The sequence below is a fragment of the Streptomyces sp. QH1-20 genome (assembly GCF_041283565.1).
Taxonomy (GTDB): domain Bacteria; phylum Actinomycetota; class Actinomycetes; order Streptomycetales; family Streptomycetaceae; genus Streptomyces; species Streptomyces syringius.
In genome coordinates this window covers 6,519,365-6,577,035 of the sequence record NZ_CP166299.1, presented here as the reverse complement: position 1 = coordinate 6,577,035, position 57,671 = coordinate 6,519,365, and the positions used below count along the sequence as shown (strand labels likewise).

Sequence of the window (57,671 nt, the reverse complement as noted above, 5' to 3'; positions counted from 1 at the left end):
CGGGGCCCGTGCGGCGTTACGCAGTGGCCTGGGCAAGGGACTCGACGAGGTCCCCCGGATGCACCGGATCGTCGCCCCCTTACTACCCCCGCAGATCCTGGGAGACGACGACGCGCAGCGCGCCTTCTACACGGTGGCGGCCCTGCTGGCGGCCCAAAAGACCGGCACCGCGGGAAGAGAGGAGGCTGAAACCGACAGTAGCTCCGCCCAGGTCTCCACGCAGGACGGCACCGGACACCTCCCGGCGCCGACCACCGGCCCGGTACCCGGCACGATGCAGGGGGGCGCGGCGCCAGCACGGAGCCTGACGGCCGCCGAACGGCGTCATGCATACGGGGAAAGCCTGGGGCTCGCCTACGCCGGCGCCGTCTCCCGCGGCACACGAGACGGTATACGGGAGAGCGCGGCCGAGACCCGCCTGAACCTGCTCACCCGGCAGAGCGTCGCCGGCATTCACCGCCATATCCCCGCGGCGGTACGACAGCTGTGTGACAAGAAGTGCCCGCCGGACTGGGCGCGGCTGCTGGTCGATCTGCGGGCCTGGCCGCGCGACCGCAAGGGGATCGCCCGCCGGTGGCTGCAGGACTTCTATCGCGCCCGGCGCCAGGACGACCTCAACGCCGCCCGCACCGCGGATGACACCCCGGCCCTCCCCGCTGAGGACGCACCGAGTCCCTGACAGCTCTTGTCAGCACTCGGTTTGCACCCGCCCGCTCGTTGTTTCGCTCGTTGAAGGAGATACCCCGTCATGACTTCTTCGTCCGCTACCGCCGTACCGGCACCTGGCCGCTTCATCGACCTCCACGTCCTGCAGAGCGTCCCCTACGCCAACCTCAACCGAGATGACACCAACTCCGTGAAAACCGTCCAGTACGGTGACCGCGAGCGCACCCGGGTCAGCAGCCAGTGCTGGAAGCGCGCCGTACGCCGCTACTTCCAGCGCACCGTCGGTCAGGAGGCGTTGCGCACTCGCAGGATCGGTGAGGCGGTGGAGAAGCATCTGGCCGCGGAGCGGGGGTGGCCGCAGGACCTGGCACGCCGCGCGGGGCAGCACATTGCCTCCGGCAGCAGCATCAAGGCGGACCCGCCGTCCGACGATGTCCCCGCCTGGAGCACCAACGCCATGGTCTACGTCCCGGCGACCGCGGTGGATGAACTGGCCGACATCGCCGAGGCAGCGCGTGAGGAGCTCGAGGGCGCCAAGGACATGAAGAAGGGCGGCAAGAGCGTGCTGCCCCGGCAAAAGATCGACGCGGTCCTACGTTCCCGCAACGGCGTCATCAATGTTTTCGGCCGGATGCTCGCCGAGATCGACGAGGCGGGAGTCGACGGCGCCGTACAGGTGGCTCACGCCCTCACCACGCACAGCACCGACGTAGAAATCGACTACTTCGCGGCGGTCGATGACATCACCGCGAACTGGCAGGACACCACCGGCAGCGCCCACATGGGCAGCGCGGAGTTCAGCGCCGGCGTCTTCTACCGCTACGCGACCATCGACCTCGAGGACCTGCTGCGCAACCTCGGCGGGGACCGTGCAGCCGCCCACCGGCTGGCCGCCGCTTTCGCCGAGGCCTTCATCCTGTCCCTGCCCGAGGCGAAGAAGACTGCGACCGCCCCGCACACGATTCCCGATCTCGTCCACCTCTCGGTCCGCTCCGACCGGCCGGTCTCCTACGCGGCCGCCTTCGAGAAGCCCGTCGGCGCCGACCGCAGCGGCGGCTACGCGCAGCCATCCCGCCAGGCCCTGTCCGGCTACGCCACAGCCGCGGCCCGGCTGCTGGGCGGGCGGGGAGTCCTGAAGGCCGGGTGGGCGAGCCTGGAGGAGAAGGAGCTGACCGGCCTCGGCGAGCGCGTGGACTCCTTCGACGACCTGATCAGCACCGCAGTCACGACCGCGCTGGGCGAAGGTGACGCGGCGTGAGCCTGGCCGACACCCGTGCGCCCGGTCTGCTACTGCATTTCGCGGGCCCGCTGCAGTCCTGGGGCACTCACAGCCGGTTCAACGAACGCGACACCGCCCCCTTCCCCACCCGGTCCGGGGTCATCGGACTGCTCGCCGCCTGCCTGGGGCGGCGCCGGGGCGAGCCCGTGGACGACCTCGCCCGCCTTTCCCTGACCACCCGCACCGACCGGCCCGGCATGCTCCTGCGCGACCTGCACACCGTCGGCGGCGGCCTGCCCGCCAAAGCCACCGTCACCACGGCCGAGGGCAAGAAGCGCCCGCCCGACAAGGCCACCCTGCTCTCCTACCGCTACTACCTCGCCGACGCAGCCTTCACCGCCGCACTCACCGGTCCGGATCAGAATCTGCTGGACCGGTGCGCCCAAGCCTTGCGGGCCCCCGTCTGGCCGCCTTACCTGGGCCGCCGCTCCTGCCCACCGGAGGGGCCCCTGCTCATCGGGCTGCTCACCGACCCCTTGCATCATCTCGTCGGCCTGCCGCTTGCCCGGCAAGGCGGGCCGCGCCCGGTCAGCGTGGACTTCCATGGAGACGCCCCCCTGGACCGGCTCCCGGGCGCGGGGACAGCTGCACAGGGCGCTGATGCCATGAACGGCACTGCACCGGCCGGCGAGGTCACCGACGACCCCCTCGACCTGTCTCCGCACCGCCGCCTCTATCGCGCCCGACCCCTGTTCCGGCGCTCCCTGTCCCTGCCTGCGGACCAGTGCGGCGGTCTCGGCACCGACTACCTCAGCGCGCTCGCCACCTACCTGGACCGCCACACCCCCGAAGGAGCGGTGGCATGACCGTCTGGCTCACCCGTATCCAGCCCGATCTGCGCCACCGGGACGCACGCCGCGACCTCGCCAGCGCGGTCGGCATGCACCATCGGCTGATGATGCTCTTCCCCGACGGCTCCGGGGAAAGGGCACGCCAGCAGATGGGGGTCCTCTTCCGCCTCGAAGACGCCACCTCCCGCGGTTCCAGGGCCCCCCACGTCCTGCTCCAGAGCCAAGTACGCCCGGACCTGGACCGCCTCCCCGCCGGATACGGCCACGCAGACACCCGTGAACTGACCCCACTCCTCGACGCGTTGCACGACGGCCTCACCGTGCACTACCGCATCGCTGCCAGCGCCGTCCGCAAATCCGGGCCCACCACCCGCGCCGCCGGAGCCAAACCCGTCATCACCCTGACCGGTGCGGACGCCGACCAGTGGTGGCAGCGCCAGGCCGAAGAGAAAGCCGGACTGAAACTGGCTAGCGTCCACGCCACACCGCTGGATGCGGCCCGCGGCGAACGCAGCAAGGACAAGAGCCGCATCAGGCATACCCGCACCCGATTCGAAGGCACCGCGGTCATCACCGACGCCCACACCCTCCGCACCACCCTCCTCACCGGCATAGGGCGCGGCAAGGCCTACGGCTGCGGTCTCCTCAGCATCGCCCCCGCCTCGCGGCAAGCCCCGTGAGCGCCTACGCTTCCGCGCGACGCAAACTCGCCGCACCAACTGTCGCGATGCTGCCCCGCATCGGAGACTCCCTGTCCTTCCTCTACCTGGACATCGTCCGCGTCCAGCAGGACGACACCGGCGTCTGCGCAGTAGTGACCTCTGAAAAACGCGGCACCGAACTCGTCTACCTACCCACCGCAGCCCTCAGCTGCGTCCTCATGGGCCCCGGCACCAGCATCACCGCCCGCGCGATGACCACTTTCGCCCGCCACGGAACCACCCTTGTCACCGCAGGATCCGGCGGCGTACGCACCTACGCCGGCATGACACCCGATTCCCTCAGCACCCGCTGGCTCGAACGCCAAGCCCGCTCCTGGGCCGACGACAATGAACGCCTCGCCGTCGCAACCCGCATGTACGAACAGCGCTTCGGCCAAGGCACCGTTCCTCCAGGAACCTCCCTCGCCCAGCTGCGTGGCCTGGAAGGGCAACGCGTCAAAGCCCTCTACAAACTCCTGGCCCAGCAGTACCGCATCGGCCGCTTCAAACGTGTCTACGACCCCAACACCTGGGACACCCAGGACCCCGTCAACCTCGCCCTGTCCGCCGCCAACACCTGCCTGTACGGCATCGTCCACGCAACGCTCCTGGCCATGGGCTGCTCCCCAGCCCTCGGCTTCGTGCACAGCGGCAACCAACAGGCCTTCGTCTATGACGTAGCTGATCTCTATAAGGCCGAACTCACTCTCCCTCTCGCTTTCTCCCTCCACGACTCCACCCACCCCGAACAGACCGCCAGACGCAGCTTCCGCGAGGGCCTGCGCCTCTTCCGCCTTATGCCCCGGATCGTCAACGACGTCCAACGACTGCTCGAACCCGCCTCAGCAGTGGAGGACATAGACCTGGAGGAACAGCTCGTGGATCTGTGGGATCCGGTCTCAGGCGCCCTACCCGGCGGGGTCAACTACGCGGCAGGCGAGTCATGAACCCGGAACGGGGAGAACCCTCATGCCCTCGATGATCACCCTCGCCGCGACAGCCGTTCCCGACCACCTACGCGGTGCACTCACGCGCTGGCTCCTTGAGGTCACACCGCAGCTGTACGTCGGTACAGTCTCAGCGAGGGTGCGCGACGAAATCTGGGCCGCCGTCAGCGCCTGCATCGACGATGGCGTCGCGGTACTGACCTATCCAGCGGCCAACGAGCAGGGTTTCGCACTCCGGACCGCTGGCCGACACCGGCGCAGACCGATCGACTTCGACGGCCTCACACTCGTCGCCTTCGGCGAGCCATCACTTAACAATGGAGATAACGACATGGCAAAGCCGCTCTAACCTTGCAGGTCGCGAAGGGTGCGCTCCGCGCAGGCGGAGGTGAGCCGTTCCTGGAGGCCGCCGAGGCGCTGCGGGAGGGGTGCGCTCCGCGCAGGCGGAGGTGAGCCGTCCCGGTGGGCGCCGACGCGGTCGCCTTCGGCGTGCGCTCCGCGCAGGCGGAGGTGAGCCTGAACCCACCCGCTACCTCGGCAAGTACCGGGGGTGCGCTCCGCGCAGGCGGAGGTGAGCCGGCCCGCACCGGTCCGGTCAGCTCCCACACGGGGTGCTCTCCGCGCAAGTGGAGGTGAGCCGGTCGGGGATGGGGAATCCGTGTCCTGCCTCATCGGAGTTTGGTCACCGCCTGGACGTGGCTTGGGGATCAGGCCACATCCCCTCGGCTCCGCGCCCCGCCACCGAAGGAGTCCCGCCGACTGGTCGCTGACGGACGCACGTACCTGTGGACGCTCAGCCACAGCCAGCGCATGCTGAACAGCGGCACCGGTCCGCGGGCTGCCGTCAGACCCTCACGCTGCATCCGCAGCCGACCGGCACCCACCGGCGACCGCTGCGCATTGTCTTCGCCGAGAGGCTGGGCCGGTACGTCCGGGGCGGCTCCCTAAGCCTGCGCGAGCCGGCGCCGTCCGCAGCCTGCCCGACATGGCGTCATCCCGCAGGTAGCGGGCGGGGCGGGGCATGCGGCGGAGGTCGACGGCTGGCCCCTGCTGGAGGTGGTGGTCGTCGGCGACAGACCGTCCCGGTCGCCGGCGCAGCGTGGCTGCGACCCGGGCGAAGTCGGGCTCCTCGGCCATAGTGGCGACGTAGGTGAGTCCGCCAAGCTGCCATAACCAACAGTTCTAGCTACCAGCACGATCAGCTCTTGGACTTCTAGATCGTGCGCCGCCAGGCTGGACGCACAGGGCAGGCCGCCAAGCGTCGGCCCGCACGAGGACCAAGAGGAGTCGATTCGCCATGAGCACCACCCCCCGCACCCGCGCCACCGAGCCCGAGGACCTGGCCCGGATGTTCGTGGAGCGTGCCAACGCCGGTGATGCCGAAGGGCTCGCCGAGCTCTACGAGGAGGATGCCGTCGTCGCCTACCCGCCGGGGTCGCAGACCGTCGGCCGGGCGGCGATTCTCGCCCTGTACCGGCAGATGATGGCGCAGGCGCCGCGCTTCGAGGTGGAGGAGCCGCTGCCGACCGTGCGCAACGGTGACCTGGCCGTCACCTCGACGCGGCCCTCCGACGGTACCGGCGGACGTGTCCAGGTCGCCCGGCGGCAGGCCGACGGCACCTGGCTGCGCATCATCGACCGTCCCGAGATCGCCGGCTGATCATGCGTGTCCTCATCGCCGGGGCCGGGATCGGCGGTCTGACGGCCGCCCTCGCCCTGCACGCGGCGGGCATCGAGGCGTCCCTGGTCGAGGGTGCCCGCGAGCTGCGCCCCCTGGGCGTCGGCATCAACCTTCTCCCCCACGCCGTGCGGGAGCTCACCGATCTCGGTCTCGGCGACGACCTGGCCCGCATCGGTGTCGCCATCACCGAGAACGTCTACTGCGACCGGTTCGGGGCCACGCTCTTCACCGAGAAGCGCGGGCTCGCCGGGGGCTATGACCGGCCGCAGTACGCCGTGCACCGCGGGCGGCTGCAGATGCTGCTGCTGTCCGCGGTGCACGAGCGGCTCGGCCCGGGCGCCGTCCGCACCGGGGCCCGGCTGACGGGCTTTACGCAGGACACCGACTCCGTACGGGCGGCCCTGGCGGACGGCAAGGAGATCGCGGCGGACGTCCTCGTCGGCGCGGACGGGCTCCACTCGGCGGTGCGCGCCCAACTGCACCCCGATCAGGGGCCGCTGGCGTGGTCGGGGGTGCGGATGTGGCGTGGGGTGACCGAGCGTCGGCCCTTCCTCGGTGGCGAGTCGATGCTCATCGCGCGCGGCGCGGGCGTCGTGGCACGTGGTGCGGGTAGCGAGGCGGGCCGTGAACTCATCGCGTATCCGATCGGACCGGACCTGATCAACTGGGTGGCCCAGGTGCAGGTCGCCGACCCGGGCCCGCTGCCTGGCGACGCCAACTGGAATCTCCCGGGGCGCCCGGAGGACGTTCTGCGCCACATCGGCCACTGGAAGCTCGGGTTGCTCGACGTACCCGCCCTGATCGCCGACAGCTCGATGATCCTCGAATACCCCATGGTCGACCGGGATCCCCTGTCGTCCTGGGGCTCGGGCCGGGTCACCCTGCTCGGCGACGCCGCGCACCCCATGTATCCGCTCGGGGCGAACGGCGCGTCGCAGGCGATCGTCGACGCCCGCGCCCTGGCCGACGCGCTCGCCGGCGCCGGCTGCCCGGCGGGGCTGGCCGCGTACGAGAAGTCGCGCCAGGAGCCGACGGCGGCCGTGGTCGCCGCCAACCGCGAGCTGCACGCCGGCGTGGGCGCCCGTACCCCCGCCGAACTCGCCCGGATCACCGCGCACTACCGGCGCGTCACCGGCGCCGACCGCCCGCACCACGACCCCCCGCAGCACGACCGTCACCACTGAGGAGTCAGCCATGGCCACCTTCGTTCTCGTTCCCGGTATGTGCCACGGCGCCTGGAGCTTCGAGACGCTCACCGGGCCGCTGCGGCAGCTCGGCCACCGTGTGCACGCGCTGACGCTGACCGGCGTCGCCGAGCGCGCCCATCTCCTGACCTCCACCGTGAACCTCGACACCCACATCGAGGACGTCGCCGGCGTCCTTGAGGCCGAGGACATCGAGGACGCGGTGCTCGTGGGCCACAGCTACGGCGGCATGGTGATCACCGGCGTCGCGGACCGGCTGCCGGAGCGCGTGGACTCCCTGGTCTACCTCGACGCGCTCGTCCCGCAGGACGGCGACGCCCTCTTCGACCTCATCCCCGCGGAGCCGGACTGGCACCGGACGGTCGGCGAGAGCGGCTACGCGATCCCGCCGCTGCCGTTCTTCGACCCCCGTACCACCCCCCACCCCCTGGCCTCGGCCCTGCAGCGCATCCGCCTCAGCGGGGATCTCAGCCGCTTCCGGAGCCGGACGTACGTGTACGCGACGGAGTCGGAGTGGGACGGCGCATCACCCTTCACCGCGCTGTACGAGCGCCTGCGGACGGATTCCCGGTGGACGACGCACGCCCTGGCGGGCAAGCACGACCTGATGCGGGACGTCCCGGAAGAGCTCCTGACGATCCTCCTGGAATCGGCACCGGCATGAGGCACCGTGCACCGTGCACCGTGCTCACTAGGATTCAGCCGTGATCCAGGACGGTGAATCGATGCGCGGCGGGCTGTCGACGGTGCGCCGTGAGGGCGAGACCATTCTCAGGCCCTGGCGGGTGTGGACGCCCGCGGTACGGGAACTGCTGCGCCACCTGGAGCAGGTGGGGTTCACCGGCGCGCCGCGCGCCCTGGGTGACGGCCCCGTGGACGGCCACGAGGTGGTGTCGCTGCTGCGCGGCGAGGTGGGGCTGTACCCGTGGCCCCGGGCGCTCCTCGCGGACGAGGGCATCATCGGGCTCGGGCGGTGGCTGCGCGACTACCACGAGGCCGTACGCGACTTCCGGCCCTCGTCGCAGGCCGTCTGGTGCGATCCGGACGTCCGTTGGCGTCCCGGGTCGATCATGCGCCACGGCGACCTCACGAGCTGGAACTCGGTCTGGGCGGACGACCGCCTGGTGGGCGTCATCGACTGGGATCTGGCCGTCCCCGGCGAGGCGTTGGACGACCTCGCCCAACTGGCCTGGTACAACGTGCCGATACGGCTTCCCGACCGTCAGCGCGGGGTCGGCTACGGCGAGGCCGGCGCACCGTTGGCGCGTCGGCTGCGGCTGCTGTGCGATGCCTACGGCGCGGACCCGGCCGACGTGCTGGACGCGCTGGCGCGTTTGCAGCGCGCCGAGACCGAGCGGATAGCGCGTCTGGGCCCGCTCGGCGCGGATCCCTGGGCGGAGTTCCTGCGGCAGGACTTCATCCCGGACATCGAGGAGGAGCGCGCGTGGGCGCTGGCCCGCCGCGAGGAACTCCTCGGCCGTGCCTGACGCGACCGGGTCCGCCCCGCCCTGACGTCGCCCGTACGTGCCGAAGGCGGCGCGCTCTCCTGCCGGAGGGCGCGCCGCCTTCGGCGCGTCAGGGGAACGTCACCGTTCCCGGCAGAGGGGGAGCCGGGATCCGGGGAGCCTGCTCACGCGCCCTGGAGCTGCTTCCGCAGCTGTGCGATGTCGATCGTCTCGGCCGGGGAAGGCGTCGCCGTCGGTACGGGCTTGTCGTAGTCGGTGATGATCGTCGTGGTGGTCTTGCCACCCTCGTTCTGGACGATCTTCACCGGGTAGGGCGTGCCCTCGGAGGCCACGTAGACGGTCGTGGCCTCGCCCTTTCCGCTCTTGCTCTCCAGGGGGATGACCTTCTTGCCCTCGACGGTGGCCGGCTTGCCCTTGGCCATGTCCTCGCCGGAGGCGTCGCCGCCCTTGATCGCGGCCTGGAACTTCGTGAGGTCGCAGGTGTTGGCCATCCCGGCCAGCAGCGGGTCGCTCGTCGGGCCGTGGATGTAGCGGCCCTTGGTGACGCCCTCGATGGTCGCCGCCTTCGCGGCGCCGATCTGCTCCTCCCACGTCGCGTGGTCGGGCTTCATCCAGACCTTGTCACCGAGCTTGATGACGTCGGTGGAGCCGCCCTTCGCGCCGCCGGCCTGGCCGGCGCAGGAGCCCTGGCGGTCCAGGATGAGGTTCATCTTGACGGGCTGGCCCTGGGTGAAGCCGTCCTGCTTGAAGCGCAGCGACTTCGCGTCGCGCAGTGCCTGCATCGCCTTGTCGGATATCTGCTGGGCGGACATCGCGTCCAGCCCGCTCTTGCCGTCGCCCTTGCCGCCGCTCTCGCTGCCGCAGGCGGTGACGCCGATCAGCGCCGCCGCGCAGGCGGTCGCTGCCATCACGCGCACCATGTGGATCTTGTTCATTCGGGTGACGCTAACAAACTCGGGGCGCCCCGCGCTCGGCGAGGCGGGCGCCGGGGCGGCAGGCCGGGCCCAACTCCCTTGCGGCGGGCGGTCGTCAAGTCCGGCGCCGGTGCACACGGGTGAGGCGCCGCCGGGGGCGGCCTCTTCACCCGCCGGTGTCGGCGACCGCCAGGGCCGCCGCGTAGCCGGGGTCCACGGCGACGTCGGTCAGTGACCAGCCCGTGGGGGACGCCGGGGCCGGGCCGGAGCCGACGTAGGTGAGGGCGGGGTCCTCGGAGAGTCCCGTGCCGATGCCCTTGAGGTAGGCCTCCTTGCGGGTCCAGCAACGGGTGAAGGCGGCGTGGCGCGCCGCCTCCGGGAGCGCGGTCAGCTCGGCGGTCTCGGTGGGGTGCAGCGAGGGCGCCACCTCGTCGACGACGGCCGCGGGCTGGCGTTCCTCGACGTCCACGCCGACGGGGGTGCCGGCGAAGGCGAACAAGGCCAGGTCGCCCGCGTGGGAGAGGTTGAAGTGCAGGGGTGCCCCGGCGACGGCCGGCCGGCCGTGCGGTCCGCCGCAGCCTGGGCACGGCTCGCGCGTCAGCTCGACGGCCGCCGGGTCCGTCTCCAGGTAGGCGCCGAGGAGCCGCCGCAGCCCGACGTGGGCCGCGGCGTAGCGCTCCCGGTGCAGATCCCGGACGAAGGCGGCGGCGCGGGCCCGTTCCCGGGCGTCGAGGATCCGCTCGTACGCGGCCGGCGGCAGCGGGGCGTGGTCGGGGATCCGCAGCAGCCACAGGTGCGGCGGGCCCGGGGTCCACGCGCCGGGCAGCGGGTCGCGGCCGAGGACCAGGGGGCGCGTCCCGTCGGCCCGCTCACCGCCGTCCACGGACATTAGCTCTCTCCTAGATAGCCGGCCACCGCCTCGGCGACCTCCGCGATCGGCCCCGGCCGGGTCATCTGCGGGTGCAGACAGTCGATATCGCGGTTGATCAGGCTACCGGTGACGTAGGGGCGCCACGCGTCCCGCGACAGCCAGTGCTCGGCGCGGGGTGCGGCGGCGGTGAAGAAGAGGACGTCGCCGTCGAAGACGCGGTGCCGGTGGGTGCGCATGAGGGTGACGTTGTTGACGACGACGTCGAGGACGGCGGCGAGCGTGTCGTCGTCGAGCGCGGCGAGGGCGCTGCCTTCGGCGCGCAGCCGGGCGGTGACCCGCTCCCGGGTGAGCGGTCCGCCTTGCGGCCCGTCCGCCCGGTCGGCCCGGTCGTCCACGGCCATCCGCAGCAGGGCGGCGAGGGCGTCGGCCTCCTGGGGGGCGGGTGCCTCGCGCCACTGGTCGGCGGGGTAGGCGTCCATGACGGCGAGCAGCTCGACCTTCTCGCCGGCCTCCTGGAGGAGGACGGCGAGGGTGTGGGCGGCGACGCCGCCGACGGACCAGCCGAGCAGGCGGTAGGGGCCGTGCGGCTGGATCTCGCGGACGCGGGCCAGCCAGTCCCCAGCCAGCTCCTCCATCGTGGCGGGCAGCGTCTCGCCGGGGTTCAGGCCGGGTGCCTGGAGCCCGTACACCGGCTGGTCGGGGCTCAGCCCTTCGAGCAGCCCGGTGTAGCACCAGCTGAGGCCGACCGCCGGGGGCAGGACGAACAGCGGGGTGCGGTCGCCGGTGCGACGCAGGGGCAGCACGGCGCCGAGCGCGCCCTCCTCGCCGTCGCCGTGCAACAGGTCGGCGAGCGAGGCGGGTGTGGGCGCCCGGAACAGCGCGCCCAGGGCGAGGTCCACGCCGAAGGCGGCCCGGATCCGGGCGACGAGACGGGCGGCCAGCAGCGAATCGCCGCCGAGGGCGAAGAAGCCGTCGTCGACGCCCACGCGCGGCAGCCCGAGCGCTTCCGCGAAGAGCCGGGCGAGCATCTCCTCGCGGGGGCCGCGCGGGGGCCGGCCGCCGGTGCGAGGGGTGGCCGACGGGGCGGGGAGCGCCGCACGGTCCAGCTTGCCGTTGGGGGTGAGCGGCAGGGCGTCCACGACGACGAGGGCACTGGGCACCATGTGATCGGGCAGCCGGGTGGCGAGCCGCGCCCGCAGGGCGTCGGGGTCCAGCGGGGCCGATCCCCTCGTCGGGGCAGGACCGGCCTCAGCGGCGGCATCCGCCGAGGCCGGAGTCAGATAGGCGACCAGACGGCGGTCGCCGGGGCGGTCCTCGCGGACCGTCGCGCAGGCGGCGGCGACGTGCGGGTCGGCGGTCAAGGCCGCCTCGACCTCGCCGAGTTCGACGCGCAGGCCGCGCAGCTTGACCTGCTGGTCGGTGCGGCCGAGGTAGTCGAGGGTGCCGTCCTGCCGCCAGCGGGCCAGGTCACCCGTGCGGTACATGCGCTCGCCGGGGCGGCCGGCGGCTTCGGCGAACGGGTCGTGGACGAAGCGCTCGGCGGTCTCCTCCGGGCGCCCGAGGTAGCCGGTGGCGAGCTGGGCGCCCGCCACGTACAGCTCGCCGGGGATGCCGGGCGGGCAGGGGCGGCGGTCGGGGTCGAGGACGTAGAGCCGGGTGTTCCAGACGGGCCGGCCGATCGGCACGGGCCCCTTCTCACCGGGCACGCAGGCGTGGTGGGTGACGTCGACGGCCGCTTCGGTGGGCCCGTACAGATTGTGCAGCGGGACGCCGGGCAGCGTGCGGTGGAAGGCCTCGGCGGCCCGGCGCGGCAGCACCTCGCCACTGCACAGGACCCGGCGCAGGCCGGTGCAGGCCGCGGCGGTCGGCTCGTCGAGGAAGAGGCGGAGCATGGAGGGCACGAAGTGGGCGGTGGTGACGCCCTGTTCGCGGATCGTGCGGGCCAGCGCGGCGGGGTCCTGGTGGGCGCCGGGCTCGGCGAGGACGAGGGTGGCGCCCACGCGCAGCGGCCAGAAGAACTCCCAGACGGAGACGTCGAATCCGGACGGCGTCTTCTGCAGCACCCGGTCGTCGGGGGTGAGCGCGTACTGGCCCTGTGCCCAGCGCAGCCGGTTGTCGATCGCGGAGTGCGGGACGACGACGCCCTTGGGGCGGCCGGTGGAGCCGGAGGTGTAGATGACGTAGGCGGGGTGCTGCGGGGTGAGCGGGCGGCCCGGGTCGGTGGGCAGGTGCGCGGCCAGCTCGGCGTGCAGCGCCGGGTCGTCGAGTGTGAGGACGGGCAGCCCGGTGGCGGGCAGGGACGCCCGGGTGGCGGTGTCGGTCAGGACGCAGACGGGGGCCGCGTCGCCGAGCATGTGGGCGAGCCGCTCGGCGGGGTACCCGGGGTCCAGCGGCAGATACGCGCCGCCGGCCTTGAGGACGGCGAGGAGGGCGACGACGAGGTCGACGGAGCGGGGAACGGCGACGGCGGCCAGGGCACCGGGCCGCACGCCGAGGGTGAGGAGGTGGCGGGCGAGCCGGTTGGCGCGGGCGTTCAACTCGCCGTAGGTGAGGGTCACATCGCCGGCGACGAGGGCGGTCGCGCCGGGCCTGCGGGCGGCGCGGGCCTCGATCGGGCCGATGAGGGTGGTCGGCGGCACGGGCACGGCGGTGTCGTTGAACTCGACGAGCACGCGCCGGCGCTCCTCCTCGGTGCCCGGGGACAGCGTGGTGAGCGGCTGGTGGGGGTCGCTGTCAGCGATCCGGGTCAGCAGGTCGAGGAACCGCTCCTGGTGGGTGGCGATCTCGTCGGAGCCGTAGAGGGCCGGGTTGGCGTCGTAGTCGATGTGCAGCCCGGTGCCGTCGGCCCGGTCGTAGATGTTGACGGTGAGGTCGTCCACGGGTCCGGCGGAGAGGTTGTACGCGTCGGACCGGGCGCCGGCGAAGGTGAGCCCGTAGTCGAACGGCATGACGTTGACGAGCGGGCCGACGAGCGGCCGGCCCTCGCCGAGCAGTCCGAGGTCGCGGCGGATGTCCGCGTAGCGGTAGCGGCGGTGGCGGCGGGCGTCGCGGATGCCGAGGTCGGCCTGGCGGGTCAGCTCGGCGAAGGTGGTCTCGGGGGTGACGGTGAAGCGCAGCGGCAGGACGTTCATGACCATGCCGGGGACGCGCAGCGCCACGGATCCCATGCGGCCCATCATGGGCAGCCCGAGGACGACGTCCTCGCTGCGGGTGGCGCGCGCGAGGTAGAGCGCCTGGGCGGCGAACAGGACGTCGGGCCAGGTGGCCCGGACGGAGCCGGCCAGCTCGCGCAGCCGCTCGGTGGCCTCGGGGCCGAGGTGCGCGGAGTGCCGCAGAGAGGTGCTGGAGGGCAGGGCGCTGCGGCCGGCGAGGGTGGGGACGGCGGGCCGGTCGCGGAAGCGGTCCTCCCAGTGGGCGCGGTCGCGTTCGTGCGCGGCCGAGTCGCGGTAGGCGGCGTCCTCGGCGACCAGCGCGGCGAGCCGTCCGAAGGGGCTCGGGCCGGGGGCGGTGCCGGCGGCGAGGGCGGTGTAGACCTCGGCGACGCGGCGGGCGATGAGGGAGTAGCCGTAGCCGTCCATGACGGCGTGGTGGACTCGCTGGTACCACAGCCAGCGCCGGTCGCCGACGTGGAAGAGGGCGTGCGCGAACAGCGGGCCGGTGGCCAGGTCGAAGGGCACGGCGAGGTCGGCGCGCATCCAGGCCCGGGCGGTGGCGTCGGGGGCGCGCTCGCCGCGCAGGTCGGCGGTGTGCAGCGGGAAGCCGTGGCCGGGCGGCTCGATGGCGATGGGCAGTTGGCGGGGGCCGCTCTCGCCTTCGGCGGGGGCCACCAGACGGACCCGCAGGGCGTCCGCCTCGCCGACGGTGCGGTGCAGGGCCTCGGCGAAGTGGACGGGGTCCACCTCGCCGTGGATCTCGATGCACTCGGCGGTGTTGAGCGCCGGGCTGGCGGGGTCGAGGGCCTGGGCGAACCACATGCCCGACTGGGCGGCGGTCAGGGGCAGCCCCTCCGGCGCCGCCGGGCGCGGTGCGCCGGTGGCGGGCCGGTCGAGGGTGCGCGCGGCTCTCACGCCCGGACCCCCAGCAGCGGTGCCCACTGCTCGATGGCCGGCTTCTCGGCCAGGTCCACGAAGGTGACCTCGGTGCCGTGGTCGCGGCGCCAGCGCTCGACGAGGGTCATGATGCGCACGGAGTCGAGGCCGTAGTCGACGAGGTTCTCGTCGTCGGGTATGTCGGCGGGGTCCTCGCCGAGCACGTCGGCGACGTCGGCGCGGATCCGGTCCAGGGTGAGTGCCATGGGAGGTTCAGACCTTTTCGAAGAGGCGGTCGGTGGTCGTCACGACGGCGCACTTGGCGGCGGCGTAGCGCAGGGCCATCTCATGGTCGTCGGCGGAGAAGTCCGCGACGGCGTCGGCGACGAGGAAAGGCTGGATATCGCGCATCCAGGCGTCGCAGGCGCTCATGAGGACGCCGATGTGGGCGTAGACGCCGACGATGATCAGCTGGTCGCGGCCCTGGGCCGCCATCCGCTCGGCGAGGTCGGTGCGGACGAAGGCGCTGTACTTCCACTTCGTCAGGACCGTGTCGCGCTCGGTGGGGGCGACGGCGTCGGCGATGGCCTTGGCCCGCTCGTCGTCCGGCAGGCCGGGTCCCCAGAAGTCCTGCTGGAGGCCGCGCTCCTCGGCGCTCTGGCCGCCGGGCTGGGCGGAGTAGACGACGGGCACGCCGAGGCGCTCGCAGGCGGCCTTGACCCGGGCGGTGTTGGCGAGGAGCTCGGTGAGCGGGGAGGCGTCCGGGGTGAAGGCGCCGAGGAAGTAGTTCTGCAGGTCGTGCACGAGCAGCACCGCGCGGTCCGGGTCGACGGTCCAGTCGACCTTGTTCGCCGGGAGGGCGTCCGCGGTGGGCATGGCGTAGGGGGTGATGGCAGGGAGCGCCATGGTGGTGGGGGGCCTTTCGGAATGCGTGCGGTCAGCCGCGGTGGCGGGCTGCGATGACGGGATCAGGAGGTGGCGAGGCGGGCGGCAATGGCCGCGCGGAGGTCCTTCTTGGAGACCTTGCCGATGCCGGTCTGCGGGAACTCCGCGACGAACTCCACCCGGTCGGGGACCTTGTAGGCGGCGAGGCCGCGTTCGCGGACGAACTTCTTGACGGCGATCGACTTGACCGGCTCGGCGCCCTCGCGCAGCACGATGTACGCGCAGGTGCGCTCGCCCAGGTAGTCGTCGGGCATGGAGACGACGGCGACGTCGTGCACGGCGGGGTGGGCGAGGATGTGGTTCTCGATCTCCTCGGCGGCGACCTTCTCGCCGCCCCGGTTGATCTGGTCCTTCGCCCGGCCCTCGACGACGATGTGGCCGGTTTCGGTCAGCCGGACGACGTCGCCGGTGCGGTAGAAGCCGTCGGCGGTGAAGGACTTGGCGTTGTGCTCGGGGGCCCGCCAGTAGCCGCGGATGGTGTAGGGGCCGCGGGTCAGCAGGTGGCCGGTGGCGCCGACGGGCAGGTCGTTGTCCTCGTCGTCCACGACGCGGATCTCGTCGTCCGGGGAGATCGGGCGGCCCTGCGTGGTGACGATGGTCTCCTCGGGGTCGTCGAGCCGGGTGTAGTTCACCAGGCCCTCCGCCATGCCGAAGACCTGCTGGAGGGTGCAGCCGAGCGCGGGCCTGACGCGCCGCGCGGCCTCCTCGCTGAACTTCGCACCGCCGACCAGCAGCACCTCCAGGCTGCCGAGGTCGTGCGGGCTGCTCGGGGCGGCCTCGGTCCACACCAGGGCGAGCGGCGGGACGAGACCGGTGATGGTCACGCCCTCGCGCTCGATGAGCGGGAAGGCGACGTCCGGGCTGGGCTGCGGGGCGAGGACCACGCGGGCGCCGGCGTAGAGCGCGCCGAGGGTGCCGGGCGAGCTGAGGGGGAAGTTGTGGGCGGCGGGCAGCGCGCAGAGGTAGACGCTGTTCTCGTCGACCCCGCAGTGCTCGTTGGAGCCCCACAGCGAGTAGATGTAGTCGTCGTGGGTGCGCGGGATGAGCTTGGGGACGCCGGTGGAGCCGCCGGAGAGCTGGAGGAAGGCCAGATCGCCGGGGGCCGGGCCGTCGGCGACGGCGACGGGCTCACGGGCCACGTCCGTCAGCGCGGTGTGCTCACCGGGCTCCCCCACCACGAACACGTGGCGCAGGGTGGGCACCTCGGCCCGTACCTTCGTCGCCAGGTCGCGGTAGTCGAAGCCGCCGCTGGTGTCGGCGATGACGTAGGCGGCCGCCTCGGTGAACTCGCAGAAGTAGCGGATCTCGGTCTCGCGGTGCGCGGGCAGCGCGAAGACGGGGAGGGCACCGATGCGGAAGAGGCCGAAGATCACCTCGAAGAACTCGGCGACGTTGGGCAGCTGGACGACGACGCGGTCGCCCTTCGCGATACCCCGGGCGAGGAATCCGGCGGCGAGGCGGTCGGCACGGTCGTCCAGCTCGCCGTACGTCCAGCGCCGCCCCGCGCCCGCGGGGTCGACGATCGCGACGCGGTCGGGGTGGTTCAGCGCCCGCTCGCGCAGCATCTGCCCGAACGTCTCGCCGCGCCACCAGCCGGCGGCGCGGTAGCGCTCGGCGAACTCGGCGGGGTAGCCCGGTGCGTCGGGGGTGTGGTTCGGCTGGATGCTCATCGGCCGCTCTCCTGGTGGTCCGCGCCGACGGCGTCGAGGAATGTACGGAACTTGGCGCCGGTCTCGGCGGTCTCGGCCTCCGGCGTGGACTGGGCGACGACGCCCGCGCCCGCGTAGAGGCGCAGGGTGCGCTCCTCGGCCCGGGCCTCGGCGCAGCGGATGGTGACGACCCATTCGCCGTCGCCGCTCGCGTCGCCCCAGCCGACCATGCCGGTGAAGTTGCCCCGGTCGAAGGGCTCCAGCTCCGTGATGACGTCGCGCGCGGTGGTGGTGGGGGTGCCGCAGACGGCCGGGGTGGGGTGCAGCGCGCAGGCCAGCTCGAGGGCGGAGACGGCGGTGTCGGCCAGCTCGCCGGTGACGGTCGTGGACAGGTGCCACATGGCGGCGGTCCGCACGAGCGTGGGGCGCTCGGGGACGTCGAGGGTGCGGCAGAAGGGGGCGAGCGCCGCGCGGACCGCGTCGACGACGACGGCGTGCTCGTGCAGGTCCTTCTCGGACTCCAGGAGCGCCGCGGCCCGGCGGACGTCCTCGGCGAGGTCGGCGCTGCGCGGGGTGGAGCCGGCGAGGGGGTTGGCGATCAGGGCGCCGCCGCGCCGGGCGACGAGCAGCTCGGGGCTGGCGCCGAGGAGGGTGCGGCCGGGGCCGGTCGGCAGGGCGAAGGTGTATCCGGCCGGGTCGCGGCGGGCGAGCCGCTGGAGCAGGGCGGGGAGGTCGAGCTCGCGGGAGGAGCGCAGCTCCAGGGTGCGGGCGAGGACGACCTTGCTGAAGTCGCCGCGTCTCATACGGCGCACGGCCTCGGCGACCGCGGCTCCGTAGACGCCCGGCTCGGGTATCGGCCGGATGTCCCAGTCGGCGGCGGCGGGGGCGGCGGCGGGCAGGGCGATCAGCGGGTCCTCGGACAGCGGCGGGGCCCAGCGGACGGCGTGCGGCACGGCGAGGGAGGCCGGGGCGCTCTGGCCGAAGGGCACGGCGCCGACGACGATGGGTGCCGGGTTGCCCGCGAGCAGCTCGGCGTCGAGGGTCTCGGTGACGCGCCGCGCCAAGGGGGTGTCGCCGTGCGGCACTTCGGCCCGTGTCCCGTGGGCGAGGAGCGTGCGGGTCGGCGAGGCGAAGAAGCGGGCCCGGGCGGGCTCGTAGGCGTCGAGCAGCGAGGTCGCGGCACCGACGGTGTCCTCGGGCCGTTCGATCCGCTGACCGACGCCTCCCGGCACTGCGGTGAGGCGGCCGTCCGCGCGAGCTTCGGGCTCGCTCGGCCGGTCGGCGACGTGGTGAACCGTGGTCACCTGCTGCTCCGTTCCTCCGGTGGGTCGCACCGGTGTGACGTGAAGTGGTTCGGGCGGGCCGGGCCGGCCGGGTCCCGGCTGGACGGGCCTCGCCCGGCGCTGGTGTGGTGCGGCGGGAGCCGCCCCGGGTCGGGCGGGGGTCCCGGGTCGATCGGACCGACCGGTGGGGGCCGGTGGTGGATGGCGAGCGCGGGCCGGGCGGCACGGGCCGCCGTCGCGGGCGGAGCGTGGCGGTCCCGGCGGTGGCGGGCCGTCAGACGCGCAGGGTGGCGCCGCCGTCGACGTACAGGTCGTGCATGGTGATGTGCCGGGCGCGGTCCGAGACGAGGAAGGTGACGGCGTCGGCGATGTCGGCCGGGTCGGCGATGCGGCCGAGGGGGATGCCGACGCGGTAGCTGGCGGGGTCGCCGTCGATGACGCGCTGGGGGGCCTGCTCGTCGGCCCACAGGCCGCGCTGCATGGCGGTGTCCGTGGAGCCGGGCGAAACCACATTGCAGCGGACTCCGCTGCGGGCGAGCTCCAGGCCGAGGCACTTGGTGAACATGGTGGCGGCGGCCTTGGAGGCGGCGTACGCGGCCATGCTGGTACGGGGCACGCCCGCGGCGTTGGAACCGACGGTGACGATGCATCCGTCGCGGCGCTCGCTCATCCTGCGGGCCACGGCACGGGAGGTGTTGAAGACGCCGGTGGAGTTGACGGCGAAGGTGCGGTCCCACACCTCGTCGGTGATGTCCACCACGGGGGAGGTGTGCAGCACACCGGCGACGTTGACGAGGATCGCGATCGGTCCGAGGGTGCGCTCCACCTCGTCGACGACGGCGTCGACGGCGAGGCTGTCGGCGACGTCGGCGCTGTGGGCGACGACTTGCTCCGCTCCGAATTCCGCTTCGAGTTCCTTGACGCCCTCTATGGACCGGTCGAGGGCCGCGACGCGCGCTCCCCGTGCGACGAGGGCGCGGGTCACGGCCTCGCCTATGCCTTGTCCGGCGCCGGTGACCAGCGCGACGCGGCCGGCGAGTTCTGACTGCTGCACGACGGTTCCCCCCATTCCATTTGAATTAGGTAAGGCTTACCTTACAGGACGGACGCGCCCGAAGGGAATTGACCGTCCGGAATGCCGCACACCAGCTCACGCGGCACCCGAACCGCTCGCGCGGAACACCGAGTGAACATGCGGAACTCCAGGTTTCGGTAAACGACGGGAAATGCGGAAACGTCAAGAAAGATGCCGGGGGGTCGCACAATCGAACCCGCCGCGGCTTAGGCCAGCCTAACCTCACCCCCGCTGAGTGTCACAAGGCGCCCCTCCCCATCCCCCTCTCCGCCCAGGCCCCCACGCCGCTCCCCCACGCCCGACCCCCTCGCCCTGCCCGCCCCGCGCCCGACGCATCGTCATGTGGCGAGCGGCAGAACGGGTATGCCGGGCGCGCCGATTCCGAAGATCTGCGAGTAAAGGGAGAGTTCCGCGTGCAACGCGCGGATCATCGTGTCGGCCCGGCGGAATCCATGCCCCTCCCCCTCGAACGTCAGATACGCGTACGGCACCCCCCGCCCGGCCATCGCCTCGACGAACCGCGCGCTCTGCGCGGCCGGGCAGATGGGGTCGTCCAGGCCCTGAAGAAGGACGAAGGCTCCGGACACCCGGTCCGCGCGGTGCAGCGGCGAGCGGTCCCGGTACCGGTCGGGCACCTCGGCCAACGGCCCGATCAGGCTCTCCAGATAGTGCGATTCGAAGTCGTGGGTGCCTCCCGACGCCCACGTCAGCAGATCCAGCACCGGATAGCTGATGGTGCCGCAGGCGTACAGGCCGGTGGAGACGAGCGAGGCCGCGGCCGTCCAGCCGCCCGCGCTGCCGCCCCGGATGGCCAGCCGGGCGCGGTCGGCGCTGCCCTCGTCGGCGAGCGCCTCGGCCACGGCCGCGCAGTCCTCCACGTCGACCACGCCCCAGCGCTCCCGCAGCCGGTCGCGGTACTCGCGCCCGTAGCCCGTCGAACCGCCGTAGTTGACCTCGGCGACCCCGATGCCGCGCGAGGTGAAGTAGGCGATCTCCAGGTCCAGCACGAGGGGTGCCCGGCTGGTGGGGCCGCCGTGCGCCCACACCACGAACGGGGGGAGTTCATCGGCGGGCGCGGTGTGGTCGGGGCTGTGCGGCGGATAGATGTGGGCGTGGATGTCCCGGCCGTCCGGCCCGACGAAGGTGCGGATCAGCGGCTCCGGGTAGTACGCGGGGTCCACGGGGTCGGCGTGCCGGGCGCCTATCGCGCGGGCCCGGCCGGTGCAGGTGTCGAGCTCGACCACCTCGTAGGCCGTGCGGGGGCTCGCGGCGACGCCGACGACACGGGTGCCGGCGACCGCCAGCGTCGGCCCCCACTCCGTCCACGGACCGGCCGCGTCGACCAGCTCACCGGTCTCGGTGTCGAGTATCCCGAGGGCGGTGGCGCCCCGGCCGTGGATCACGGCGATCAGACCGTGGACCAGCGGCTGGAACCAGCGGTGACCCACCCGCCACAGCGGGCCCGCGAACTCCTCCTCGCGCGGGCACAGATTGACGCTCTCGCCCGTCTCCGGGTCGAGGCGGTGCAGATTCCACCAGCCGGTGCGGTCGGTCGCGGCGAGCAGGGAACCGTCCTGGTCCCACTCCACCTGGGCGACGGACTCCCCGGGGCCGCCCATGACCGTCCGGGCGCCCGTGAGCCGGCCGTCCGCCGTGACGTCGGCGAGCTTGAGCTCGGTGCCCTCCCAGGGCATCCGGGGGTGGTCCCAGGCGATCCACGCCGCCCGCAGGCCGTCCGGGGAGAGTCGCGGACCGGTGACGAAGCGGTGCCGGTCGTCGGTCAGCTCGCGCACCGCGGTGCGGTCCTCGGCGGCGGAGCCGTCCAGGGGAACGGCGGCGAGCACCCGCCGCACCTCGCCCGCCGCGTCCCCGGTGAACTCCTCCAGGACGCACCACACTTCGCCGAGCTCGGGCCGGAGCACCGGGTCGGCCCAGCGCAGGCCGTCGCCGACCGGCGACAGCGGCGTCAGCGGTCTCGGCGCGCCGCCCGCCGGGCCGTCGGGCTCGCAGACGTGCAGCCGCTGGTCGGCGAAGTCGACGAAGACCAGCAGCGGCCCGCCGGTCTCCCTCGGGACCGCGGCCCAGGGCTGCCCCCCGTACTCCAGGAACCGGCTGCGGACGTTCCACGGGGCGGGCAGCGGGCTGGTCTCACTGCCGTCGGGGAGGCGGCGCACGAGCGTCTGACGCCCCTTCTCCGCCGGGCGCGGCTCGACCCACCACACCTCGTCGCCGACCGTGCCCACGTACTCGGGTTTACCGTCGTGCGACGCGGCGAGCGCCGCGTCGATCGGGGACGGCCAGGCTCCGTAGGGCGCCGTGGACACCATGATTACCGCGCCTCCTTGCGGCCGTGATCTGCCGTCAGATCCGTTTCGCCCCCAGGGCTTTCGCCCGGGAGGGCTTCCTGCGCGCGCACTGCGCATGCCGGGGTATCGCGCCCGGGAATTTCCCGCTCGGTGGTCTCTTCCCGTGAGAACCCGGTGGTTTCCTCCCGCAGAAAGTGGTCGAGCACCCGCACCCCGAAGTGCAGCGCCTCGACGGGAACCCGCTCGTCGACGCCGTGGAAGAGCGCCTGATAGTCGAATCCCCGGGGCAGCCGGAGCGGTGCGAAGCCGTAACCGGTGATGCCGAGCCGGGCGAACTGCTTGGCGTCCGTACCGCCGGACATACAGAACGGCACCACGTGGCCGCTCGGATCGAAGCGCTCGATGGCCGCGCGCATCCGCGCGAACGCCGGGGAGTCGACGGACGCCTGGAGGCCGTTCTCCCCGTGGTAGTACTCCCAGGACACCTGGGGCCCGGTGAGCCGGTCCATGGTGGCCCGGAACTCCTCCTCGCCACCCGGCACCGTCCGCCCGTCGACGAAGCCGACGGCGGTGCCGGGGATGACATTGACCTTGTACCCGGCGTCGAGCATCGTCGGGTTGGCGCTGTTACGGATCGTCGGGGCGATCAGCGCGGCGGCGGATCCGAGCTTGCCGAGCAGCCCGTCGGCGTCGAACTCCGGGTCGTCCGGGTCGGCTTCGATGTCGTACAGCGCGGCGATCTCGCGCAGCGCGGCCCGCACGGTCGGGGTGAGCCGGACCGGCCACCGGTGGTCGCCGATCCGGGTGACCGCGGCGGCGAGCGCGGCGACCGCGTTGTCCGTATTGACCTTGGAGCCGTGCCCGGCGGTGCCCCGTGCGGTGAGCTTGAGCCAGGCCGTGCCGCGCTCCCCCGCCGCCACGGGGTAGAGCCGCAGCCCGCCGTCGGCGTGGAAGGTGTACGCGCCGGACTCGCTGATGCCTTCCGTGCAGCCCTCGAAGAGCTCCGGGTGCTCGTCGGCGAGGAACCCGGAGCCGACGACGGCGCTGTCCTCCTCGTCGGCGGTGAAGGCCAGCACGATGTCCCGCCGCGGCCGGACCCCGGCCCGGGCCCACGCCCGGACCACGGACAGCACCATCGCGTCCATGTCCTTCATGTCGACCGCGCCCCGGCCCCACACCACCCCGTCGCGGACCTCGCCCGAGAACGGGTGGACGCTCCAGTCGGCGGGCTCGGCGGGGACGACGTCGAGATGGCCGTGGACCAGCAGCGCGTCCGCGCCCGGATCGCTGCCGGGAATCCGGGCGACCACATTCGTCCGGCCCGGCTCCTTCTCCAGCAGGGTCGGCTCGATGCCCACCTCGCTGAGCCGCTCCGCGACGTACTCCGCGGCCGGGCGCTCCCGGCAGTCGCCGCCACCGCGATTGGTGGTGTCGATGCGGATGAGCTCCGAAGTGAAGCGCACGGCTTCCTCCAGCGCCCGCGCGTCGACCCGATCCGTCATGACGTCAGCCATATTGCTCCTCCACCGCGGCCGACACGACGGTCGTGACCGCCTTGAAGCAGCGGATGCCCTCGTACATGGTCGGCATGGTGTAGGAGACCCGGCGCTCGCCCGAGTGCTCGACGCCCGGCACGGCCGTCGCGGCGCCGGCCAGGTGGGCGGCGTCGAACTCCAGCTCCATCGTGAACGGCCCGCCCCTGACCGGCTCGTGCCGCACCGCGAGCGCGGCGCCCCGGCTCGCCGCGGCCCTGATCTCCGAGGCCGTACGGGCCGGGGTGCGGCACACCGCCGCGTACCGCGAGACATAGTCCTTGACCGCCACCGAAGGGGCCAGCGGCGCATACCTCTTGGCGTCCTCGCACGTGAGGTCGTCGCCGGTCACCAACACCACGGGAACACCGTATTCGGCGACGACCAGGGAGTTCAGCAGACCCTCGCTGGCGCGCTCGCCGCTCACCCATACGCCGGTGAGGGAGTTGGCGAGATAGGTGTGCGCGAGGACCCCCTCCGCGCCCGCCGCCGCGTGGTACCCGACGAAGGCGATGCCGTCCACGTCACCGTGCTGGACGCCCTCGACCATGCTCAGGGTCTTGTGCTTGCCCGTGAGCATCTCGGCCCGCTCGTCCAGCTTCTCCAGCAGCAGATTGCGCATGCTCCAGTGCGCCTCGTTGACGAGGACCTCGTCGGCGCCGCCGTCGAAGAAACCGGCGATCGCCGCGTTCACATCCGAGGTGAACATATGGCGGCAACGCTCCCACTGCGGCGTGCCGGGCAGCACATCGGCGGGCCATGTGACGCCGGTGGCGCCTTCCATGTCCGCGGAGATCAGGATCTTCATGCCCCGTCACGTTACGCGTCGGCGAACACCCGGACCAGGCCTGTGGATAACTCCGGAGGTCCAGACCATCGAAGGTCGACCCGGGTGGCTCAACATCGGCCCGCGACGCGGTGGTCCCGCCGCCCGTCAGCCGCCGGCCGACGTCTCCCGGAGGCTGCGGGGGCGCATGTCCGTCCAGTGCTCCTCGACGAAGGCGAGGGCCGACGGCCGGTCCGCGTCGCTCAGCACCGGCGTCCAGCCCGCGGGCACCGGGCTGAACGAGGGCCACAGGGAGTGCTGGCCCTCGTCGTTGACCAGGACGTGAAAGGTGCCGTCGGCATCGTCGAAGGGGTTGTCACTCATGGGAGTTCCTTCCTGGGTCATCGGATATCAGAAGTGTGCCCGAGCAGTTCGGCGACCGGTCGGTCCGGGGCGGACGCGAACGCCTCCAGCAGCCGCTCCAGCTCCGCGGCGATCCGCTCGGCCCGCGTCCGGTCCACCGCGTCCGGGCGGTGGCCGAGCCGCAGGGTCAGCCGGGTGCCGTCGACGAAGGCCGCCAGCGTCAAGGGGTAGTGCGTGGCGTCGCGTCCCTCGCTGCGCACCAGCCGCAGGCCCGGAGCGGACCGTTCCAGGACCGTCCGGTCCATGGGGTAGTTCTCGAAGACCAGATGGGTGTCGAACAGCTCACGCCGTCCCGCCAGTCGCTGGATCTCCCCCAGGCCCAGGTGGTGGTGCGGCAGCAGCCCCGCCTGTTCGTCCTGGAAGCGCAGCAGGAGGTCCCGTACCGGCTCCGCCGGGTCGATCGTCAGGCGGACCGGGACGGTGTTGATGAACAGGCCGATCATCGACTCCATGCCCGCGAGGTCGGGCTGACGCCCGGAGACGGTCGTGCCGAACACGACGTCCCGCGTGCCGCCGAACCGGGCCAGCAGCAGCGCCCAGGCGCCCTGCACCAGGGTGTTGAGCGTGAGGCCGTCGCTCACCTCGCGCAGGGACCGGGTCAGTCCGGCGGTGAGCACGGTCTCCAGGTGCCGCGTGGGCCGCACGCCGCCGCTTGACACCGCGGCGGTGAGGCGGGGCGGGGTTTCGGCTCCGGCGAGCGCGTCCCGCCAGGCCGCCCGTGCCGCGTCGTGGTCCCGGGCCGCCAGGGCCGCCAGATGCTCCCGGTAGGGGGTCACCGGGGGCAGCGCGGCCGGATCGCCGCCGTGCGCGTACAGCGTGAACAGCTCGCGCACCAGCAAGGACATCGACCAGCCGTCCAGCACCAGGTGATGGTGGGTGAGCACCAGCCGGTACGCGCCCGCCCCCAGGGTGAACAGCGTGAAGCGCAGCAGCGGCGGGCGGTCCAGGTCGAAGCGGCGGTGCAGATCGGCGTGGGCGAGCCGCTCGAAGACCCGGTCCCGGCGGCCGGCGGCCACGGGGGTGAGGTCGACGTCCCGCCATGTGAGCGCTGCCCCGCCCGGCACCACCTGGACCGGGTGGGGCAGGTCCTGGTGGACGAACGCGACCCGCAGGTTGGGGTGGCGCTCCAGCAAGGCCGCGCCCGCGGCGCGCAGCGCGCCCGCGTCCACCTCGCCCCGCAGGTGCAGGACGAGCTGGGCCTGGTACACGTCCGGGCTGTCCGGGGCGTAGAGGGAGTGGAAGAGCAGCCCTTGTTGCAGGGCGGTCAGGGGCAGGATCTCGGCCAGGCCCGGGTAGGCCGCTTCCAGGTGGTCGATCTCGGGCTGGGTGAGCGGGACCAGGGGCAGGTCGGAGGGGCTGGGTCCGCCGGCGCCGGGGGTGCGGGCGTGCACCACCAGGGCGTCGAGGACGGTGAACCAGAGTTCCGCGAGCTCCCCGATCTCCTCCTCGGTGAACGCCCGGTCCGCCCAGGACCAGGTCGCGTGCAGTCGCGGCCCGGCCGGGCCGTCGATCGTCAGGGCGTCGAGGCCCAGCAGGTGCGCCCCACCGGGCGTACCGTCCGCCCCGGACGGATCCGGGCCCGACAGGCCGGCGAATTCCGTGGTGACGCCCCAGTCGTTCTGTGGCCGGGCGGTGATCCGGCCGAGGTAGTTGAAGCCCACCTGGGGTGTGCGGAAGGAGTGCAGCTCCGGTGCCGTCCGCGGGTCGAGATGGCGCAGTACGCCGTAGCCGATGCCCCGATCGGGGACGGCCCGCAGTTGCTCCTTGATCCGCTTCAGGGCCCGGCCGAGCGCCGGTCCCGCGGTCCACACGTCCGTCCATGTGCACCCGGTGTTCTCCAACCGGACCGGGAACATGCTGGTGAACCACCCCACGGTGCGGGACACGTCCGTCTCCGGGGTGTCGGGACGGCCGTGGGACTCCAGGTCGACGACCAGACCAGCGGGGCTCGGGGTCCGTCCCCGGCGGCGCCGCCACTCCTCCAGGGCGAGGGCCAGGCCGGTCAGCAGGACGGGTTCCACTCCGCACCGGAAGGCGGCCGCGACCTCCGTCAGGAGGGGGCGGGTGCGTTCCGGCGGCATCGACAGCGACAGCCGCCCGGTCGCTCCGCCCGCGACGGCGTCCGCGTCGTCGACCAGGGGGTCGCCGGCGGACAGCACGTCCCTCCAGTACGGCGCCTCGTTCTGCCGGGCGCCGCTTCGGCCCTGTTCGGCCAGCGACCGGGCCCATGCTCTTAGGGACGTTCCCGCACCGGGCAGGGCGGGCGGCCGGCCGGCGGCGACGGCCCGGTGGGCGACGGCCAGGTCGGGCAGCAGGACGCGCCAGGACACCCCGTCGACGGCCAGGTGGTGGACGACCAGCACCAGCCGTCCCGGCCGGGTCGGCCCGGTGTCGAGGAACACCGCCTCCAGCATCACGCCCGCGGCGGGATCCAGCCTGCCGCGCGCGGCGGCGACGGCGTCGGCGAGCAGCCCGGGCAGCCGCCCGGGGCTGTCACCGGCGTCGACGCGACGGACGTGGTCCTCCGCACGGCAGGCCCCGGCCGGCAGGATCTCCGGCGCCCACTGTGGCGACGGCCCGTCGCAGCGCAGCCGCAGGCGGAGCGCCGCGTGGTGGTCGAGCAGTGCCTGGACCGAGGCGACCAGGTGTTCCCGGGTCAGCCCGGGCGGGGTGCGGACGGTCACGCACTGGCTGAACGCAGTGCGACCGGCGCCGGGTTGTTCCCGCCACCAGTGCATGATCGGCGTCAGCGGCAGTGGCCCGACGGCCTCGCCGTCCACGGTCGGGGCCGCCCGGTCGTCCCTCCCGGCTGCCTCGGCCACCTCGGCCAGTCGTGCCACGGTGGGGTGGCGGAACACGTCGCGCACACTGATCCGCAGTCCGGCGTCATGGGCCCGGCTGACCAGTTGGATGGCCGTGATGCTGTCGCCCCCGAGCGCGAAGAAGCCGTCGTCGACACCGACCGACGGCTCCCCGAGCAGCTCGGCGACGATGCCGCACAGCAGACGCTCGCGCGCGGTTCGCGGCGCCCCCGAGCGCGGTACGGCCCGGGCCGGGGCGGGCAGGGCCGCTCGGTCGATCTTGTGGTTGCCGGTCAGCGGCAGCCGGTCGAGGACGACGTACGCGCCGGGCACCATGTAGTCGGGGAGGACGGCGGCGGCGTGCTCCCGTACCTCCCGCTCGCTCACCGTCGCGCCGGTTTCCGGCACCAGGTAGGCGACGAGTCTCCGTTCACCGGGCCGGTCCTCCCGGACGACGACCGCGGCCTGGCCCACTCCGCCGTGCCCGGTCAGTGCGGAGGCGACCTCGTCGGTCTCGACGCGGAAGCCCCGCAGCTTCACCTGGCCGTCGACGCGGCCGACGAATGTCAGGACACCGTCCGGCAGCCATCGGGCCAGGTCGCCGGTGCGGTACATCCGCGCCCCCGGCGGGCCGAACGGGTCGGCCGTGAACCGCTCGGCGGTCGGCCCCGGCCGGTGGAGATAGCCGCGGGCGATGCCCGTGCCCGCGAGATACAGCTCCCCGGTCACTCCCGGGGGTACCGGCTGCAGGTGGGCGTCGAGCACATAGGCGCGGCCGCCGTCGAGCGGCCGCCCGATGGGAACCGCGACCGGGCCGTCCGAGGCCGCCGGGTCTCCCGCGTTCGCCGTGTCGGCGTCTGTGACGGGGTGGCAGGTGGCGAACGTCGTCGCTTCGGACGGCCCGTAGCCGTTGACGATCCGGGTGGCCGGGCAGTGCCTTCGCACCGCGCGCACGGCGCGGGGCGATACGACGTCTCCGCCGGTCCACACCGTGTCCACATCGCGCAGAGCGCCGGGCTTCTCCTCGGCGACCAGCTGGAAGAGACCGGCGGTGAGCCACAGGGTGGTGACTCCCGTGCCGGTGACCATCGCCTCCAGGGTCGCGAGGTCGATGTCGCCCGGTGGTGCCACCACGACCTCCCCGCCCGTCAGCAGCGGGACCCACAACTCCATGGTCGAGGCGTCGAAGGAGTACGGGGAGTGCATCAGGACGCGCTGCGGCCCCTCGCTGCGCCAGCAGCCGTCGAGGGCGAGGGCGAGGATGTCGCCGTGGGTGACCGCCACGCCCTTGGGGACGCCGGTGGAGCCGGAGGTGTAGGTGACGTAGGCCAGGCGCGCCGGGTCGTCCACGGGCAACTGCCGGTCCGCAGCGGGCGCGACGGGGGCCGTGTCGCGCACGTCGATGACGTGCGGGCCGGTGCGGGACCAGGCGTCGGGGGACGCGCCCGCGCCGACGACCAGCACCGGGGCCGCCGCCTCGGCCACCACGGTGGCCTGCCGGGCGTGGGGGGCCCGGGTGTCCAGGGGGACGTACGCTCCGCCGCGCTTGAGGATCGCCAGGACCGTCACGACGAAGTCCGCGCCCCGGTCCATGAGGACCGCGACCGGCGTCTCGGCGGTGACGCCGTACGCGGCCAGCCGGTCGGCCAACCGGTCGGAGCGGGCATCCAGCTCCGCATAGGTCAGTACATGACCGGCGGTGCGGACCGCCGGGGCCTCGGGTGTGCGGCGTACCTGCTCGGCGAACCGGCCCGGCAGGGTGCCGTGGGCGCCCGGCGGAGGGGACACGGGAGCGGTGAGCAGGCGCCGGCGCTCCTCGCCCGTCAGGAGGTCCACGCGGTGGACGGGTACGTCGGGGTCGGCGGTCACCCGCTCCAGCAGACGGGTGAAGCGGGAGCCGATCGCCTCGGCCGTGGCCCGGCCGAACAGCCCGGTCCGGTATTCGAGTACGCCGTCCAGGCCGAGGCAGGTGCCGTCCGGCCCGCGGTGCTCGTGGAGGCTGAAGGTCAGGTCGAACTTGGCGGCACCGGTGGCGACGGTTCCGGTCGTGGCCGACAGCCCGGCGAGGTCGATGCGGTGCGGGGGTGCCGGGGTGACGACGAGCATCACCTGGAACAGCGCCTGGCCGCTCGCCGCGCGCTCGGGTGCCAGCGCCTCCACCACCAGGTCGAACGGCAGGTCCTGGTGGGCGAAGGCCGCGAGGTCGGCCTCGCGGACCCGGGCGAGCAGCTCCCGGAACGTCACCTCGCCGGAGGTGTCGGTGCGCAGCACCAGCGTGTTCACGAAGAACCCGACGATGTCGTCCAGCCGTGCGTCGGGGCGGTCCGACACCGCCGTGCCCACGGGGATGTCGGTGCCCGCGCCCAGGCGGGTGAGCAGGGCCGCCAGCCCCGCGTGCACCACCATGAACAGGCTCGCCCGTTCGGTGGCGGCCAGTTCCGCGAGCCGGCCGTGGACTCCGGCGGGGACGCGGAAGGTCACGGTGGCGCCGCCGTCCTCCGTCGGCGCGGTCCGGTCGGTGGGCAGCTGGATGCGTTCGGGAAGTCCGTCGAGCGCGGTGGTCCAGTGGCTGAGCAGGCGTTCGGCGACGTGGGTGGGCCGGTCGTCCGTGCCGAGCGTCTCGCGTTGCCACAGCGTGAAGTCGGCGTACTGCGCCGGCAGCGGTGACCGGTCGGGCGGCGTGCCCCGGAGCCGGGCCGCGTAGGCCGTGCCGAGATCGGCCGCCAGCGGGTCGAGGGAGGCGTGGTCGCAGGCGATGTGGTGCAGGAGCAGCAGCAGTACCTGCTCGTCGGGGCCGACGGTGAACAGCTCGGCTCGCAGGGGCGGTTCGTCGTCGAGACGGAAGGCGTAGCGGGCGCTCGCGGCGAGCGCGTCCGCCAGTTTCGCCGGGGCGACCGTCGTCACGGTGAGCCGGGGGTGCGCGTCGGCCGGGGGCAGGATCCGCTGGAACGGCCGCCCGGCCCTCTCCCGGACGACGGTGCGCAGCGTTTCGTGGCGTTCCGTCAGGTCGGCGAGCGCCGCCCGCAGCGCCTCCTGGTCGGCTTGCCCGTCCAGCCGCAGCACCAGGGGCACGTTGTACGCGCTGTCCGGCCCGGTGAGCGCGTGCAGGAACCACAGCCGTCGTTGGGCGAAGGAGAGCGGGAGGTCTTCGGGGCGGGCGCCCGTCGGTGCCGGGCGCGCGGCGGGCCGGTCCGGCGCCCGGCCGATCCGCTCGGCGAGGGCGGCCACGGTGGGGTGCTCGAAGACGTCCCGTACGTCCAGCTCGGTGTGGAAGGCGGCGCGCACCAGTCCGACCAGCCGGGTCGCGCGGAGGCTGTCGCCGCCGAGGTCGAAGAAGCCGTCGTGCGCCCCGACCGTGGCGTGGCCGAGGAGTTCGGCGTACAGGGCGGCGAGCCGTCGTTCCCGCGGTGTGCGCGGGGGGCGGGACCGGGCGGGGGCCCGTGGGGCGGGGGCGGGCAGCGCCTTCCGGTCGAGCTTGCCGTTGGGGGTGAGCGGCAGCGTCTCCAGGAGCACGAACAGCGCGGGGACCAGGTGTTCGGGCAGACGGGCCCGCAGATGGTCCCGCAGGCGCGCGACGAGGCGGTCGTCGTCCTTCTCCGGTCCGGCTCCGCGTGCGGGGACCACATGGGCCACCAGCCGCGGTTCTCCGGTGTCACCGGCCCGGTCGTCGTCGGGGGTGGCGGTCACGGCGGCCTGCGCCACGCCGGGCGCGGCCAGCAGCGCGGCCTCGATCTCGGCGGGTTCGATGCGGAAGCCGCGGACCTTGATCTGGTCGTCGGCCCGGCCGAGGTAGTCCAGACCGCCGTCGTTCCGCCACCGGGCGAGGTCGCCCGAGCGGTACAGCCGCGAGCCCGGCGGCCCGAACGGGTCGGCCACGAACCGCTGCGCGGTCAGGTCCGGCCGGCCCAGGTACTGCCCGGCGACGCCGGGGCCGCCGACGTACAGCTCGCCCGCGACCCCCGGCGGCACCGGGCGGAGCCGGCTGTCGAGGACGTAGAGGCGGGTCGCGGGGAGGGGCGTTCCCACCGGGCTTCCGGGGTCGTCGCCGTGGTCGGCGCGGAGGTCGAGCCTGGTCGCGTGGACCGTCGTCTCGGTGATGCCGTACATGTTGACGAGGGTGGGTGAGGTGTCGCCGTGCCGCTGGAACCAGGAGCGCAGCCGGGCGGGCCGCAGCGCCTCCCCACCGAAGATCACCCAGCGCAGGGCGAGGCCGCGGCCCTTCTCCGGCTCCTCCGCGTCGGCGCGGTCCAGGGCGTGGAAGGCGGACGGCGTCTGGTTCAGGACCGTCACCCGTTCCCGGACGAGCAGGTCGAGGAACTCCCGGGGCGAGCGGGTCACCTCGTGGGGGACGACGACCAGCCGTCCGCCGTGCGCGAGTGCTCCCCACATCTCCCAGACGGAGAAGTCGAAGGCGCAGGAGTGGAACATCGACCACACGTCACCGCTGTGGAACCCGAACGCGGCCGCCGCGCCGTCCAGCAGCGCCACCACGTTGCGGTGCGGGACCACCACGCCCTTGGGGCGGCCGGTGGAGCCCGAGGTGTAGATGACGTAGGCGGTGTGGGCGGGGGTCAGCGGGCCGGAGCGGTCGGTGTCCGTCGGATCGGCGGAGGACGACTCCTCGGGGAGCCCGGCCAGGGTGTCGGGGGTGAGGACATACACGGGCGCCGCGTCCGCGAGGATCGCCTCGACGCGGTCGGCGGGCCATCGCGGGTCGACGGGCAGATAGGCCGCGCCGGTCTTGGTGACGGCGAGGATCGCGGTGATCAGGTCGACGGAGCGGGGCAGTACGACGGCGACGGTGCGCCCGGGGCCGGCGCCGCGCCGGATGAGCGCCCTGGCGAGGCGGTTGGCGCGGGCGTTGAGTTCCCCGTAGTTCAGGGCTTCGTCGCCGCAGGTGACCGCCGGGGCCTGGGGGGTGCGTGCGGCCCGGCGTTCGACCAGGGCGGGCAGGGTGGTGGCCGGCTCGGGCAGGGGGTCCGTCACCCGGGGGACCGTCCGCCGTCGTTCCGCGGCCGAGAGCAGGTCGAACCGCCCGACGGGCCGGTCGGGTTCGGCGATCAGCCGGCCGAGGAGGCGGACGTACCGGCGGGCCTCGGCGGCGGCTTCGCGGGTGCCGTAACGGGCGGGGTCCGCGTAGAGGTCGACGCGCAGGCCGGACCGCTGCGCCTCCGGGTGGACGGTGACGGACAGCTCCTCCACCGGGCCGACGGCGATGTGGTGCATCGCCATCGGCCGCCCGGCGAACCGCCGGCCGAAGCTGAACGGCATGACGTTCGCGGCAAGCCGGTAGAGCCCCTGTCCGGTGCCCGCCAGCTTGAGGTCGCGGTACAGATCCTCCTGCCGGTAGTGCTGGTGGGCGAGGGCGGCGGTCACCTCGGCGCCGACGGCCCGCACCAGTTCGGCGCCCGTCCGGTCCGGGCGGACCGGCACCCGCAGGGGCACCACGTTCGACATCATGCCGGCGACGGCACGGGTCGCGGCGCCGGTGCGCCCGGCGACCGGCAGCCCCAGCACCACGTCGTCGCCGCCGGTGTCCGAGCGGGCGTGGGCCAGCAGGGCCGCCGCGGCCGTCGCCACCACCGGCCACTGCACCCCCAGCTGCCGTGCCAGGGGGCGCAGGGCGGCGAAACCGGCGGCGGGCAGCCGGGCCGCGCCGCGGGCCGCGACACCGTTCGTGGGGTCGGGGGCCAGGGCGGCCGCCCCGCGCCCGGTGGGCGTGGGGCGCCCGGCCATGCGGTCCAGCCAGAAGTCACGGTCGGCGGCGAAGGCCGGGGAGGACCGGTAGGCGGTGTCCTCGGCCAGCAGCGCGCCCGCCGGGACCCGCGGGCCGGGCTCGGGGGCCTCGCCCTTCTCCAGGGCCGCGTAGATCTCACCGAGACGCCGGGCGAACAGGGCGCCGCCGAGGCCGTCCATGACCAGGTGGTGGCAGAGCAGGTACCAGCAGATCCGGACCGGCGACAGCCGGATGAAGGCGGTGCGGAACAGCGGGCCGGCGGCGAGGTCGAAGGGGCGCGCCACATCGGCCCGCATCCACTCCACCGCGGCGGCCAGCGGCACCGCCTCGTGGCGCAGGTCCACGAACGTCACGCCCCAGCCGGGCAGCGGTCCGAGGCGCTGGTACGGCTGCTCCCCGTCCGCTTCGGTGAACCGGGCCCGGAGCGGTTCCGCCTCGTCCACGGCGATCCGGAAGGCCGTCTCGAACAGCCCTTCGTCCAGGTCGCCGGAGACCTCGAAGCCCGCCGCCACGTGATAGCGGGCCGAGCCCGGGGTGAGCTTCTGCCCCAGCCACACCCCGTGTTGCGCGGTGGAGAGGGGAAGCCCGGCGGGAGCGCCGGGCACCGGCTCGGGTTCCGTTCTCATCCGACGCCCTCCGGCACCGTGGGGGTCGTCCCCAGCCGCCGGACGAGTTCCCGGCCGACCTCACCGAGCGGGCCGGGGCGGCCCAGTTCGCCGTGGGTGCAGTCGACGGGCACCACGTCCGCCCGGCCGTCGATCATCAACGGCCGCCACAGATCCCGCGCGACGTCCGGGGAGGTCTCCCGGGCGGCGAAGACCAGCAGGTCCCCGGCGAACGGGCGCGGCTCGTGCGCGTGGGAGAGGGTGGCGTTGTTGGCGAAGATCCGGGCGACCGCCGCGACCCGCTGCTCGTCGAACGAGGCCAGCAGCCCGCTCTGTTCACGGGCGATCTGGACGAACCGCGGATAGGTCAGCGACTCGCCCTCCCAGGCGGACCGGTCGTATCCGAAGAACTCCAGCACCATCGCCAGCACGTCCCGGCCGGCGACCGATGACTCCACCGGCGCCTGACCCGTGGGCTCGCCGGCGGGGTAGGCGTCGAGGACGGCCAGCAGGGCGACCTTCTCCCCGCTCCGCTGGAGCTGCACCGCCATCTCCTGGGCGACCATGCCGCCGAACGACCAGCCCAGCAGGTGGTACGGCCCGGTGGACTGGACGGTGCGGATGTGGTCCAGATAGTCCGCCGCCATGTCCCTGATGGACGCGGGCAGCACCTCCTCGCCGTCGAGACCCCTGGCCTGGAGCCCGTAGACGGGGTGGTCGGTGCCCAGCGGGCCGGTGAGTCCGGCGTAGGACCAGGCGATCCCCGCCGCCGGGTGCACACAGAACAGCGGTGGCTCGGTGCCCGTCTCGCGCAGGGGCAGCAGGACTCCGATGCCGCTCTCCTGCGGCTTGCGGGTGGCGGGCAGCACGTCCACCGGCCGCTCGGCGATGTCGTGCGGGGAGTCGCCGTCGGAGGTCAGGGCGCCGACGGCCCGGGTGGGCTCGTGGGCCGCGGTCGTCAGCAGGTGGACGAACCGGTCGGCGAGCGACTCGACCCGATCCCGCTCCATCAGGTGCGGGCGGTAGTCGAACCGCAGCAGGAGCCGCTCGCCGCGGGCGGACACCACCAGGTTCAGCGGGAAGTGCGGGGCGTCGTCGCCATAGGCACGGGCCAGCTTCAGACCGGTGGCGGGCTCGGCGAGTTCGTCCGAGTCCAGGGGGTAGTTCTCGAACGCCATCACGGTGTCGAAGGGGTTGCCGATGTCGGTGATCCGGCGGATCTCGCCGAGGCTGATGTGGTGGTAGGGCATCAGTGCGGCCTGCTCGCGCTGGAGCCGGACGAGCAGCGAGCCCAGCCGCTCCGCGGGGTCCAGCCGGACCCGGGTCGGCACGGTGTTGATGAAGAGACCCACCATGGTTTCCACACCGGCGAGTTCGGCGGGGCGACCGGACACGACCGAACCGAACACCACATCGGTGTTGCCGGTCTCCTGGCCGAGCAGGATGCCCCAGCCCGCCTGGAGCACGGTGTTGGCCGTCACGCCGTGGCGGCGGGCCATGTCCATGAGGGCCACCGTCGTGTCCGCGCTGAGTTCCACGGTCACGAACCGGGGCGTCAGGGGCTCCCCGTCGCCCTCGCCCCGGGCGATCAGGGTGGAGGCGGTCAGCCCGGACAGCGCCTCACGCCATGCCTCTTCCGCCTTCGTGCCGTCGGTCCTCTCCAGCCAGGACAGGTACTCGCGGAAGGGGGTGATGGCCGGCAGATCCGCCGTGGCGCTGCCGTCCGCGGTGGGCGCGGTGTCCTCGTAGAGCGCGAACAGCTCCCGCAGCACGACGGGCAGCGACCAGCCGTCCAAAATGATGTGATGGGTCGTCAGGACAAAGCGGCGCCGGTTGTCGCCCATGTCCACGAGCATCATGCGCAGCATCGGCGGCTTCGTGGGTTCGAAACGGCGGCCGCGCTCGTGCGACAGCAGCCGGTCGATCTCCTCCTCCTGCCGGTCCCCCGACAGCGCGCTCACGTCCTCCTGACGCCAGGGCAGTTCGGCCCGGGAGCCGAAGACCTGCACCGGCTCGACGAGCCCTTCGTGGACGAAGGCGGCACTCAGATTGGTGTGCCGTGCCAGGAGCTTCTGGCCGGCGGCACGCAGTCGAGCGGGGTCCAGATCGCCGACGAGCTCCAGCCACACCTGCACGGTGTAGACGCTGTGCTCGCCGTCCAGCGCCGCCTGCTCGGCGCTCAGCCCGCTGACCAGGACGTGGTACAGCAGGCCCTGTTGCAGCGGCGACAGCGGGAGGATCTCCTCCAGGCCGGGGTAGTCGTGCTCCAGCCGCTCGACGTCCTCCTGGCCGAGCTCGGCCAGCGGGAAGTCGGACGGTGTGCGGCCGCCCGCGCCGGGCTCCGCGGCGTGTGCCGCGAGCTCGTCCAGGATCTCGAACCAGGTCGTGCCCAGTTCGTCGACGAGCCGCTCGTCGAGGATCCCGTCGGCCCAGGTGAGGCTGACGCCCAGCTCCGGCCCCCGCTCGGTGTCCTGGGTCAGTGCGGTGATCTCCAGCGGGTGGGCCAGCGGCATGCCGGCGTCGGCCCCGGCGCTCATGCCCGTCTCGGGCGCGGGACCCCAGTCCCGCTCCCCCGACGCGGCGGGCAGGAGGAACCGCCCGAAGTAGTTGAACCCGATGTGCCGCGGTGCGGCGGCGGCCAGCGTGGCCGAGGTCTCCGGGTTCAGATACCGCAGCAGACCGAAGCCGATGCCCTTGTCGGGGATCGCCCGCAGCTGTTCCTTCACCCGGCGCAGCGCGCGCCCGAGTTCGCGGCGGGAGCCGTGCCCCGCCGGTGCGCCGGCCCCGGGGACCCCGGGCGCGAGCCGCACCGGGTACATGCTGGTGAACCATCCGGCGGTGCGGGAGAGGTCAGCGCCGGGGACGACGGGCTCACGCCCGTGTCCCTCCACGTCGATCACCACGTCCCGCTCGCTGCCGAGGGTGCGCTGCACGGCCAGTGCCAGTGCGGTGAGCAGCACGTCGTTGATCTCGCAGTGGAAGGCCGCGGGGATGGTGCTGAACAGGTGCCGGGCCCGGTCGGCCCGGTAGGTCATCGCGCGGGAGCGGGCACGGTCCGTGGTGTCCCGGGCGGGGTCCATGGGCCGGTTCGCCAATTGCGGTCCGGCGGTGGCGAGGATGTCGGTCCACAGCGGCAGTTCGGACGTCCGCCGCTCCTCGCGCGCCTGCTCGGACAGCGCGCGGCTCCAGTGCCGCAGCGGGGTCTCCACCGGCCGCAGCCGCGGGGCGCGGCCGGCCTCCAGCTCCTGATAGGCCCCGACCAGGTCGGGTACGAGGATGCGCCAGGACACTCCGTCGCAGGCGAGGTGGTGGGCCATGAACATCAGCCGGCCCGGCGCGTCGGGGCCCGCGTCCAGCCAGACGACGCGCACCATCGACCCGGCGTGGACGTCGAGTTGCCCCTGGGCCCGCTTCGCCTCGTCGGCGAGGGTCTCCCCCAGGTCGTCGAGACCGCGGACGTCGACCCGCCGGACGCAGGAGGAGGCGGCCACGGAGCCGGGCGCCCGTACCTCGAGCCGCCAGTCGGCCGACGAACGGTCGAGGCGCAGCCGCAGCGCGTCGTGGTGGTCCACGAGCTGCTGCACGGCCTTGACCAGCAGGTCCTCCCGCAGCCCACCAGGCACCTGGAGGAGTACGGCCTGGTGGAAGCCGTCGACGGGGCCGTCGAGTTCGCGGAGCCAGTGCATGATCGGGGTGAGGGGCACCTCGCCGACACCGGAGACGGTGTGCTCGCCCTCCGCGCGCGTCGTCTCGCGCGCGGCGGCTGCCAGCGCCCTGACGGTCTTGTACTCGAAGATGTCCTGCGGGGTGAGGACCAGTCCCGCCTGGCGCAGCCTGCTGACCAGTTGGATCGACATGATGCTGTCGCCGCCGAGGTCGAAGAAGCTGGCGTCCACGGGGACCTCGGGGCGGCGCAGCACCTCCGAGAAGACCCGCGCGACCTGCTGCTCGCGTGACGCGGCCGGGGTCGCGTCGGAGATGCCGGGGTCGGATGTGTCGGGTGCGGGGGTCGGCTCGGGGGTTTCGACCGCGACGGCTGCGGGGACCGGGCGGGGTTCTTCGATCACGGGCTCGGCGGCGACCGCGAGGTCCGGCACCGCCTCGCGGTCGAGCTTGCCGCTGGGGGTGCGCGGCAGTGACCGCGCCCAGCTCAGCTCGCCCGGGACGAGATGCGCGGGCAGCCGCTCGGCCGCCCACTCCCGCAGCCGCTCGACGGCGAGGGGAGCGGCTCCGGCCGCGGGTACCGCGTAGGCGACGAGCCGGGCGTCACCGGCCGCGTCCTTGACCACCGAGGCCATGGCCTCGGCCACCCCCGGGTGGTCGGCGAGCACCGCCTCCGGCTCGCCCAGCTCGATACGGAATCCATTGATCTTGACCTGTCCGTCCACCCGGCCGAGGAAGTCGAGGTGTCCGTCCTCGCGCCAGCGGGCGAGGTCGCCGGTCCGGTACATCCGGCTGCCGGGCGGGCCGAAGGGGTCGGCCACGAAGCGTTCGGCGCTGAGGCCCGGTCTGCGCAGATAGCCCCGCGCCAGGCCGTCGCCCGCCAGGTACAGCTCGCCCCGCCGCCCGGGGGCGACCGGCCGGAGCGACCCGTCGAGCACATAGGCCCGTACGTGCCGCAGCGGGCGGCCGATGGGCGGCGTGTGCCCGGCCGGGGCGGCGTCGGAGGACCAGGCGGTGGCGTACACCGTGGCCTCGGTCGGTCCGTAGACGTTGAGGAGCCGGGTGCCGGGCATGGTCTCCCCGACCCGGGCGGCAATGGCCGCGGGGAGTGCCTCACCGGCCATCGACAGGGTCCTGGCGGACAGCCGGAGGTCGCTGAAGTCCATGAGCTTCGCGAAGACCGAGGGGATCGCGCACAGCAGCCCGCCCGACCAGCGCGGCGGGTCGCTGTCCAGCAGCGACAGCAGATTGCCGACCACCTCGACGCTGCCGCCGGTCGCGAGCGCGGGGAAGATCTCGGCCACCGACACGTCGAAGCTGAACGACGTGGCGGCCAGGGTGTGCGCCAGCGCCTCGGCGCCGAACTCGGCGCTCGCCCAGGCGATCAGCGGGACCACGTTGCGGTGGGGGACGACGACGCCCTTGGGTGTTCCGCTGGAGCCGGAGGTGTAGATGACGTACGCGGGATGCGCGGGCAGCAGGGGTGCGGTGCGGTCCGCGTCGGTGGGGGCCTGCGGGGAGCACCGGCCGAGCTCCCGGACGGTGTCCGGGGTGTCCAGCGCGAGCAGCGGCGCCGACAGGCCGCCGAGGTCCCGCCCGGTGTCGGCGTCGCTGGTCAGCACACAGCTGGGCCGCGCGTCGTCGATCATGTAGCGGAGCCGTTCGGCCGGGTAGGCCGGGTCCAGCGGCAGGTACGAGGCGCCGGTCTTGAGGACCGCGAGCATCGCGACGATCGTGTCGGCCGAGCGGGGCAGCAGCAGACCGACGATCCGCTCCGGGCCGGCTCCCCGGTCGATCAGCAGATGGGCGAGCCGGTTGGCCCGCTCGTGGAGTTCGCCGTAGGTGAGGCTACGGGTGCGGTCCCTGACCGCGACCGCCTCGGGGTGCCGGGCCGCGGCGCTTTCGAGCAGTGCCGTGAGGGTTCCCGCCGGGGGCCGCTCGTCGGCCCGCGCCCAGGACCGCACGGCGGCCAGCTCGTCGGGCTCCAGGAGGTCGAAGGCGCTCACCGGCCGGCCGGGGGCGGCCACGGCGGCGGACAGCAGACGCCCGAAACGCCGCCCGTGGGCCGCGAGTTCGGCGGGGGTGAAGCGGCCCGGGGCGCCGAGGAAGACGACCCGCAGGCGACGGTCCGCGGGGTCCTCGTCGATCACGATGCGCAGGTCCGGCGCCGCTTCGGCGCCCACCCGGCGGACGACGGCCGCGAGGGCACCGAAGCGGATGCGCGGCCCGGGGGTCCGGACGTCGACGACCGGCCCGTACAGGCGCGGTTCGGTGCCCGGCAGCCCGAGTTCCCGGCACAGCTCGCGGTGCCGCAGCCGCTGGTGGCTCCGGACGCGGCGGGTCTCCTCGGTCACCTGTCCCACGAGTCCGGCGAAGCCGGTACCGGGCCGTACGGTCAGCCGCAGGGCCGCGATGTCCTCGGCGGCGCCGACGGCGCGCCGGGCGGCGTCGCTCGGCCGTCCGTCCAGGGGCACGCCCAGCACCACGTCCGTGGCGCCGGTCATCCGGTGCGTGTACGCGGCCACGGCGGCCAGCAGGACGGCTCCCGGCCGGGTGCCGCTGTAGCGGGCGGCCGCGTGCACCCGGTCGGTGTCGGCGGCGGTGAGGACGAACGGCCGGGCGGGCCCGTCCCCGTCGACGGCGTCGGTGGAGTCCTGGGCGAGTGTCACCGGCTCGGGCCGGTCGGCGAAGCGCTCCCGCCAGAACGCGAGGTCCCGGCCGTGGGCGTCCGACTCCCGGTACGCGCCCTCCTCGGCCGCCAGCCGGGCGAGCGGCACCAGGGCACCGTCCTGCGGCGGGTGTCCCTCGACGCGCGCGGTGTACACCTCCGCGACGCGGCGGGTGACGAGCGAGCAGCTGTGGCCGTCGACGACCGCCCGGTGGTGCCGGTGGAACCAGTGGAAGCGGTCCGGCGCGAGGCGGAGCAGGGCCTGGGCGGACGCGGCGCTCCCGGGCGCCCGGACGAGTTCCGCCCGTACCCACTCCTCGGCCGCCGCCACGGGGTCGGGCTCGGCACCGAGGTCCACGACGGTCAGCGGGAGACCGTCGGTGGTCTCCAGGACCGGGGTTTCGTCCGCTCCCGGGGCGGCGCTCGCGGCGAACCGCAGCCGCAGCGCGTCGGCCTCGGAGGCGACCTGGGCCGCCGCGTCCTCGAACACCGCGGTGTCCAGGGGGCCGTGGATCTCCACGACCTCGGCGACATACGGGCCGGGGCCGCCCGGGGTGTCCCGCGACGCGTGCCACGCCTCCAGGCCCGCGGCGGACATCGTGACGTGCCTGCTCCGGTGGTCAGCCATGGCGGATCTCTCCTCGCTCGACGCGCTGGTGCTGTGCATAGGGGTAGAAGCCGCCACCGGCCTTGCGGCCGGTTCTGCCTTCCGCGACGAGGCGAGCGAGCAGGTCGCACGGCCGGAAGCGCTCGTCGCCGGTGTGCTCGCGCAGCACCTCCAGCGAGTCGAGGACCGTGTCGAGACCGATGAGGTCGGCGGTGCGCAACGGTCCCATGGGGTGGCCGAAGCAGTCCTGGAAGATGCGGTCCACGGTGTCGGCGTCGGCCGTGCCCTCGCCCAGCACCGTCGCGGCCTCGTTGAGGGTCAGCATCAGTACCCGGTTGGTCACGAAGCCGGGCGCGTCCCGGACGACGAGGGGCCGCTTGCCGATCCCCGCCAGGAAGGCGGTGGTCAGCTCCAGGGTGTGGTCGCTGGTCCGCGGCGCCCGGATGACCTCCACGGCGTCCTTGAGGGGCGCCGGATTCATGAAGTGGGTGCCGATGACCCGGTCGGGGCGGCCGGTGAAGGACCCGAGCCGGGTGATGGGGATGCACGAGGTGCAGGACGCGAAGACCGTCTCCGGTCCGCACACCTCGTCCAGACGCCGCAGGATCTCCTCCTTGAGTGACTCCTTCTCCCGCGCGCACTCGACCACGAAGAGGGCGGGGGCCAGGTCCGCGAGGTCGGCGGACCACGTCACGCGGTCCTCGGGGCGCGCCGCCCCGGCCGGGGCCCGCAGCCCGTCCCGCCGGCGCAGCAGGTGCGCCATCCGTATCCCGGCGCGCAGGCGTGCGGGTCCGGCGTCCAGCGCCTCGGGGACGGGGTCGACGAGCACCACCGGGTGCCCGGCCTCCGCGAAGCACTGCGCGACGCCGATGCCCATGGTTCCGGCGCCGACGACGCCGACGGTCGCGCCGGCCGCCATCGTCGCGGCGGTGTTCTGGTGTTCACCCACGGTGGGGGATCTCCTTCGGTTCCGTGCCGTCAGTCGGCGTGCGAGGCGGTGGTGAACGGCGGCCCGGCGAGCGGCGCCCCGGGGTCGTGGACGGCGGCGCGTACCACCGCGACCAGGTCGTCCGCGAGCGCGGCGACCGTCGCGACGTCGAACATGTCCGTGCGGTACGCGACCGATACCCGCAGCCCGGCCGGTTCCGGACCCTCGGTCACGGACCAGGCGAGGTCGTGGACGGCCCTGCCGGTGGGCGGCGCGATGCCTCCGTCGCCTCCGCCTTCAGGCCCCGCCGGGAGCCGGTGGTGGGTGTAGGTGACGTCGCACAGCGGGGGCCGGCCGGGCTCCCGGCTCAGGGCGAGGGCCCGCTCGATGTCGGCGAGCGGCACGTCGCGGTGGTTCTCCCCGGCGGCGATCCCCGCCCGCACCCGCTCGGTGAGGGCGTTGTAGGTGGGGTCGTCGGCCAGGGAGATCCGCAGCGGCAGCAGGCCCGCCCGCTCGTCGACGCCGATGAGCACCTCGTCCGTCTCGGCGCGCCGGCCGAGCAGGGCGGCGATGCCCGCGAGCAGCCGGTCCCGGGCACCGGCGCGGATCAGCGTGGCGGCGAGGTCGTCGGGGACGGTGAAGGTGTGGCAGGCGCCGGGGCCGTCCGGGCCGCTGCCCAGCGGGCGCGACCGGTCGGCGGGCACCTCGAAGGCGGCCAGCCCGGTCAGGGTCCTCTTCCAGTGGTCGAGGGGGTCGTCGGCGGGCCGGGCGTGCTCCACGGGCACCGACGGCCCGGGCCGGTGCGGGGGCCGGGCGGGCAGTTCCCCGTACCGGAGGTCCGCGTCGGCCGCGGCGGCGCGCAGCAGCTCCAGCAGGGAGTCGGTCAGGGCGGCGATCGTGCCGGCGTCGAAGAGCTGGGTTGCGTACTCCACGACGACGTCGAGGGAGTCCTCGCCCGACTTCTCGGCGACGACCACCGTGATGTCGAACTTGGCCGTGCCCGGGGGCAGTCCGGGGAAGTACGGGCCGGTGTCTTCGTCGCTGCCCGTCCCGAACAGGTTCTCGCCGAAGTTGACGTTCGGCGGCAGGGTCTGATGGACGTACATCACATCGAAGACCGGGTTCCGGCCCGGGTCACGCTGATGCGCGACCTCGCGCACGATCCTGTCGAACGGGATCTCCTGGTGGTCAAGCGCGCCGAGCACGACCCCGCGGACCTGGTGCAGCAGCTCCCGGAAGGTCGGATCGCCGGAGAGGTCGCTGCGCAGGGCGACGGTGTTGTTGAAGAAGCCCAGCAGGTCCCACAGTTCGGGGCGGCTGCGGCCGATGGTCGGGGTGCCGATCACGATGTCCCGCTGACCGGACCAGCGGGAGAGCAGGACCTTGAGCCCGGTGAGCAGCACCATGAACAGCGTGGCGGTCTCCCGGCCGCCCACCGCCCGGAGCTCGCGGACGAGTTCGGCGGGGATGGTGAACCCGTGCGATGCCCCGGCGAAGTCCATGCGGGTGGGGCGCGGCCGGTCGGTGGGGAGGGCGAGGGCGGGGGGATCGGTGAGCCGCCCGCGCCAGTAGTCCAGTTCGCCGTCGAGCCGGGAGCCGTCCATCAGCTCCCGCTGCCAGCGGGCGTAGTCGCGGTACTGCACGGGCAGCGGCGCGGGCCGGTGCACCCGGCCCTCGGTGCGGGCGGTGTAGAACTCCATGAGCTCCGTCCGCTGGATCTGGGGAGCCCAGCCGTCGTTGACCGCGTGGTGCATCACCCAGCACATGAGGTAGTCGTCGGGGGCGCAGCGCACGACGGTGACGTTGACCAGCGGATCCCGGGCAAGGTCGAGCACCCGTTCGGTGGCGGCCTTGGCGGCCGCCCGGGCGGCGGTCACCGGGTCGGGTTCGCCGCAGACGTCCACGTAGTGGAAGAAGTCGCCGAGTTCGGGCCGGATGACCAGGTGCGGCCGCCCGTCCTCCTCGACGAAGTTGGAGCGCAGGACCTCGTGCCGCCGGGCGAGGTCCTCCCAGGCGAGCCGTACGGCTTCGACGTCCAGCGGCCCGAGGTGCCGGGAGACTCCGGGAAGGTTGTAGAGCGTGGTGGTCGGGTCGAGCTGGTGGTGGAACCACATGCGTTCCTGCCCGTAGGACAGCACGAGCTCCGGGCCGGGCTGGATCGGGGGCAGGTGGTGTCCGTCGTCGTCGGGCGCGGCGGGGAGGGCCGCCACGGTTCGGGGTACCGGCATCGGAGCTTCGGTCCGCGGCAGACGGGCGGAGAGGGCGTCCGCCAGGTCACCGACGACAGGGTGATCATAAATGTCCACCAGCTTGAGGTGGACGTCGTAACGCTGACGTGCGCGTTCGACGAATTGCAATCCGATGATGGAGTTTCCGCCGATGGCGAAGTAGTCGTCGTCGGCCGCGACGTCGTCGGCGTGGAGCAGTTCGGTCAGGGACTCCTGGAGCCAGCTCAGCACGGTCTGCGGTGCGGGCGACGCACTGGGCGCCGCTGCCGGAGCCGGCACCGTCGGGGGTGCGGGCGCGTGCTCCGGCTCCGGCTCCGGCTCCGGCGGCGGGGCGGTCCGGGTCGGCGGGGGCGCCACCGCGCTCGCCACGGTCTGCCGGGCGCCCTCGACACCGTCGAAGGAGATGACCTCGCCCAGGGGCAGGGCCCAGCAGCGGACGCCGCGGAGCCGCTGGCCGGGCAGCGCCATCCGGCGGCCCGCGCCCCGGCCGGGGCCCGCGTCGGCCGCCAGCGCGGCCCAGTCGGGGTCCCAGCCCCGCTCGTAGAGCCGGGCGAGCACGTCGAGCACACCGTCCGTGCCGGACTCCAGGGTGAGCACGGTGGCGTCGGGCCGGTCGGCGAGGTGGTCCTTCAGCAGTGTGCCGAGCTCTCCCCGGGCGGCGAGCTCGACGAAGACCACGGGACCGGCGGCGAGCTGTTCGTCCGCCGCGGCGCGCAGTCGCTCCGGCCGGACGGGCGCTCCGGCCACGGCCGGGTCCGCGCCGCTCGTCGCCTGTTCCAGCGCGGCCGTGTCGGCGGGTGTCAGCTCGTTCCTGAGGTGGCGGACGGCGTACCGGGAGATCCCGGAGCTGATCAGGCCGTCCGGGACCACTCCTGCGCGGGTGAGCCGGGTGTGGGCCGCGAGCTGGCCCCGGACCGTCGCGGCGCGGTCGGCCGGCACGGGCAGCTGGTCCGGCAGCGGGTCGGAGCCGTGTCCAAGGACCGGTTCGGCGTCTCCGGAGAGCAGGAACACCACGCGGGGCGCGGGCCCGGCCGTCGGCTCCGGGCGGGTGTCGAGCCGCTGCCAGGTGGCCTCGGCGGCCAGTGCGACCGCCAGCTCGGAGGTCCGGCGGGCCACCACGCCGACGCGGCAGGGGTGGTGGTCCCGGCCCTCGTTCAGGGTCCGGGCGATGTCGGCCGGCGGCCGGTCGCTGTGCCGCAGTTCGAGCGAGAGCCGCTCGCAGAGGGTGACGAGGTCCGCCCGGGTACGGGCGGAGACGCCGACCAGGCGGGCCGCGTCGGCCTCGGGGCCGCCGTCCTCGTGGCGCGGCACGGCCGTCGGGGGCGCCTGCTCCACCACGCAGTGCGCGTTGATGCCGCCGAGGCTGAAGGAGCTGATCCCGGCCCGGCGGATGTCGTCGTCCCGCCACGGCCTCAGCGAGGTCACGACCTCCAGGCGGGCACCGTCGAGGTCGACCTCGTCCGCCGCCCGTTCGAAGTGCAGGGAGGGGTACAGCTCGCCGTCGCGGACGCTGAGGATGGTCTTGACCAGACCGGTGATCCCCGCGGCGTGGTCCAGGTGCCCCACGTTGGTCTTCACCGAACCGACCGCGAGGCTGCGGCCGTTCCCGGGACGGGCGAGGGCCAGGCCCTCCGCCTCGACGGCGTCACCGAGCCGGGTGCCGGAGCCGTGCGCCTCGACGTAACCGGCCGATCCGATGTCCAGGCCGGCGCGGTGCCAGGCCTTGCGGATCACCTCGGCCTGGGACCGGGCGCTGGGGGTGGCGATGGTCGCGGAGTGCGCGCCGTTGTGCAGCACGGCGCTGCCGCGGATGACCGCGTGGACGAACGCCCCGTCGGCCAGCGCCCGGTCGAGGGTGGTGAGCAGCAGGACGGCGCCTCCCTCGCCACCGCCGGCGCCGTCCGCCCGGTGGTCGAACGCCCGGGATCTGGCCGTCGGCGAGCTGATGCCGGGGAAGGCCGCCACGCCGGCCGCCGGGGCCACGATCGGGCGGAGGCTGACGCCGCCGACCACGGCGTAGTCCGCGTCGCCGTCGCGCAGTTCACGACAGGCCTGGTGCACAGCCACGAGCGAGCCGTTGCAGCCGGTGTCCACGCCGTAGCAGGGGCCGGTGAACCCGAAGAGGTGGGAGATCCGGGCGGGCAGTCCGAAGGGGATGTTGCCCATCAGGCTGAGGGTGCCCTGCTCGCGGACCAGGGGCGCGTAGCCGGTGCCGGGCGAGCTGAAGATGACGGCGGTGCGGCTGTCCCGCAGGCCGGCGGCGGCGTATCCGGCGCTCTGCAGGAGCTCGTGGGTCAGGTGGAGGGCGAGCCGGTGCTGGGGGTCGGTCACCTCGGCCTCGCGCCGCGACAGACCGAAGTGCTCGTGGTCGAACAGGTCGATCCGGTCGAGGTATCCCAGCTCCGGGTAGTCCACGGACGGGTCGAGGCAGGTGGACTCGACCCGCTCGCGGGGGATCGGGCGTACCGAGTCGACGCCCTTGCGCAGGTTCTCGCGGAACTCCTCGAGGGTGTCGGCCTGAGGAAGCCGGGTGGCGATGCCGATCACCGCGACGGCCGGTCCGCCCTGCGTCGTACCGGTCTCGCTCATTTCACCGTTCCGTTCATGCTTCCTGCCTTCAGAGCTCGTACGCGGTCGGGAGTGCGGGGGCTTCCCGCTGGGCGTCGACGCCCAGCCGGCCGTGGATCGCGGCGGCCTGGGCGGAGATCGTGATCAGGTCGAACAGCTCCCCCACGCGCAGCACTCCGGGCCACTCGTGGTCCATCCGGGTGTGCAGGTCGATGACCTTCAGGGAACTCCCCCCGACGGCGAAGAAGTTGTCGTCGAGTCCGATGTCGGAGTGCCGCAGGACGGCCGCCCAGATCCTGCCGAGGGTGCGCTGGTCATCGGTCCAGTCCCGGCGCGCCGGGTCCTCGTCCGACGGATCGCCGGTGGGGGCGAGGTCCCGCAGCGCGGCCCGGTCGGCCTTGCCGCTGGTGTTGAGCGGCATGCGGGCCACGGGGACGAACCGTTCGGGGACCGCCTGTTCCACGAGGGAGACGAGGCAGTGCCGGCGCAGTTCCGCCCGGGCGGGTGCCGGGGCCCCGGGTGTCCGAGGCGTGATGAAGGCGATCAGTCGCGGCTCGTCGCCGTCGGTCCGTTCGCAGTTCACCACGGCCTGTCCGACGGCCGGGTGGTTCTCCAGGACGCTCTCGATCTCGCCGAGCTCGACGCGGGTGCCCCGGATCTTCACCTGGAGATCGGTTCTGCCGTGGTAGTGCAGCGCTCCCCGCTCGTCGGTGACCGCGAGGTCGCCGGTGCGGTAGAGGCGCGCCCCGGGGGGCCCGAAGGGGTCCGCGACGAACCGCTCGGCGGTCCTGCCGGGCGCTCCCGCGTATCCGAGGGCCACGAACGTGCCCCCGATGTACAGCTCGCCCAGCTCCCCGGCGGGCACCTCGCGCAGCCGCTCGTCCAGCACCCTCGCCAGGGCACCCGGCCAGGGCCGGCCGATGGGGATCCGGTCCCAGGAGACGTCCAGGCCGGGCTGGACCACACAGGAGATGGTGGTCTCGGTGGGGCCGTACTCGTTCACCAGCAGCGCGCCGGGCAGCCGTTCGTGGTGGGTGCGCACCAGGTCCGGTGTGCACTCCTCGCCGGCGACCACGACCAGCCGCAGGGTGTCCGGCAGCAGCCGGCTCTCCGCCAGCAGCGCCCGGTAGTAGGAGGGGACGACGACGAGATGGGTCGCGTGGTGCTCGCCCGCCAGCCGGGCCAGTTCCCCCACTTGTCTGAGCTGCCGCAGGTCGGGCAGCAGCAGTGTGTGGCCGTTGCAGAACGACCAGAACATGCCGCCGAGCATGCCGTCGAAGGACAGCCGCATGGCCATGAGGAAGGTGGACGGTTCGGTGCCGTAGACCTCGGCCCGGCAGCCGATGGACGCCGCGAGCTGGGCGCGGCTGACCATGACCCCCTTGGGGAGCCCGGTCGAGCCGGAGGTGTGGACGAGGTAGGCGGGGGTGCCTTCGGGGACGGGCGGGAACCAGTCGTCCGGGGTGCGGGCGCCCGCCTCGACGAGGCCCGCCACCGTGACCCCGGCGGCGTCGAGCACGGCCGGCGGGTCGGTGACGTCGTCCGGGTCCGGCTCGGGTGCTTCCCCGAGGATCACCGCGCAGTCGGTGTCCCTCAGTAACTGCCGCACGCGCGCGGGCGGCAGGTCCGGTTCGAGGGCCGCCCAGGCCGCGCCGGTGCGCAAGGAGGCCAGGACCGCGATGACGGCGAGGGCGCTCGGCTCGACGCGGACGCACACGACCCGGCCCGGCCGGGCGCCGCGCTGCCACAGCAGCCGGGCGAGCCCGGCCGAGGCCCGGTCGAGTTCGCGGTAGGTGAGGGTCTCTCCCCCGATGACCAGGGCGGTCGTCTCCGGTCCGCGGGCGGCCTGCCGCCGGAAGGCGGCCAGGACCGACCACGGCTCCTGGTCCGTTCCGTCGTGGTGTCGGGCACCGGTGCGCACCGCCATGGTCTCCCCTCTCACTCCGTACCGCTGATCACACGGGTGTGGCCGCGGTTCTCCGGCAGCGGACGGTCCGGGTTCACACTGAGCACCATGCGGTCGCCGTCGGTGCCGACCGGTTCGTAGCCGGCGAACCGGAGCGTGACCAGCATGTTCCGGTTGACGTCGGTGGGGACGAAGTGCGCGACGGGCCGGAGGCCGTCCGCCCGCGCCTCCCGGATCAGATGGCCGAGCAGCACACTGCCCACACCCCGCGAGGCGACCCGGCAGGACATGAGCATCAGCCGCAGCACCGAGTCGGTGCCGTCGAGTTCGGTGACGGCCAGGCCGATGATCCCGTAGTCGCCGAACCGGTCACGAAGCCGCGCCACCCGCACCCGGTGGGCCGGTGAGGCGCTCAGCCGCCGCAGTTCGTCCGTGTCGTAGAACAGGCCGGTGCTGTTGAGCTGGTGCGTCCGCATGGTCAGCTCGCTGGCCCGGGCCAGGTCGTCCTCGGTCGCCGGGCGCAGCTCCATGACGAGGTCGAGGGAGGCGAGGAAGGCCTGCCGGTCGGCCCCGAACTCCTCCTCCGCCTCGCGGCGTTGCCACTCGGTGCGGTAGAGCTCGCGGCGCCGGGAGGCCACCTCGGTGATGTGCTCCGGCTGGAACTCGGGGCGGTCCGGGAGCCGGTCGACCTCGTCGGCCGGGTAGCAGCGGACCATGGGCAGCGCGGCCTCGACCTCCGCCCGCTCCGCCGGGTCGTTGTCGATGAACGCGACGGTGTCCAGGCCGATGCCGAGCGTCTCGGCGATCCGGCGCACCGCGGCGGACTTGTCGCCCCAGCCCACGTGCACCGCGCAGAACCAGTCGTCGAGGCCGCGCCCGGTCAGGTGGCGGTGGATGACGGAGGGCTCGCTGCGGCTGGCGGCGGCGTGCAGGATGCCCCGCTTGTCCAGCGCGTTCAGGGTCTCCAGCGCCGCCGGGAAGGGCTCGGGGTCGTCGTTCTCCAGGACGACCCCGTCCCAGAGTGTGTCGTCCAGGTCCCACACCAGGCACTTGACGACCGGGGCGCTCGCCGCGGCCGTCATACGGGCTCCCCGGGCTGCCGCGCGGCCGGTGGCGGGCCGTACCGGCGCAGGAGGCGGTCGGCTATGTGGAGTTCGGCCACGTGCGGTGCTCCTTCGATGATCTCCATGACCTTGGCGTCCCGGAAGTGCCGTCCCGCCCTGCTGTCGGGCTCGCAGCCGGCCGAGCCGAGGATCTGCACGGCGTCGCGGCTCGCCGAGGCGGCCGCGGCGGCGGCCGCGTATTTGGCGACGATGGTCTCGCTCACGCCGCGGCCGGGCCCCTTGGCCCGGAACTCCGCCGCCCGGCGGGCCAGTTCACGAGCGCCCTCGCTCCGCACGGCGGAGCGGGCCAGCAGGGACCGGACCAGCTGGTGGTCGGCGAGCAGCACACCGCCCTGGGCGCGGGTGGCGGCGTGCGAGGCGGCGTCCGCCACGCACGCCTCGGCCATGCCGACACACCCCCATGCGACGGTGAAGCGCCCGTGGTCGATCGCGGTGGCGGCGACGTGGGAGAGCCCCAGACCCGCCGGGGCGACGAGGTGGCCACGGGGCACCCGTACGCCGTCGAAGGTGACGTGGGCGATTCGAGCGGCGCGCATGCCGAGTTGGCCGCTCACCGGCTCACGGACCACTCCCGCGCGGTCCGCCTCCACCAGCACGGCGGTCGGCTTGCCCCCGCACTCCCCCAGGACCAGGAACACATCGGCGTCCGCCCCGAAGGTGATCCATTTCTTGCGGCCGCTCACGACGACGTCCGTGCCGGTGTCCTCGACGCGGGTCCGTACGGCCGCGAGGGCGCTGCCCGCGCCCTCCTCGGTGGCCGCGAAGCCCGCGGTGAGCTCACCGCTCGCCAGCCGTGGCAGCCAGTCGTCACGCTGTTCCCGCGTGCCCCAGCGGGCGAGGGCCGCCGCGACCATCCCCTGCACGGTCAGCAGACCGCGCAGCGCGCCGCACACCCCGCCCAGGTGCGCGGCGGCCTCCCCGAGGGCGGCCGGGCCGAGGTCCGCTCCCCCGTACCGGCGGGGCAGGTCCGGGGCGAGCAGGCCGGCCGCGGCCATGTCCTTGCGGGCGGACGCGGGCAGGCCGCCGTCCTGGTCCCAGCCCGCCGCGTCGCCGCGCACCTCGGCCGCCAGCTCCGCCGCGGCCCGCACCACGGCCGTCCCGTCCGGCCCGTTCATCCCGTCCGGCCCGTCCATCCCCGGCCGCCCTCGGTCAGGCACGGTCGTCATGGCTCTCCGTCAACCCGGCCGGCGCGGTCTTGCGGCTGACGAACCGCGTGATGCGCTCGGCCGTGCGGAAGCTGTCCAGGTCGAGGTCCTCCACCTCCACCGCGATGGAGAATCGTTCCTCCACGAAGGTCACCAGCTCCAGCGCGAAGAGCGAGTTCGCGAGCCCCAGTTCGAAGTAGTCGTCGTCCGGAGCGACCGGCCGCCGGAGCGCCGCGGTCAGGAACTCCGTGATCTCCTCGGTGATGCTGTTCACGCCACACCCTCCTGTGGTCCTATCTCGACGAGCAGCAGGCTCCAGGCAGCCACCGGGCTGACACTGATCAGCACGACACGGTCCCCTGCGGCGAGTTCCCCGCGCTCCAGGGCCGTGTAGAGGTTCAAGAAGACGTCGTTGGGGCCGAGATGGCCGTAGGCCCGGAGGTTCTCCCGGCACACGGGCAGGATGCCGATGTCCAGGGCGTCCTCGGTGAAGGCCAGGCTGCCCGCCGACAGGTTGTGGCTGACGTAGCCGCGCACGTCCTCCCGGCGCAGCCCGTTGCGCCACAGCAGCCCGTCCAGCAGCGCCGACGTCCTGTTGCGCGTCTCCACCGCGAGCCGGAAGGAGTAGGCGGTGGCGTCCGCGCACTCCTCGCGCCACTGCGCGGTGGGCCGGTCCCGGTACTTCACCTGGAAGAGGTCCCAGTACCGGCCGTTGGTCTGCTGCGCGATGTCGAGGATGCGGACCGGGCCGCGCCGGGAGAGCAGCAGGGCCTGTCCGCTGTCGCCGTTCACCGTCACCGGGTGCCGGTACCGCGTGGCGGCGGCCGGTTTGCTGCCGTGCACGACCAGGACGTTGTCCAGGTCCGGATCCGCCGCCAGCAGCCCCCGGGCCGTCAGCAGGGCGGGGGTGACGGACACACAGCCCAGGCCGCCCACCGTGAAGGTCGTCGCCGTCTCGGCCCCGAGCAGGTGCTGCAGCCGTGTCGACTCGGAGCTGAGGAAGGTCTCCGGCGCCCGCGACTCCACCATGATCAGGGCGCCCACGTCCCGGGCGTCCACCCCGGCCCGGTCGAGCGCCTGCCGGGCGGCCCGCTCGCAGAGTTCCACCGCGTCGATCCGGTCATCGGCCCGCACGGTGTCGATGCCCAGGCCCGCGCGGGTGCGCCGCTCGTTCTCGTCCAGTGCCGCCATGCCGACCACCGGCACCACCCGCTCCGGCAGATACGACGCCGCGCCGCGTACGGCGATGGACACGCGATCGCTCCGCGTGACGTGATCGGTCACGAACCCTCCCTCGGGCTTCGTCGAGTTGCGTACGCGGCGGACGAGGACTGCCGGTCCTTGTCGCCATGCCGAGGGCTTGGGCCGTAACGCGCCCACGGGCGTGGAGTCATCGCGTCCGGCTGTTCCCGGAAGGAAGCCGTTCATCCGAGGTACAGAAGTCCGATAAACCCGGTAAGAGATTCCGCCACACAGGAATGCCCCCTCCGGCCACACGGCACGGACATTCGCATTGGCCCAGCCGCCGGCCGCCCGATCGACCGGTTTCCCCGTTGCGCGGATCACTATAGGAACAGCCCACAGTCGAAGATCAAGCAGTCGCAACGTGATCCACATCACCGCCGGTGCGGGAGTTATGGAATCGCATACTCCCCGTGGACGGAGGTGCGGACGGAAAAACGGAACCCAACTCCACTCTTTTGGCCCGCACTTTACGTCCATCAGCGGAAACATGGATTTGGAAGATCGAAATCCGGGTGTTGAGCAGCCGGAATGACACCGTCCTGCCGGGCCGCACGGTTACCGTGGGTCAGCCCTCGTTCCGGGAGCCCCGGCCCCGCCACGGTCGGCCCCGCCCCTGCCTGAGCGAGCAGTTGAACAAGCGGCACCCCTCGGTCCGCGAGGCGGCGGGCGGCGTCGTAACCCATGCCCCGGCCATGACACGGCGGGCCTTCCCTGGGTTTCGGAAGGCCCGCCGTGAAGTGCGGATGGGTTACGTACCTTTGGCTCCCCGCACAGCGCTTCGGACGGTTGAGTCAATTCCGGTGCGGCCGAAAGTCCACCGCGGTGCCGAAAGTGACGGCGGCCGTCATTTCCGTCCGGTCACGAACCAGCGTGCGGGCAATTCGACGCGTCTGCCGTCCGCGTGGAAATCCTCCATCGCCAGATCGATGTCGCCCTCGGCGAACAACTCCAGGCCCGCCGCCCCCAGCAACTCCCGCACCTCGTCGTCGGCGACCTCCGCGGGCCGCAGCCCGTGGGCGAAGACCCGCTGGAGTTTGCGCGACGGTCCGCCCGGCCGGCGCGCCGCCTCCTGGAGCACCTCCTTGGCACATCCCCGCAGTTCGGCCACGAAGGCCCGCCCCCTGGCGCCGACCAGCTCGGCCACCGCCTCCGCGACGGCCGCCCGGTCCTGCGGGTCGCTCTGGTGGATCACCGCGCGCATATAGACGTTGCAGTCCCCGAGCCGCCCGTGGAGAGCGCGGACGGCCTCGGTGTCCACCAGGTCGAGCTGCTCGAACTCGGCGCTCCCGGCCCCGTTCGCGCGGCGTGCGTGCTCCACCGCCGCCCGCGAGAGGTCCACGCCGAGCGCGCGGGGGAAGCGGGTGGCCAGGAAACGGGTCTGGGTGCCGTTGCCGCAGCCGAGGTCGACGATCGGCAGCGCGGGGTCCAGATACGGTGCGAGCAACGCCAGGTGGGGCGCCGCCGTCAGGGCCGGGTCCGAGTCCCAGATCGCCTCGCCCGGGACGTCGGAGGTCTCCTCCCAGAAACCTTCCCAGGCCTTGCTGTACTGGTCCGACACGCTCATGGGTGCTCCCGATGCCGAGGGCGACGACTCGTCACGATCTTGACTACCGCCGTCGCCGGGTCCGGGCAAGACCGCCCGGCCCGCTTTCACCCGGCCGAGGCCCGTCGGGGCGGGCGCAGCAGCTTCTGCTCGCACCAGACCGTCTTGCCCCGCCCCGAGTGGCTCGCGCCCCACGCCCGTGCGAGGCCGCCCACCACCCGCAGGCCCCGGCCGAACTCGTCGCCGATGTCCGTGCTCAGCAGCGAGGGCAGCGTGTGGTCGTCGTCGGTGACCTCACAGAGCAGGACATCGGTCCGCACCAGCCGGAGCCCGATCCGGTCCGTGCGGGCGTGCCGTACGGCGTTGCCGACGATCTCGCCGACGAGGATCTCGGCGGTGTCCACGGCCTCCCGCAGTCCCCACGCGGTCAGCCGCTCCCGGACGAGCCGCCGGGCCCGGGCCGCCTCGCGCGGGTCCGCTCCCAGCTCCCACTCGGCGACGTGCTCGGGCGGGATGCCGTTGAGCCGGGCCATCAGCAGGGCCACGTCGTCCTTGCGCCCGTCGCCCCTGTTGAGGGCGCGGATGATGGTGTCGCAGGCGTCGTCCATGGAGGCCGCCGGATGGGCGGCGGACTCGCACAGGGCGGCGAGGCCGGTGCCGATGTCCTGCCCGCGCACCTCCACCAGGCCGTCCGTGCACAGCACGAGCCGGTCACCGGGCGCCACCCGTACCGTCGCCGCCTCGAACGGCACTCCGCCCACGCCTATGGGCGCGCCCGTGGGCAGGTCCAGCAGCACGCTGCGGCCGTCCTCTGCCCGTACCAGGACGGGCGGGATGTGGCCGGCGTTGGCGAGGGTCAGCTCCGAGCGGATGGGGTCGTAGACGGCGTAGAGGCAGGTGGCGAGATAGTGCTCGCCGAGGCGTTGCGCGATGTCGTCCAGATTGCGCAGGAGCTGCTCGGGCGGCAGGTCGAGGGCGGCCATGGTCTGCACGGCGGTCCGCAACTGGCCCATCATGGCCGCCGAATTGAGGCCGTGGCCCATGACGTCGCCGACGACGAGCGCCGTGCGGGAGCCGGGCAGCTTGACGGTGTCGAACCAGTCGCCGCCGACCCGGCCGAGACGGGTGCCCGGCAGATAGCGGGTGGCGGTGTCGCAGCCGGCCATCCGCGGGTCGAGCCGCGGCAGCATGCTGTCCTGGAGGGTGTCGGCGACGTTCTCCTGGTAGGTGTACATACGGGCGTTGTCCAGGACGAGCCCGGCGCGGGCGGCGAGTTCGGCGCCGGTCGCGCGGTCCATGTCGTCGAAGGGCTCGCGGCCGCCGCGGCGCATCAGGACCATGAAGCCGAGCACCACGCCACGGGCCTTGAGGGGCACGATGAGCATGGACCGGCCGTTGATCAGCGGACGCAGGTCGCGCTTCTCGAACTGCCCGGAGATGCGATTGCCCATCTCCTCGCTGACGCGGGGGATCAGCACCGGCTCGCCACTGACCATGCACCGGAAGAACGGGGTGTGCTCGGGGAAGGCGAGGGCCTCGCCGACCGGCACCGTGTCGTCCCAGCGGCCGGGCTCGTCGTTGTGCTCGACCCAGACGCGGTGCCAGATGGTGGTGACGTCGGGCGGGCCGTCGGGGAAGCCCTCCCCCGCCAGGACGGCGGACCGCAGATGGGTGCCGGCGAAGTCGGTGAAGCGGGGCACGGCGGCGCTGGTGACCTCGCGGATCGTGCGTTCCAGATCGAGGGAGGTGCCGATGCGGCCGCTGACCTCGTTGAGGAACTCCAGCCGCTCGCGCACGGCCGCGTATTCGAGATCCTCCGACTCCTCGGTCCTGTCGGCTCCGTCGAGGCCGTCGGGCTCCTCGACCGGGCCCGAGCCCGACCGCGGGTCCGGGATGCGGCCGTTCGCCGCCGGTAACGCGCGCCGGCGCCGGGCGCGCCGCTCCAGGTACTTGGGCGTGCCCCAGTCGGGTGTCACGGGGACCCGCTCGGACCGGATCGTCTCCAGGGCGGGGTAGCCCAACTCCAGCATCTGCTCGACGATGCGGCCGCTCGTCGTGGGGCCCATGCTGGGCAGAATGTCCGGCAGCCGGTCGACGAGGTCCTCCGCGCCGGGGAAGTCGGTGTGCGGGGCGAAGCAGGGGGCCACCCGCTCCTCCTCACCGCCGGGCAGCCGTGCGGCGTCCGCGGCGAGCACCAGCAGCCGCTCCGGCCCGGGCCCGGCCAGGGGGTACGCCCACCACAGCACGTCGAGCGGACCGCGCTCGGGGTCGGCGAGGCGGGCCCGCCCGGCCCTCGGATAGCCCGGAGCCGTGTCGGTGCCGGCCGAGGGGGCCTCGTCCCAGTCGAGGGAGTCGTACGCGGCGTAGCCCTGGAAGCCGTCGGCGCCGGGCAGGGCGCCGTGCACGGGCAGCAGGTCGGTGGCGGCGCTGCCGACGGCCTCCTGCCGGGTGTGCCCGAACAGCTTGCGGGCGCCGGTGCTCCAGTGGGTCACCGACCCCGCGGAGTCCACGACGACGACCGCGAGCGGAAGCCGCCCGAGGGAGGCTTCCCGCTCTGCGAAGGCGGGCTCTGACGTGCCACGGTCCATGAGCGGTTGCTCCTTCGTACGCGTACGCAAGATCTGCGCCACCACTACCACGGTAGGCCCCGGGCGGGGCCGGGCGCGGTCCAATGGCGGAATCCGTCGTGCGCCGGGTGCGTATGCGTGCCCCGGCGCGCGCGACCACCGCCCCGGCCGGCGTCCGGCCGGGGCCAACGGGCTAGTCGGCGTAGCCGAGTTGCAGGTCGCGCTCGGTCCGGCCGCCGCCGGCGATCTGGAGGACCGTGGCGACGGGCGGGTAGCCGGTGGCGACGACCGTGTACTCGCCCGCGGAGAGGTCGACGAAGCGGAACGCCCCGTCCGCGCCGGTCGTGGCGGTGTCCACCACATTGCCCCCGGCGTCGAGGAGGGTCACCCGGGCGTCCTCGACGGGCCGCCCGGCCCCGGCCCGTACGGTCCCGCGCAGCACCGCGCCGCCCGCGAGTTCGATGTCCTGCCGGGTCTCGCGGGCGGACTGGACGGTGACCGGCAGCGCGGCGGGGCGGAAGGCGGGGGCGCTGGCGGCGAGGGTGTACTCGCCCGAGACCAACTCGCTGATGAGGTAGTCGCCTTCGCGGCCGGTGCGGGTGGAGGCGACGACCTCGCCGTGCACATTGGTCAGGGTGACCATGGCCTCGCGGACGGGGGTGCCGTCGCCGGTGCGCACGGTGCCGGCCAGCCGCCCGGCGCCGCCGAGGACGACGTCGAGCTCGACCGGCCGTTCGCCGACGGTGACCGTGACGGCCTGCGGCTGGTGGCCGCCGGCGGCGGCGATGAGGACGTAGGCGCCGGTGCCGGGTGTGCTCAGCGCGTACCGGCCGTCCTCGCCCGTCGCACCGCGGCCGATCTGGCGGCCCTGGACGTCGATGAGGGTGAGGGCGGCGCGGGGCACCGTGGTGCCGTCGGGGTGCTGGACGGTTCCGGTGACCGGGATGCCCGCGGTCAGCGGCGCCGGCTCGCCCGCGGGGGGCAGGGCGGCGGCTCGGGGGGACGGGACGACGGGGGCCTCAGGGGCGTTGTGGGACACCAGTGGTTTCTCTTTCAGCAGGAAGGCGAGCAGGAAGCCCACGATGAGGACCGGCACGAGGTAGAGGAAGACCCGCGGCATGGCCTCGGCGTAGGCCCGGACGTAGCCGTCGCGCAGGGCGGCCGGCAGGGCGTGCACCAGCTGCGGGGTGAGGGAGTCGGACGGCGGCAGGGCGGCGTCGCGGGGCAGTTCGCCCGCGAGGCGGTCGGCGAGCCGGCGGGCGAAGAGGGTGCCGAAGACGGCGGCGCCGACACAGCCGCCGATCTGCAGGAAGTAGTTGTTGGCGCTGGTGGCCGCGCCGAGGTCGGCCGGGTGTGCGGAGTTCTGCACGGCGAGGACGAGGACCGGCAGGACGAGGCCGATACCGAGGCCGAGAACGGCCATCCAGAGGCTGTAGGCCTCTCGGCCGGTGCCGGCGTCGAGGTGGGAGAGCAGATACATGCCCACGGCGGAGAGGGCGCAACCGAGGACGGGGAAGAGTTTGTAGCGTCCCGTGCGGCTGACGAGGTGGCTGGCCACCAGTGAGGCGAGGACGATGCCGCCCATCAGCGGCAGCATCAGCAGGCCGGACGCGGTGGCGTCGACGCCGTCGGCCATCTGCAGAAACGTCGGCAGGTAGCTGGCGGCGCCCACGAGGGCGGCGCCGACGACCGCGCCGAGGAGCGCGCTGACGGTGAAGACCCGGTCCCGGAAGAGGTGCAGTGGGATAATCGGTTCTGCTGTGTAGGACTCGACGACGATGAAGAGCAGCGCGGTGCCCAGCGCGCCC

The 57,671-nt window shown here is 73.5% G+C and carries 33 protein-coding genes and 1 pseudogene (2 of these 34 running past the window's edge); 10 read left to right on the top strand and 24 right to left on the bottom strand.

The window, feature by feature from the left end; translation table 11 throughout:
• The 10 genes from casB to AB8O64_RS29455 all read left to right on the top strand — a co-directional run.
• Positions 1 to 679, top strand: partial view of a type I-E CRISPR-associated protein Cse2/CasB gene (casB, locus tag AB8O64_RS29500; RefSeq protein WP_370422412.1) — the 3' portion only. It extends 35 nt beyond the left edge of the window; the window shows 679 of its 714 coding nt (coding positions 36–714); its start codon lies beyond the left edge, outside the window; the stop codon is at positions 677 to 679.
• A 69-nt stretch (positions 680 to 748) separates the two neighbouring features.
• Positions 749 to 1,924, top strand: a complete 1,176-nt coding sequence (gene cas7e / locus AB8O64_RS29495) for a type I-E CRISPR-associated protein Cas7/Cse4/CasC (RefSeq protein WP_370422411.1) — start codon at positions 749 to 751, stop codon at positions 1,922 to 1,924.
• A 2-nt stretch (positions 1,925 to 1,926) separates the two neighbouring features.
• A complete protein-coding gene (gene cas5e / locus AB8O64_RS29490; protein ID WP_370424011.1) occupies positions 1,927 to 2,751 on the top strand; it encodes a type I-E CRISPR-associated protein Cas5/CasD in 825 nt (274 codons plus the stop codon).
• Positions 2,748 to 3,416, top strand: coding sequence for a type I-E CRISPR-associated protein Cas6/Cse3/CasE (gene cas6e / locus AB8O64_RS29485; RefSeq protein ID WP_370422409.1), 669 nt, complete (start codon positions 2,748 to 2,750; stop codon positions 3,414 to 3,416). The genes cas5e and cas6e overlap by 4 nt, the downstream gene beginning before the upstream one ends.
• Before the next feature lie 47 nt (positions 3,417 to 3,463).
• Positions 3,464 to 4,384, top strand: a complete 921-nt coding sequence (cas1e, locus tag AB8O64_RS29480) for a type I-E CRISPR-associated endonuclease Cas1e (RefSeq protein WP_370424010.1) — start codon at positions 3,464 to 3,466, stop codon at positions 4,382 to 4,384.
• Positions 4,385 to 4,406: 22 nt separating this feature from the next.
• Complete coding sequence (cas2e, locus tag AB8O64_RS29475) at positions 4,407 to 4,733, top strand: type I-E CRISPR-associated endoribonuclease Cas2e (RefSeq protein WP_370422407.1); 327 nt, start codon at positions 4,407 to 4,409, stop codon at positions 4,731 to 4,733.
• A gap of 948 nt (positions 4,734 to 5,681) precedes the next feature.
• Positions 5,682 to 6,044, top strand: coding sequence for a nuclear transport factor 2 family protein (locus tag AB8O64_RS29470; protein ID WP_370422405.1), 363 nt, complete (start codon positions 5,682 to 5,684; stop codon positions 6,042 to 6,044).
• A gap of 2 nt (positions 6,045 to 6,046) precedes the next feature.
• Positions 6,047 to 7,249, top strand: coding sequence for an FAD-dependent monooxygenase (locus AB8O64_RS29465; RefSeq protein WP_370422404.1), 1,203 nt, complete (start codon positions 6,047 to 6,049; stop codon positions 7,247 to 7,249).
• A gap of 10 nt (positions 7,250 to 7,259) precedes the next feature.
• Positions 7,260 to 7,934 (top strand): alpha/beta fold hydrolase, encoded by a 675-nt coding sequence (locus AB8O64_RS29460; protein ID WP_370422403.1) that lies wholly within the window; start codon positions 7,260 to 7,262, stop codon positions 7,932 to 7,934.
• A 40-nt stretch (positions 7,935 to 7,974) separates the two neighbouring features.
• Complete coding sequence (locus AB8O64_RS29455) at positions 7,975 to 8,757, top strand: phosphotransferase (RefSeq protein WP_370422402.1); 783 nt, start codon at positions 7,975 to 7,977, stop codon at positions 8,755 to 8,757.
• A 143-nt stretch (positions 8,758 to 8,900) separates the two neighbouring features.
• Here the strand turns inward: AB8O64_RS29455 and AB8O64_RS29450 are convergent, their stop codons facing one another.
• The 24 genes and pseudogenes from AB8O64_RS29450 to AB8O64_RS29335 all read right to left on the bottom strand — a co-directional run.
• Positions 8,901 to 9,671 carry a hypothetical protein gene (locus AB8O64_RS29450; protein WP_370422401.1) on the bottom strand — a complete coding sequence of 257 codons (771 nt, stop codon included), beginning with the start codon at positions 9,669 to 9,671 and terminating at the stop codon, positions 8,901 to 8,903.
• A gap of 145 nt (positions 9,672 to 9,816) precedes the next feature.
• The gene (locus AB8O64_RS29445; protein ID WP_370422400.1) at positions 9,817 to 10,539 is read right to left on the bottom strand and encodes a 4'-phosphopantetheinyl transferase superfamily protein; all 723 of its coding nucleotides are present in this window, start codon (positions 10,537 to 10,539) and stop codon (positions 9,817 to 9,819) included.
• Entirely contained in the window at positions 10,539 to 14,495 is a 3,957-nt protein-coding gene (locus AB8O64_RS29440) for an amino acid adenylation domain-containing protein (protein ID WP_370424009.1), read from the bottom strand. The genes AB8O64_RS29445 and AB8O64_RS29440 overlap by 1 nt, the downstream gene beginning before the upstream one ends.
• Positions 14,496 to 14,584: 89 nt before the next feature.
• Positions 14,585 to 14,815, bottom strand: coding sequence for a phosphopantetheine-binding protein (locus AB8O64_RS29435; RefSeq protein WP_370422399.1), 231 nt, complete (start codon positions 14,813 to 14,815; stop codon positions 14,585 to 14,587).
• Between the two features lie 7 nt (positions 14,816 to 14,822).
• The gene (locus tag AB8O64_RS29430; protein WP_370422398.1) at positions 14,823 to 15,455 is read right to left on the bottom strand and encodes an isochorismatase family protein; all 633 of its coding nucleotides are present in this window, start codon (positions 15,453 to 15,455) and stop codon (positions 14,823 to 14,825) included.
• 62 nt (positions 15,456 to 15,517) lie between these two features.
• Positions 15,518 to 17,164 (bottom strand): (2,3-dihydroxybenzoyl)adenylate synthase, encoded by a 1,647-nt coding sequence (locus AB8O64_RS29425; RefSeq protein WP_370422397.1) that lies wholly within the window; start codon positions 17,162 to 17,164, stop codon positions 15,518 to 15,520.
• Positions 17,161 to 18,375 (bottom strand): isochorismate synthase DhbC, encoded by a 1,215-nt coding sequence (gene dhbC, locus AB8O64_RS29420; RefSeq protein WP_370424008.1) that lies wholly within the window; start codon positions 18,373 to 18,375, stop codon positions 17,161 to 17,163. The genes AB8O64_RS29425 and dhbC overlap by 4 nt, the downstream gene beginning before the upstream one ends.
• A 325-nt stretch (positions 18,376 to 18,700) precedes the next feature.
• Positions 18,701 to 19,495: a 2,3-dihydro-2,3-dihydroxybenzoate dehydrogenase gene (locus tag AB8O64_RS29415; protein WP_370422396.1), complete on the bottom strand. Its 795-nt coding sequence runs from the start codon at positions 19,493 to 19,495 to the stop codon at positions 18,701 to 18,703.
• Positions 19,496 to 19,839: 344 nt separating this feature from the next.
• Positions 19,840 to 21,828 (bottom strand): LpqB family beta-propeller domain-containing protein, encoded by a 1,989-nt coding sequence (locus tag AB8O64_RS29410; protein ID WP_370422395.1) that lies wholly within the window; start codon positions 21,826 to 21,828, stop codon positions 19,840 to 19,842.
• A 164-nt stretch (positions 21,829 to 21,992) separates the two neighbouring features.
• Positions 21,993 to 23,321, bottom strand: a pseudogene (locus tag AB8O64_RS29405) (M20/M25/M40 family metallo-hydrolase); the annotation flags it as partial.
• Positions 23,314 to 24,147 (bottom strand): M55 family metallopeptidase, encoded by an 834-nt coding sequence (locus AB8O64_RS29400; RefSeq protein ID WP_370422393.1) that lies wholly within the window; start codon positions 24,145 to 24,147, stop codon positions 23,314 to 23,316. The pseudogene AB8O64_RS29405 and the gene AB8O64_RS29400, both read right to left, overlap by 8 nt.
• Before the next feature lie 126 nt (positions 24,148 to 24,273).
• Entirely contained in the window at positions 24,274 to 24,489 is a 216-nt protein-coding gene (locus AB8O64_RS29395; RefSeq protein ID WP_370422392.1) for an MbtH family protein, read from the bottom strand.
• Positions 24,490 to 24,506: 17 nt separating this feature from the next.
• Complete coding sequence (locus AB8O64_RS29390; protein WP_370422391.1) at positions 24,507 to 33,692, bottom strand: amino acid adenylation domain-containing protein; 9,186 nt, start codon at positions 33,690 to 33,692, stop codon at positions 24,507 to 24,509.
• Complete coding sequence (locus AB8O64_RS29385; RefSeq protein WP_370422390.1) at positions 33,689 to 40,630, bottom strand: amino acid adenylation domain-containing protein; 6,942 nt, start codon at positions 40,628 to 40,630, stop codon at positions 33,689 to 33,691. Before AB8O64_RS29385 ends, AB8O64_RS29390 begins: the two co-directional genes overlap by 4 nt.
• Positions 40,623 to 41,558 carry a 3-hydroxyacyl-CoA dehydrogenase family protein gene (locus AB8O64_RS29380; protein WP_370422389.1) on the bottom strand — a complete coding sequence of 312 codons (936 nt, stop codon included), beginning with the start codon at positions 41,556 to 41,558 and terminating at the stop codon, positions 40,623 to 40,625. The genes AB8O64_RS29385 and AB8O64_RS29380 overlap by 8 nt, the downstream gene beginning before the upstream one ends.
• Positions 41,559 to 41,587: 29 nt before the next feature.
• Positions 41,588 to 46,354, bottom strand: coding sequence for a condensation domain-containing protein (locus AB8O64_RS29375; protein ID WP_370422387.1), 4,767 nt, complete (start codon positions 46,352 to 46,354; stop codon positions 41,588 to 41,590).
• Between the two features lie 28 nt (positions 46,355 to 46,382).
• Entirely contained in the window at positions 46,383 to 48,260 is a 1,878-nt protein-coding gene (locus AB8O64_RS29370) for an amino acid adenylation domain-containing protein (RefSeq protein WP_370422386.1), read from the bottom strand.
• 11 nt (positions 48,261 to 48,271) lie between these two features.
• Positions 48,272 to 49,321 (bottom strand): HAD-IIIC family phosphatase, encoded by a 1,050-nt coding sequence (locus AB8O64_RS29365; protein ID WP_370422385.1) that lies wholly within the window; start codon positions 49,319 to 49,321, stop codon positions 48,272 to 48,274.
• Positions 49,318 to 50,529 (bottom strand): acyl-CoA dehydrogenase family protein, encoded by a 1,212-nt coding sequence (locus tag AB8O64_RS29360; RefSeq protein WP_370422384.1) that lies wholly within the window; start codon positions 50,527 to 50,529, stop codon positions 49,318 to 49,320. Before AB8O64_RS29360 ends, AB8O64_RS29365 begins: the two co-directional genes overlap by 4 nt.
• Positions 50,513 to 50,782, bottom strand: a complete 270-nt coding sequence (locus tag AB8O64_RS29355) for an acyl carrier protein (protein ID WP_365373296.1) — start codon at positions 50,780 to 50,782, stop codon at positions 50,513 to 50,515. Before AB8O64_RS29355 ends, AB8O64_RS29360 begins: the two co-directional genes overlap by 17 nt.
• Positions 50,779 to 51,699 carry a ketoacyl-ACP synthase III family protein gene (locus tag AB8O64_RS29350; RefSeq protein WP_370424007.1) on the bottom strand — a complete coding sequence of 307 codons (921 nt, stop codon included), beginning with the start codon at positions 51,697 to 51,699 and terminating at the stop codon, positions 50,779 to 50,781. The genes AB8O64_RS29355 and AB8O64_RS29350 overlap by 4 nt, the downstream gene beginning before the upstream one ends.
• An 898-nt stretch (positions 51,700 to 52,597) precedes the next feature.
• Positions 52,598 to 53,317 (bottom strand): class I SAM-dependent methyltransferase, encoded by a 720-nt coding sequence (locus tag AB8O64_RS29345; protein ID WP_370422383.1) that lies wholly within the window; start codon positions 53,315 to 53,317, stop codon positions 52,598 to 52,600.
• A gap of 86 nt (positions 53,318 to 53,403) precedes the next feature.
• On the bottom strand, positions 53,404 to 55,884 hold the full coding sequence (locus AB8O64_RS29340; protein WP_370424005.1) for a SpoIIE family protein phosphatase: 2,481 nt from the start codon (positions 55,882 to 55,884) through the stop codon (positions 53,404 to 53,406).
• 172 nt (positions 55,885 to 56,056) lie between these two features.
• Positions 56,057 to 57,671, bottom strand: the 3' portion of a protein-coding gene (locus tag AB8O64_RS29335) for an MFS transporter (protein WP_370422382.1). Its footprint extends 788 nt past the window's final position; 1,615 of the gene's 2,403 nt are visible here — the last part of the coding sequence; its start codon lies beyond the right edge, outside the window; the stop codon is at positions 56,057 to 56,059.

What these genes read in the sequence shown, in the direction of transcription:
- cas7e (WP_370422411.1), top strand. Translation starts at nt 749, where the DNA reads ATGACTTCTTCGTCCGCTACCGCCGTACCGGCACCTGGCCGCTTCATC.
- cas6e (WP_370422409.1), top strand. Translation starts at nt 2,748, where the DNA reads ATGACCGTCTGGCTCACCCGTATCCAGCCCGATCTGCGCCACCGGGAC.
- cas1e (WP_370424010.1), top strand. Translation starts at nt 3,464, where the DNA reads ATGCTGCCCCGCATCGGAGACTCCCTGTCCTTCCTCTACCTGGACATC.
- cas2e (WP_370422407.1), top strand. Translation starts at nt 4,407, where the DNA reads ATGCCCTCGATGATCACCCTCGCCGCGACAGCCGTTCCCGACCACCTA.
- AB8O64_RS29470 (WP_370422405.1), top strand. Translation starts at nt 5,682, where the DNA reads ATGAGCACCACCCCCCGCACCCGCGCCACCGAGCCCGAGGACCTGGCC.
- AB8O64_RS29465 (WP_370422404.1), top strand. Translation starts at nt 6,047, where the DNA reads ATGCGTGTCCTCATCGCCGGGGCCGGGATCGGCGGTCTGACGGCCGCC.
- AB8O64_RS29460 (WP_370422403.1), top strand. Translation starts at nt 7,260, where the DNA reads ATGGCCACCTTCGTTCTCGTTCCCGGTATGTGCCACGGCGCCTGGAGC.
- AB8O64_RS29450 (WP_370422401.1), bottom strand. Translation starts at nt 9,671, where the DNA reads ATGAACAAGATCCACATGGTGCGCGTGATGGCAGCGACCGCCTGCGCG.
- AB8O64_RS29445 (WP_370422400.1), bottom strand. Translation starts at nt 10,539, where the DNA reads ATGTCCGTGGACGGCGGTGAGCGGGCCGACGGGACGCGCCCCCTGGTC.
- AB8O64_RS29440 (WP_370424009.1), bottom strand. Translation starts at nt 14,495, where the DNA reads ATGTGGTTCGCCCAGGCCCTCGACCCCGCCAGCCCGGCGCTCAACACC.
- AB8O64_RS29435 (WP_370422399.1), bottom strand. Translation starts at nt 14,815, where the DNA reads ATGGCACTCACCCTGGACCGGATCCGCGCCGACGTCGCCGACGTGCTC.
- AB8O64_RS29430 (WP_370422398.1), bottom strand. Translation starts at nt 15,455, where the DNA reads ATGGCGCTCCCTGCCATCACCCCCTACGCCATGCCCACCGCGGACGCC.
- AB8O64_RS29425 (WP_370422397.1), bottom strand. Translation starts at nt 17,164, where the DNA reads ATGAGCATCCAGCCGAACCACACCCCCGACGCACCGGGCTACCCCGCC.
- AB8O64_RS29415 (WP_370422396.1), bottom strand. Translation starts at nt 19,495, where the DNA reads ATGGGGGGAACCGTCGTGCAGCAGTCAGAACTCGCCGGCCGCGTCGCG.
- AB8O64_RS29410 (WP_370422395.1), bottom strand. Translation starts at nt 21,828, where the DNA reads ATGGTGTCCACGGCGCCCTACGGAGCCTGGCCGTCCCCGATCGACGCG.
- AB8O64_RS29400 (WP_370422393.1), bottom strand. Translation starts at nt 24,147, where the DNA reads ATGAAGATCCTGATCTCCGCGGACATGGAAGGCGCCACCGGCGTCACA.
- AB8O64_RS29395 (WP_370422392.1), bottom strand. Translation starts at nt 24,489, where the DNA reads ATGAGTGACAACCCCTTCGACGATGCCGACGGCACCTTTCACGTCCTG.
- AB8O64_RS29390 (WP_370422391.1), bottom strand. Translation starts at nt 33,692, where the DNA reads ATGAGAACGGAACCCGAGCCGGTGCCCGGCGCTCCCGCCGGGCTTCCC.
- AB8O64_RS29385 (WP_370422390.1), bottom strand. Translation starts at nt 40,630, where the DNA reads ATGGCTGACCACCGGAGCAGGCACGTCACGATGTCCGCCGCGGGCCTG.
- AB8O64_RS29375 (WP_370422387.1), bottom strand. Translation starts at nt 46,354, where the DNA reads ATGAGCGAGACCGGTACGACGCAGGGCGGACCGGCCGTCGCGGTGATC.
- AB8O64_RS29370 (WP_370422386.1), bottom strand. Translation starts at nt 48,260, where the DNA reads ATGGCGGTGCGCACCGGTGCCCGACACCACGACGGAACGGACCAGGAG.
- AB8O64_RS29365 (WP_370422385.1), bottom strand. Translation starts at nt 49,321, where the DNA reads ATGACGGCCGCGGCGAGCGCCCCGGTCGTCAAGTGCCTGGTGTGGGAC.
- AB8O64_RS29360 (WP_370422384.1), bottom strand. Translation starts at nt 50,529, where the DNA reads ATGACGACCGTGCCTGACCGAGGGCGGCCGGGGATGGACGGGCCGGAC.
- AB8O64_RS29350 (WP_370424007.1), bottom strand. Translation starts at nt 51,699, where the DNA reads ATGGCGGCACTGGACGAGAACGAGCGGCGCACCCGCGCGGGCCTGGGC.
- AB8O64_RS29345 (WP_370422383.1), bottom strand. Translation starts at nt 53,317, where the DNA reads ATGAGCGTGTCGGACCAGTACAGCAAGGCCTGGGAAGGTTTCTGGGAG.
- AB8O64_RS29340 (WP_370424005.1), bottom strand. Translation starts at nt 55,884, where the DNA reads ATGGACCGTGGCACGTCAGAGCCCGCCTTCGCAGAGCGGGAAGCCTCC.